This window comes from uncultured Actinobacillus sp. (assembly GCF_945915845.1).
Lineage (GTDB): Bacteria > Pseudomonadota > Gammaproteobacteria > Enterobacterales > Pasteurellaceae > Exercitatus.
The window spans coordinates 1-57671 of the sequence record NZ_CAMEFX010000002.1 but is presented as its reverse complement, the minus strand read 5'-3'; the positions used below and the strand labels follow the sequence as shown (position 1 = coordinate 57671).

53 protein-coding genes and 3 tRNA genes (1 of these 56 running past the window's edge) are annotated in these 57671 nt (G+C 40.6%); 24 read left to right on the top strand and 32 right to left on the bottom strand.

Annotation, left to right across the window (positions count from 1 at the left end; translation table 11 throughout):
* Positions 1 to 31: the 5' portion of a homoserine O-acetyltransferase gene (locus Q0O89_RS01255; RefSeq protein WP_293729984.1), read on the bottom strand. The gene continues 1043 nt to the left of window position 1, outside the view; 31 of the gene's 1074 nt are visible here — the first part of the coding sequence; its start codon is at positions 29 to 31; its stop codon lies beyond the left edge, outside the window.
* A 257-nt stretch (positions 32 to 288) separates the two neighbouring features.
* Between Q0O89_RS01255 and Q0O89_RS01250 the strand changes: the two genes are divergently transcribed.
* The 9 genes from Q0O89_RS01250 (at position 289) to cueR (ending at position 7997) form a co-directional block, all read left to right on the top strand.
* Complete coding sequence (locus Q0O89_RS01250) at positions 289 to 912, top strand: ElyC/SanA/YdcF family protein (protein WP_293730042.1); 624 nt, start codon at positions 289 to 291, stop codon at positions 910 to 912.
* Between the two features lie 109 nt (positions 913 to 1021).
* A complete protein-coding gene (gene rsxA / locus Q0O89_RS01245; RefSeq protein WP_293730041.1) occupies positions 1022 to 1603 on the top strand; it encodes an electron transport complex subunit RsxA in 582 nt (193 codons plus the stop codon).
* 4 nt (positions 1604 to 1607) lie between these two features.
* Entirely contained in the window at positions 1608 to 2180 is a 573-nt protein-coding gene (rsxB, locus tag Q0O89_RS01240) for an electron transport complex subunit RsxB (protein ID WP_293729983.1), read from the top strand.
* Entirely contained in the window at positions 2180 to 4456 is a 2277-nt protein-coding gene (gene rsxC, locus Q0O89_RS01235) for an electron transport complex subunit RsxC (RefSeq protein ID WP_293729982.1), read from the top strand. The genes rsxB and rsxC overlap by 1 nt, the downstream gene beginning before the upstream one ends.
* Before the next feature lie 183 nt (positions 4457 to 4639).
* Positions 4640 to 5719: an electron transport complex subunit RsxD gene (rsxD, locus tag Q0O89_RS01230; RefSeq protein WP_293729981.1), complete on the top strand. Its 1080-nt coding sequence runs from the start codon at positions 4640 to 4642 to the stop codon at positions 5717 to 5719.
* Positions 5720 to 5730: 11 nt separating this feature from the next.
* Positions 5731 to 6315: an electron transport complex subunit RsxG gene (gene rsxG, locus Q0O89_RS01225; RefSeq protein WP_293729980.1), complete on the top strand. Its 585-nt coding sequence runs from the start codon at positions 5731 to 5733 to the stop codon at positions 6313 to 6315.
* Between the two features lies 1 nt (position 6316).
* Positions 6317 to 6967 (top strand): electron transport complex subunit E, encoded by a 651-nt coding sequence (locus tag Q0O89_RS01220; RefSeq protein ID WP_293729979.1) that lies wholly within the window; start codon positions 6317 to 6319, stop codon positions 6965 to 6967.
* Entirely contained in the window at positions 6964 to 7599 is a 636-nt protein-coding gene (gene nth, locus Q0O89_RS01215; protein ID WP_293729978.1) for an endonuclease III, read from the top strand. Before Q0O89_RS01220 ends, nth begins: the two co-directional genes overlap by 4 nt.
* Complete coding sequence (gene cueR / locus Q0O89_RS01210) at positions 7599 to 7997, top strand: Cu(I)-responsive transcriptional regulator (RefSeq protein ID WP_293729977.1); 399 nt, start codon at positions 7599 to 7601, stop codon at positions 7995 to 7997. Before nth ends, cueR begins: the two co-directional genes overlap by 1 nt.
* A 91-nt stretch (positions 7998 to 8088) precedes the next feature.
* Here the strand turns inward: cueR and glnD are convergent, their stop codons facing one another.
* Both glnD and map read right to left on the bottom strand, forming a co-directional pair.
* Positions 8089 to 10635, bottom strand: coding sequence for a bifunctional uridylyltransferase/uridylyl-removing protein GlnD (gene glnD / locus Q0O89_RS01205; protein WP_293729976.1), 2547 nt, complete (start codon positions 10633 to 10635; stop codon positions 8089 to 8091).
* A 59-nt stretch (positions 10636 to 10694) separates the two neighbouring features.
* On the bottom strand, positions 10695 to 11498 hold the full coding sequence (gene map, locus Q0O89_RS01200; protein WP_135709787.1) for a type I methionyl aminopeptidase: 804 nt from the start codon (positions 11496 to 11498) through the stop codon (positions 10695 to 10697).
* A gap of 128 nt (positions 11499 to 11626) precedes the next feature.
* Here map and erpA point away from each other — a divergent pair, with 128 nt between their 5' ends.
* Genes erpA through mrcB form a run of 3 tightly spaced genes read left to right on the top strand, consistent with a single transcriptional unit; the run spans position 11627 to position 14798 of the window.
* Entirely contained in the window at positions 11627 to 11968 is a 342-nt protein-coding gene (erpA, locus tag Q0O89_RS01195; protein WP_135709786.1) for an iron-sulfur cluster insertion protein ErpA, read from the top strand.
* Between the two features lie 10 nt (positions 11969 to 11978).
* A complete protein-coding gene (locus tag Q0O89_RS01190) occupies positions 11979 to 12347 on the top strand; it encodes a YacL family protein (RefSeq protein ID WP_293730040.1) in 369 nt (122 codons plus the stop codon).
* Between the two features lie 33 nt (positions 12348 to 12380).
* A complete protein-coding gene (gene mrcB / locus Q0O89_RS01185; protein ID WP_293729975.1) occupies positions 12381 to 14798 on the top strand; it encodes a penicillin-binding protein 1B in 2418 nt (805 codons plus the stop codon).
* A gap of 70 nt (positions 14799 to 14868) precedes the next feature.
* Here the strand turns inward: mrcB and rarD are convergent, their stop codons facing one another.
* On the bottom strand, positions 14869 to 15741 hold the full coding sequence (rarD, locus tag Q0O89_RS01180) for an EamA family transporter RarD (protein WP_135709464.1): 873 nt from the start codon (positions 15739 to 15741) through the stop codon (positions 14869 to 14871).
* Complete coding sequence (gene uvrD / locus Q0O89_RS01175) at positions 15738 to 17918, bottom strand: DNA helicase II (RefSeq protein WP_293729974.1); 2181 nt, start codon at positions 17916 to 17918, stop codon at positions 15738 to 15740. The genes rarD and uvrD overlap by 4 nt, the downstream gene beginning before the upstream one ends.
* 179 nt (positions 17919 to 18097) lie before the next feature.
* Between uvrD and Q0O89_RS01170 the strand changes: the two genes are divergently transcribed.
* Positions 18098 to 19144 carry an ABC transporter substrate-binding protein gene (locus Q0O89_RS01170; protein ID WP_293729973.1) on the top strand — a complete coding sequence of 349 codons (1047 nt, stop codon included), beginning with the start codon at positions 18098 to 18100 and terminating at the stop codon, positions 19142 to 19144.
* Positions 19145 to 19204: 60 nt separating this feature from the next.
* Here the strand turns inward: Q0O89_RS01170 and fdhD are convergent, their stop codons facing one another.
* Positions 19205 to 19999, bottom strand: coding sequence for a formate dehydrogenase accessory sulfurtransferase FdhD (gene fdhD / locus Q0O89_RS01165; RefSeq protein WP_366516008.1), 795 nt, complete (start codon positions 19997 to 19999; stop codon positions 19205 to 19207).
* Positions 20000 to 20096: 97 nt separating this feature from the next.
* The gene (locus Q0O89_RS01160; RefSeq protein WP_293729972.1) at positions 20097 to 22052 is read right to left on the bottom strand and encodes a TonB-dependent receptor; all 1956 of its coding nucleotides are present in this window, start codon (positions 22050 to 22052) and stop codon (positions 20097 to 20099) included.
* Positions 22053 to 22242: 190 nt separating this feature from the next.
* Here Q0O89_RS01160 and metF point away from each other — a divergent pair, with 190 nt between their 5' ends.
* Positions 22243 to 23124 carry a methylenetetrahydrofolate reductase gene (gene metF, locus Q0O89_RS01155; protein ID WP_293729971.1) on the top strand — a complete coding sequence of 294 codons (882 nt, stop codon included), beginning with the start codon at positions 22243 to 22245 and terminating at the stop codon, positions 23122 to 23124.
* Between the two features lie 90 nt (positions 23125 to 23214).
* Here metF and truB read toward each other — a convergent pair whose 3' ends face one another.
* The 23 genes from truB to Q0O89_RS01040 all read right to left on the bottom strand — a co-directional run bounded on the left by truB (position 23215) and on the right by Q0O89_RS01040 (position 43816).
* Positions 23215 to 24138, bottom strand: coding sequence for a tRNA pseudouridine(55) synthase TruB (gene truB / locus Q0O89_RS01150; RefSeq protein ID WP_293729970.1), 924 nt, complete (start codon positions 24136 to 24138; stop codon positions 23215 to 23217).
* A complete protein-coding gene (gene rbfA / locus Q0O89_RS01145; protein ID WP_276983670.1) occupies positions 24138 to 24548 on the bottom strand; it encodes a 30S ribosome-binding factor RbfA in 411 nt (136 codons plus the stop codon). The genes truB and rbfA overlap by 1 nt, the downstream gene beginning before the upstream one ends.
* A 189-nt stretch (positions 24549 to 24737) precedes the next feature.
* A complete protein-coding gene (locus tag Q0O89_RS01140; protein ID WP_366516007.1) occupies positions 24738 to 24899 on the bottom strand; it encodes a DUF3302 domain-containing protein in 162 nt (53 codons plus the stop codon).
* Positions 24900 to 24986: 87 nt separating this feature from the next.
* Complete coding sequence (infB, locus tag Q0O89_RS01135) at positions 24987 to 27539, bottom strand: translation initiation factor IF-2 (protein WP_293729969.1); 2553 nt, start codon at positions 27537 to 27539, stop codon at positions 24987 to 24989.
* Between the two features lie 12 nt (positions 27540 to 27551).
* Positions 27552 to 29087 (bottom strand): transcription termination factor NusA, encoded by a 1536-nt coding sequence (gene nusA, locus Q0O89_RS01130; protein WP_293729968.1) that lies wholly within the window; start codon positions 29085 to 29087, stop codon positions 27552 to 27554.
* Between the two features lie 27 nt (positions 29088 to 29114).
* On the bottom strand, positions 29115 to 29570 hold the full coding sequence (gene rimP, locus Q0O89_RS01125) for a ribosome maturation factor RimP (RefSeq protein ID WP_273382916.1): 456 nt from the start codon (positions 29568 to 29570) through the stop codon (positions 29115 to 29117).
* Positions 29571 to 29712: 142 nt separating this feature from the next.
* Positions 29713 to 29789: transfer RNA gene (locus tag Q0O89_RS01120), tRNA-Met, on the bottom strand.
* Positions 29790 to 29882: 93 nt separating this feature from the next.
* A complete protein-coding gene (locus Q0O89_RS01115; RefSeq protein WP_167874930.1) occupies positions 29883 to 30011 on the bottom strand; it encodes a lipoprotein in 129 nt (42 codons plus the stop codon).
* Complete coding sequence (locus tag Q0O89_RS01110) at positions 30008 to 30733, bottom strand: hypothetical protein (RefSeq protein WP_293729967.1); 726 nt, start codon at positions 30731 to 30733, stop codon at positions 30008 to 30010. The genes Q0O89_RS01115 and Q0O89_RS01110 overlap by 4 nt, the downstream gene beginning before the upstream one ends.
* A 77-nt stretch (positions 30734 to 30810) precedes the next feature.
* The gene (locus Q0O89_RS01105) at positions 30811 to 32247 is read right to left on the bottom strand and encodes a sodium:alanine symporter family protein (protein ID WP_273382913.1); all 1437 of its coding nucleotides are present in this window, start codon (positions 32245 to 32247) and stop codon (positions 30811 to 30813) included.
* A 178-nt stretch (positions 32248 to 32425) separates the two neighbouring features.
* A complete protein-coding gene (bioD, locus tag Q0O89_RS01100) occupies positions 32426 to 33136 on the bottom strand; it encodes a dethiobiotin synthase (protein ID WP_293729966.1) in 711 nt (236 codons plus the stop codon).
* A gap of 98 nt (positions 33137 to 33234) precedes the next feature.
* On the bottom strand, positions 33235 to 34551 hold the full coding sequence (gene hemA / locus Q0O89_RS01095) for a glutamyl-tRNA reductase (protein WP_293729965.1): 1317 nt from the start codon (positions 34549 to 34551) through the stop codon (positions 33235 to 33237).
* 88 nt (positions 34552 to 34639) lie between these two features.
* The gene (locus Q0O89_RS01090) at positions 34640 to 36196 is read right to left on the bottom strand and encodes a peptide ABC transporter substrate-binding protein (RefSeq protein WP_293729964.1); all 1557 of its coding nucleotides are present in this window, start codon (positions 36194 to 36196) and stop codon (positions 34640 to 34642) included.
* Positions 36197 to 36267: 71 nt separating this feature from the next.
* Positions 36268 to 36729, bottom strand: a complete 462-nt coding sequence (locus Q0O89_RS01085) for a glycine zipper 2TM domain-containing protein (protein WP_293729963.1) — start codon at positions 36727 to 36729, stop codon at positions 36268 to 36270.
* A 36-nt stretch (positions 36730 to 36765) separates the two neighbouring features.
* Complete coding sequence (locus tag Q0O89_RS01080) at positions 36766 to 37353, bottom strand: VOC family protein (protein WP_293729962.1); 588 nt, start codon at positions 37351 to 37353, stop codon at positions 36766 to 36768.
* A 31-nt stretch (positions 37354 to 37384) separates the two neighbouring features.
* Positions 37385 to 37705, bottom strand: coding sequence for a stress response translation initiation inhibitor YciH (gene yciH, locus Q0O89_RS01075; protein ID WP_293729961.1), 321 nt, complete (start codon positions 37703 to 37705; stop codon positions 37385 to 37387).
* 63 nt (positions 37706 to 37768) lie between these two features.
* On the bottom strand, positions 37769 to 38467 hold the full coding sequence (gene pyrF / locus Q0O89_RS01070; protein WP_293729960.1) for an orotidine-5'-phosphate decarboxylase: 699 nt from the start codon (positions 38465 to 38467) through the stop codon (positions 37769 to 37771).
* 13 nt (positions 38468 to 38480) lie between these two features.
* Positions 38481 to 39674, bottom strand: a complete 1194-nt coding sequence (lapB, locus tag Q0O89_RS01065) for a lipopolysaccharide assembly protein LapB (protein WP_293729959.1) — start codon at positions 39672 to 39674, stop codon at positions 38481 to 38483.
* Positions 39675 to 39676: 2 nt separating this feature from the next.
* A complete protein-coding gene (locus Q0O89_RS01060) occupies positions 39677 to 39970 on the bottom strand; it encodes a LapA family protein (protein WP_293729958.1) in 294 nt (97 codons plus the stop codon).
* A gap of 106 nt (positions 39971 to 40076) precedes the next feature.
* Entirely contained in the window at positions 40077 to 40361 is a 285-nt protein-coding gene (locus tag Q0O89_RS01055) for an integration host factor subunit beta (protein ID WP_135709506.1), read from the bottom strand.
* Between the two features lie 184 nt (positions 40362 to 40545).
* Entirely contained in the window at positions 40546 to 42198 is a 1653-nt protein-coding gene (gene rpsA / locus Q0O89_RS01050) for a 30S ribosomal protein S1 (RefSeq protein WP_293729957.1), read from the bottom strand.
* Between the two features lie 107 nt (positions 42199 to 42305).
* Positions 42306 to 42968: a (d)CMP kinase gene (cmk, locus tag Q0O89_RS01045; RefSeq protein ID WP_293729956.1), complete on the bottom strand. Its 663-nt coding sequence runs from the start codon at positions 42966 to 42968 to the stop codon at positions 42306 to 42308.
* Positions 42969 to 42976: 8 nt separating this feature from the next.
* Complete coding sequence (locus tag Q0O89_RS01040) at positions 42977 to 43816, bottom strand: VirK/YbjX family protein (RefSeq protein ID WP_293730039.1); 840 nt, start codon at positions 43814 to 43816, stop codon at positions 42977 to 42979.
* A 152-nt stretch (positions 43817 to 43968) separates the two neighbouring features.
* On the opposite strand from Q0O89_RS01040, the gene Q0O89_RS01035 reads away from it, so the two are divergent.
* The 9 genes from Q0O89_RS01035 to zevB all read left to right on the top strand — a co-directional run bounded on the left by Q0O89_RS01035 (position 43969) and on the right by zevB (position 53587).
* On the top strand, positions 43969 to 45999 hold the full coding sequence (locus Q0O89_RS01035) for a transglycosylase SLT domain-containing protein (RefSeq protein ID WP_293729955.1): 2031 nt from the start codon (positions 43969 to 43971) through the stop codon (positions 45997 to 45999).
* A gap of 33 nt (positions 46000 to 46032) precedes the next feature.
* On the top strand, positions 46033 to 46338 hold the full coding sequence (trpR, locus tag Q0O89_RS01030) for a trp operon repressor (RefSeq protein ID WP_135709502.1): 306 nt from the start codon (positions 46033 to 46035) through the stop codon (positions 46336 to 46338).
* Positions 46319 to 47083 (top strand): monofunctional biosynthetic peptidoglycan transglycosylase, encoded by a 765-nt coding sequence (mtgA, locus tag Q0O89_RS01025; protein ID WP_273315314.1) that lies wholly within the window; start codon positions 46319 to 46321, stop codon positions 47081 to 47083. Before trpR ends, mtgA begins: the two co-directional genes overlap by 20 nt.
* Before the next feature lie 86 nt (positions 47084 to 47169).
* Positions 47170 to 49110 carry an LTA synthase family protein gene (locus tag Q0O89_RS01020; protein WP_293729954.1) on the top strand — a complete coding sequence of 647 codons (1941 nt, stop codon included), beginning with the start codon at positions 47170 to 47172 and terminating at the stop codon, positions 49108 to 49110.
* An 80-nt stretch (positions 49111 to 49190) separates the two neighbouring features.
* The gene (locus Q0O89_RS01015) at positions 49191 to 51143 is read left to right on the top strand and encodes a DNA topoisomerase III (RefSeq protein WP_293729953.1); all 1953 of its coding nucleotides are present in this window, start codon (positions 49191 to 49193) and stop codon (positions 51141 to 51143) included.
* 85 nt (positions 51144 to 51228) lie between these two features.
* The gene (gene secG / locus Q0O89_RS01010; RefSeq protein WP_293729952.1) at positions 51229 to 51567 is read left to right on the top strand and encodes a preprotein translocase subunit SecG; all 339 of its coding nucleotides are present in this window, start codon (positions 51229 to 51231) and stop codon (positions 51565 to 51567) included.
* Positions 51568 to 51593: 26 nt separating this feature from the next.
* Positions 51594 to 51679 (top strand) — tRNA-Leu (locus Q0O89_RS01005).
* 259 nt (positions 51680 to 51938) lie between these two features.
* A complete protein-coding gene (zevA, locus tag Q0O89_RS01000) occupies positions 51939 to 52562 on the top strand; it encodes a zinc transporter binding subunit ZevA (protein WP_293729951.1) in 624 nt (207 codons plus the stop codon).
* Positions 52553 to 53587, top strand: coding sequence for a zinc transporter permease subunit ZevB (gene zevB / locus Q0O89_RS00995; RefSeq protein ID WP_293729950.1), 1035 nt, complete (start codon positions 52553 to 52555; stop codon positions 53585 to 53587). The genes zevA and zevB overlap by 10 nt, the downstream gene beginning before the upstream one ends.
* A 40-nt stretch (positions 53588 to 53627) precedes the next feature.
* On the opposite strand, the gene Q0O89_RS00990 is transcribed toward zevB, so the two are convergent.
* Together Q0O89_RS00990 and Q0O89_RS00985 are read right to left on the bottom strand one after the other, a co-directional pair.
* On the bottom strand, positions 53628 to 54590 hold the full coding sequence (locus Q0O89_RS00990) for a calcium/sodium antiporter (RefSeq protein WP_293729949.1): 963 nt from the start codon (positions 54588 to 54590) through the stop codon (positions 53628 to 53630).
* Positions 54591 to 54755: 165 nt separating this feature from the next.
* A tRNA-Asn gene (locus tag Q0O89_RS00985) sits at positions 54756 to 54831 on the bottom strand.
* Positions 54832 to 55248: 417 nt separating this feature from the next.
* Between Q0O89_RS00985 and uvrB the strand changes: the two genes are divergently transcribed.
* Positions 55249 to 57282: an excinuclease ABC subunit UvrB gene (gene uvrB / locus Q0O89_RS00980; RefSeq protein WP_293729948.1), complete on the top strand. Its 2034-nt coding sequence runs from the start codon at positions 55249 to 55251 to the stop codon at positions 57280 to 57282.
* Positions 57283 to 57671: the final 389 nt, after the last annotated feature.

Here is a 57671-nt window from a genome sequence, read left to right as displayed (position 1 = left end):
CGGTAAAAAGCGTGACTTTTTGTACTGCCATGAAACTGTCCGAAGTAAAGTAAAAAATAAATGATAAACTACCGATGTCATACTCTATTGTCAAGCAATTTTAGCCGTCTAAACGTCTAAAATCACTTCAACTAAAATTTAAACTTGAATTTAACCGCACTTTTCTTTAAGGTTGAGGCATTGAAAACGAAGATATATTTAAAAATGTTATTATCACCTATCCCCATTCTCACTAAAGCGCGGTCGTTTTTCAGGTTATTTCCTGTCAAACGCCTTTTTTTATGGGGAATGGGCGTGTTCATAATATTGCTGTCAATCGTCACCGCTATCGATCGTGGCATAGCTTATTACGTGAAAAATGATATTTATACGGATATCAACCAAATTCCCTACCGACCTTATGGCTTAATTCTTGGCACAGCAAAATATGTAGTCAAAGGTGTGCCTAATCAATTTTATGAGCAACGCATGAAAACCGCTTATGCCTTATTTTCTGCACAAAAAATAGATTATTTATTGCTCAGTGGTGATAATCGCACATTACAATACAATGAACCCAAAACCATGAAACGTGATTTACGGAAAATGGGCATTGATGAAACATTTTTATTTTCTGATTACGCAGGTTTTCGTACCTTAGATAGCATTATTCGAGCCAAAGAAGTGTTTCAAGCAGAACCGATGACCATTGTCACGCAGCGTTTTCACTGTGAACGCGCGCTATTTATTGCGAAATATTATCATATTGAGGCCATTTGTTTTGCCGCCGATACACCTTATCCGTTTTCGATGACACGCGTTCGCGAAGCCTTGGCACGTGTACTCATGTTATGGGAATTATTTATCGAAAAACAACCGCACTTTTTAGGCAATCCAGAACCACTTCCACCGCCAATTGAGCGCGACCTGTAGAGGGGCCTTACAGCCCCCATCACTCCATCAAATTTTTTTATTGTTATCATACTCCAAAACTAGGATAATACGCGTTTATCTTTGTCTCGCGATTTTCGGTTTATTGGTTATTATGGAATATATTTTACTTATCATTTCCACCGCACTGATCAACAACTTTGTGTTGATGAAATTTTTAGGGCTTTGTCCGTTTATGGGGGTATCTAAAAAAGTGGATACCGCCATTGGAATGGGATTGGCGACTATGTTTGTGTTAACAGTGGCATCCCTTTGTGCCTACCTTGTTGACGCTTATTTATTAAAGCCGCTCAATGCAGAATTTTTGCGCACGTTGGTCTTTATTCTGGTCATTGCCGTTGTGGTGCAATTTACCGAAATGGTGATCAATAAAACCAGTCCAACCCTTTATCGTTTACTGGGGATTTTCTTACCCTTAATTACCACCAACTGCGCGGTGTTAGGGGTGGCTTTGCTTAATATCAATCTTGCCCATAATTTAGTGCAATCTGTGATTTACGGTTTTGGCGCGTCCCTAGGTTTTGCTTTGGTTTTAGTGTTATTTGCTTCTCTGCGTGAACGTCTGGCGGGAGCGGATATTCCGTTGCCATTCCGTGGCGCGTCTATTGCGCTCATTACTGCAGGTTTAATGTCCCTTGCCTTTATGGGATTTGCCGGATTAGTGAGAGTCTAACGCGATGATTTATACTTTACTCCTATCAATTGCTATACTTGCTTTGATTTTCGGGGCAATTTTAGGCTTCGCTTCTGTGAAACTCAAAGTAGAAGCAGATCCCTTGGCTGAAAAAATTGATGCCATTTTGCCTCAAAGCCAATGTGGCCAATGCGGTTATCCGGGTTGTAAACCCTATGCAGAGGCTATTGTTAATGGCGATGAAATCACCAAATGTATTCCGGGTGGACAAGCCACGGTAGTCAAAATTGCAGAAATTTTAGGTGTAGATGTGCCAACAATGGATGGGGCAGAAGAACCTGAAGTTAAAGTTGCATTTATTGATGAAAATATGTGTATTGGTTGCACAAAATGTATTCAAGCTTGCCCTGTGGATGCCATCATTGGGACAAATAAAGCCATGCACACAGTTATTCCCGAACTGTGTACCGGCTGTGAACTTTGTGTTGCCCCTTGCCCAACGGATTGTATTTCCATGAAGAAAGTGGAACAAAATTTAGATAATTGGGATTGGAAAATGGCTACCCATATTATCCCTGTTAAAAATATTGAACCCGTAGCGGAAGGAGAAAAATAATGACCGATGTAATTAGCCGCTACAACACAGGTAAACTTTGGGATTTTGCAGGGGGAATTCATCCGCCTGAAATGAAATCACAATCTAACCAAACGCCCATTACACGTGCACCTTTGGCTACGCATTTTTATGTGCCGGTAAAACAACATGCCGGAAGTGCGGGTAATATTTTAGTCAATGTGGGTGATAAGGTACTTAAAGGACAAGCCTTAACTCAAGGTAATGGCTTGCGTGCCTTGCCTATTCACGCGCCAACTTCAGGTAAAATTACAGCCATCGCCCCTCACGTTGCCGCGCACCCTTCAGGTTTATCTGAATTATCTATTCATATTGAAGCGGATGGTTTGGATCAATGGCGCGAGCAATCGCCTATGGAAGACTTTTTGCAATGCCCCCCTGAACAGCTTATTCAAAAGATTTATGACGCCGGCATTGCCGGGCTGGGAGGGGCAGTATTCCCCACTGCCGCGAAAATCGATGCGGCACAAAATAAAGTCAAATTATTGATTATTAACGGCGCAGAATGTGAACCCTATATTACTTGTGATGATCGGTTAATGCGTGATTATGCCGATGAAATTATCGAAGGCTGTCGTATTTTGCGTTATATCTTGCGTCCTGAAAAAATGGTTATCGCCATCGAAGACAATAAACCTGAGGCCATCCAAGCATTAAAAAATGCGTTGCGTGGAGCGAATGATATTGATATTCGCGTCATTCCAACCAAATACCCCTCAGGGGCGGCAAAACAATTAATTCAAATTTTAACAGGTATGGAAGTACCAAGCGGCCAACGTTCATCGAGCATCGGCGTACTCATGCAAAATGTCGGTACGGTTTTTGCTATTAAACGTGCTGTTATCAATGATGAGCCGCTTATCGAGCGTGTCGTCACACTGACAGGCGACAAAATCCCACACAAAGGTAATCAATGGGTTCGTTTTGGCACTCCGATTCATTTCTTACTGGAAAATGTAGGTTACCAAGCCGATACGCGTTTTCCTGTTTTTGTGGGTGGACCAATGATGGGATTAATGGTGCCGGACTTAACGGCACCTGTGACCAAAACCGCCAACTGCCTACTTGCACCCGATCATTTTGAATATGATCCGCTAGCAACAGAACAATCTTGCATTCGCTGCTCTGCCTGTTCGGATGCTTGCCCTGTGCATTTAATGCCGCAACAAATGTATTGGTATTCACGGGCGGAAGACCACGACAATGCGAAAAAGCAAAATATTATGGATTGTATTGAATGTGGTTTATGTGCTTATGTTTGCCCAAGCCATATCCCCTTAATTCAATATTTCCGCCAAGAAAAAGCTAAAATTTGGGAAATCGCTGATAAGGCAAAGAAATTGGAAGAAGCGAAAATACGTTTTGAAGCGCGTCAAGCACGTCTTGAGCAAGAAGCCCAAGCACGCCAAGCGCGTAGCCAACGTGCCGCTGCAGCTAGACGTGAAGAAATTGCCGCAACTCAAGGGGAAGATCCGGTAAAAGCCGCACTGGAACGTTTAAAAGCGAAAAAAGCAGGCGAAGCAGCAACAGTGCATACCGAGGCAAAAATCAAAACCATTATCGGCAAAAATGGCGAAACCTTGCCTGATAACAAAGAGTTAATAGCACAACGCAAAGCGCGCCGCCTTGCTCGCCAACAAGAATTAGACCATTCAAGGGTGACAAATGGTGCTTGCGGTTCGATCCCTGAAACGGAAAAAACAGTAGAAAATTCAACCACACTTGATCCGAAAAAAGCGGCAGTTGCCGCCGCTCTTGCACGCGCCAAAGCCAAAAAAGCCGCGTTGCAACAAAATACGGAAAACACACAATCAACGCAAAGTGCGGTTGAAAATGTCCTTGTTTCTGAACCTGAAACCGTGCATGAAACCATACAAGAAAGGGATCCGAAAAAGGCCGCGGTGGCTGCTGCGATTGCACGCGCCAAAGCCAAAAAAGCCGCGTTGCAACAAAATACGGAAAACACACAATCAACGCAAAGTGCGGTTGAAAATGCCCTTGTTTCTGAACCTGAAACCACGCCAGAAATGGATCCGAAAAAGGCCGCAGTGGCTGCTGCGATTGCACGCGCCAAAGCTAAAAAAGCCGCGTTACAACAAAACACGGAAGGCACACCGCAATCTACGCAAAGTGTGGTTGAAAATCCCCTTGTTTCTGAACCTGAAACCACGCAAGAAAGGGATCCGAAAAAGGCCGTGGTGGCAGCGGCGATTGCTCGAGCAAAAGCAAAAAAGGCAGCACAGCTGGCTAGTAAATAACAATATCATGTAGTATGGCGGCACAAGACGGTTGGTGAGCTTGTCGAACCACGGTCGTTGAGATTGTCGAAACGTCAGTCTTGTGCAATTTTGCTAAAATAGCTTATGGTTCGACAAGCTCACCAATCGCCATTTTAGCTTTATACGATGACTACATCATATTGACAAAAATAAGGAAAATTAATGTTTAAATTAACCAGTTCACCCCATATTCATTCAGGTAAACTTACTGCACGGATTATGCTCTGGGTGATATTTGCCATGTTGCCCGCATTGGCGACACAGATTTACTATTTCGGTTTTGGTGTGCTTGTTCAAAGTGCCGTAGCCATTACCGTGGCATTGCTGTTGGAATTAATGGTCACAAAATTACGCAAAAAGCCGACTTTCTTTTATGTCCGTGATTTTAGTGTTGTGTTGACCGCACTGATTTTAGCAATGGCGATCCCTCCTTACGCCCCCTATTGGGTGGTGGTAATTGGGGTATTCGTGGCTGTAATATTGGGTAAACAAGTTTATGGTGGATTAGGACAAAACCTCTTTAACCCGGCAATGGTCGGTTATGTGGTATTGCTGATTTCATTTCCTGTGCAAATGACCAATTGGATGCCGCCTATTGCCTTATTGAACGAACCGCCGACATTTTCTGATAGTTTGAGCCTGATTTTCTCAGGTATTACAACGGATGGGTTTAGCTTAACCCAACTCACTACCTCTATTGACGCAGTGAGTTCTGCCACACCATTGGATGCAATAAAAACAGGTTTTAACGCGGGTATTAGCTCGCTGACCGCAATCAGCCATTCCCCCATTTTTGCGGATATTCTTCCGCTGGGTTCAAGAGAAACCTTAGAGGGAATGGGTTGGGCGCAGGTGAATATAGCTTTCTTCATTGGTGGGCTCTTCCTTATTTGGAAAAAGATCATTCATTGGCAAATTCCAGTGGCATTTTTGACCGCGCTTTTTATCATGAGCGGTGTTAATTATTTCCTCTCGGCATTTGGCACCAATCCTTTTTTTCACTTAGTTAGTGGCGCGACAATGTTTGGGGCTTTTTTCATTGCAACAGATCCTGTTTCAGCGCCGGTTACACCGCGTGGGAAATGGATTTTTGGATTGCTGGCAGGTGTACTCGTGGGCATTATTCGCTTTTACGGCAACTACCCTGACGGCGTAGCTTTTGCGGTGTTATTAGCCAATATTTGTGTACCACTGATTGATCAATACACACGTCCAAGAGTGACAGGTTATGGTTTGAAATAAGGAGCGTTAAGATGAATATCAGTAAAATCTCCGCAAAATACGGTGCCTTACTTGCCTTGGTTGCCTTACTTTGTACCGGCGTTTCGAGTGGTATCTATTTCTTAACCAAAGGAAAAATTGATGAAGCCGTTGCCAAGCAACAGCAAGCATTGCTCGCTGAAATATTGCCTTCAAATTATTACGATAATGACATTATGGCAAATTGTAAAACGCCTGATTCGCGAGAAATTGATAAAATTTGTACCGCACTTCTACAAGGCAAAATCAATGCTTATGTTGTTGAAGCCACTGCGCCGGATGGTTATTCAGGCAATATTCGGTTGCTGTTTGGAATGACCGTAGAAGGAGAAATTTTAGGTGTACGTGTATTAGAACACAAAGAAACGCCAGGCTTAGGCGATAAAATTGAAACCCGAATTTCTAACTGGATTTTAAGTTTCAACCATAAAAAAATCAGCCAAGACAATTTAGCAGATTGGGCAGTGAAAAAAGACGGTGGCAAGTTTGATCAATTTGCCGGTGCAACTATTACACCGCGAGCTATTGTTAATCAAGTTAAACGTTCCGCATTAGAAATATTAAATACGCAACAATAATATGACAGAAAAACACTCTTCCATTTGGCGTGAGTTACTCCGCCAAGGGTTATGGCGCAATAACCCGACTATCGTACAATTACTCGGGCTTTGTCCGTTATTGGCGGTATCCAACACGGCTACCAACGCGCTCGGTTTAGGTTTGGCGACTTTGTTGGTGTTGGTTTGTACCAATACCATGATTTCCCTTTTCCGCCGGCAAATTCCCCATGAAATCCGCATTCCTATTTACGTGATGATTATTGCCACTACGGTAACCGCGGTGCAATTATTGATGAATGCTTATACTTACAGCCTTTATCAATCCCTTGGGATTTTTATTCCGCTGATTGTGACCAACTGTATCGTGATTGGGCGAGCCGAAGCCTTTGCGTCTAAAAATAGCGTTATGCACGCGGCATTTGATGGTTTCGCCATGGGGTTGGGCATGACCCTGAGTTTATTCCTGTTAGGGGCATTGCGTGAAATTATCGGCAACGGTACGTTGTTTGACGGTATTCATTTATTACTCGGCGATTGGGCAAAATCACTCCGTATTGAATTTTTCCATAATGACAGTAATTTGTTGCTTGCTATTTTACCGCCTGGCGCATTTATTGGCTTGGGTATTATCTTAGCGGTAAAAAACGTTTTGGAGTCGCGTAAATCATGAATCAACAAAAACGCATTGAAATTCTGACGCGTTTGCGCGATAACAATCCCCATCCAACTACGGAATTAAATTTTAGTTCGCCCTTTGAATTGTTGATTGCGGTGATTTTATCGGCGCAAGCAACAGATAAAGGCGTTAATAAAGCCACGGATAAATTATTCCCTGTTGCCAATACCCCCGAAGCTATTTATGCCTTGGGTGTGGACGGTTTGAAAGAATATATTAAAACCATTGGCTTATTTAACAGCAAAGCGGAAAATATTATTAAAACCTGTAAGGATCTGATTGAAAAACATAACAGCCAAGTGCCGGAAGATCGCGCGGCGTTAGAAGCCTTGGCCGGCGTGGGGCGCAAAACGGCTAATGTCGTGTTAAATACGGCCTTCAGGCACCCGACCATTGCCGTGGACACCCATATTTTCCGTGTCGCCAATCGTACCGGATTTGCGGTCGGTAAAAATGTGGTGGAAGTGGAAAATAAATTGCTTAAAGTCGTTCCTGCGGAATTTAAAGTGGACGTACATCATTGGTTAATTTTGCACGGTCGCTATACTTGTATTGCCCGAAAACCACGCTGCGGTTCTTGTATTATTGAAGATTTGTGTGAATTCAAAGAAAAAACGGATGTGTAATGAACATTAATGAAGTAGCAAAACGCACAGATTTAACCCCCAAAGCCATTCGTTTTTACGAAGAAAAGGGGCTCATTACCCCGCCTGCGCGCGCGGCTAATGGCTATCGAACCTACAATCAAACCCACATCGAAGAACTCAACTTATTACATCAAGCCCGCCAAGTAGGATTTTCTTTGTCTGAATGTAAGGATTTATTAGAGCTTTATAAAAATCCCCACCGCCGCAGTGCCGATGTAAAATCCCGAACTTTGGTTCGTATCGCTGAAATTGACAACCAAATCAAGCAATTACAATCTATGCGCACATTACTCACCGATCTAGCCAACCAATGCCCTGGGGATGATAGCAAACATTGCCCGATTATTGAGGGATTAAGTGGGAAATGTTGTGGTTAACTCATATTGATATGAGTGTAGCACTTGCACAAGACTTACGTTTCGACAAGCTCAACAACCATCTTGTGCAAGTGCTAGATAACATCGAAAACTACAAACAACTTAACCGTGCTTTTAATGCTTGTTTTTCACTTTCCGTTAATGCCATGCCGTTTTTATTGGTTAACATAAAAAAGTCTTCCGCTTTTTCACCAATGGTACTGATTTTGGCATTCAACAAATTCAGTTCTAATTCCGCGAAAATTTGGCTGACTTCAGCCAGCAACCCGACTTTATCCAAAGCGAATAATTCCATTTCTGTGCGATCCCGTCTATTGTTATCCAAAAAGCGCACTTCCGTTTTTACGCTAAAATGTTGCAGTTTTTGATTGCCTAACAAACTCACCTTCGGCGTTTTTCCTGTACGCAAGGTGTCTGTCACCGCTTGCTCTAATTCACGGCGCCGATGGTTTTTTAAAGCAACCCCATTCAATTCTGTCACAACAAAAGTATCCAATACGTAACCATCTAAACTGGTACTAATTTGCGCGCTATGAATGCTCAATTTCTTCGCTGCAACGGTGCCGGCGACTTTATGGAATAGTTGCACTTGATCCTGACAATACAGGAACATATCTGTCCCGCCTTGAGAAAAGCGATTACTGATTTTAACTAAAATATCCTCGGAAAAATCCGCCAACAAGGTCGCATGCCAAGCGAGCTGTTTCGGCGTGTTACGTAAAAAATAATCATCGGAACAACGCATCCATAGCGGCATAACATCGTCCATAAAACCTTGAGATTGCAACAAATCCAACGCGCGTTTTTTGTTTTCTTCCACTTGTTCCGCCGTATCTAAGAGAGAATCCATCCCTTGATTAAATTGTTGACGCGTATATTCATAAAGGCCGGCAAATAACGCTCGCTTCCAGTTATTCCACAGGGTGCTATTGGTGGCGCAAATATCTGCCACTGTTAAACAAATCAGCAAATCTAACCGCACTTTATTCTGTACTTGTTCCGCAAAATGCATCACCACTTCGGGATCATGAATATCGCGCCGCTGAGCTGTCACGGACATTAATAAATGCTCTTCCACAAGCCAAACCAAGGTCGCTATTTCACGATTATCAAACCCATGCAAACGGGCAAATTCTGCCACATCCACCGCCCCCAATTGAGCATGATCACCGCCTCGTCCTTTCGCAATATCATGAAATAACGCGGCAATATAAAGTAAAGTGCGGTCAGAATTGCGAGAGAAAATGACCGAGCACAAAGGATGCTGTTCTTGCTGGCTTTCGTCTAAAAAGCTTTCCAATTTTTGCAACACACGAACCGTATGTTCATCCACCGTATATTGGTGAAAAAGATCAAATTGCATTAAGCCTTCAATGGCTTTCCATTGGGGTAAATAAGCGGTGAGCACACCATATTTGTGCATAGGCGAAATCGCGCGTGCAATGGCATTTCGTTGATTAAATAAACGTAAAAATTTCTCTCGTGCTAAAGGGAATGAACTTAATGGCTCGTTGATCTGACTTAATGCAGAATATAATTTGCGCAAGGTTGCCGAATGAATTTCCGCTTGCGCCTGTTGAGTATAATGGGCAAATAAATCTAAAATGGTATCGGGTTGCTCCATAAAAATATGCTCATTTAAAAGCACAATTTCATGGTTCAGCAAACCAAAATGCGCATCTAAAGGGATAATGTCAGTGGCTTTTATCGGAGTGAGAAAATGTTCGCGATAATGTTTGGTGAGAATATCGCTTAAACTGGAAATTTGTTGTAACGCTTGGAAAAATTGTTTCATCATTTTTTCCACGCCTTGATTTTTATCTCCGTGAAAACCAAGTAATTCCGCCACTTTAATTTGACGGTCAAATAACAGGCGATTGTCGTAACGCTTCAAAATTAAATGCAAAGCAAACCGCACTTTAAATAAAAATTGCTGGCTTTGCTGCAAACGCTCATATTCTTCAGGATAAATAAACCCCGATTGCAAAATTTCTTCCAAGGTTAAGGCATTGGTGTGGCGTAAAGCGATCCAATAAATAAGATGCAAATCCCGTAAACCGCCCGGGCTATATTTAATATCGGGTTCAAGGTTATAACTCGTATTATGATAGCGTTCATAACGCGCATTTTTTTCTTGAATTTTGGCGTTAAAAAAAGTTTCACGATCCCAAAAATCAGGTTGCCATAAAAGTGCGGTCAATTTTTCAAATAATTTTTCGTTACCGATTAACAAACGGCTTTCAAGCAAATTCGTGGCAATGGTAATATCCTGCCGCCCTTCACTATCACATTCCGCCAATGTCCGCACTGATGCCCCCACATCAAAACCACAATCCCACAAAAACTGGATAAACGCACTCACTTTTTGCTCAATTTCAGGGGAATTTTTCTGTTCGCTCAAAATAAGAAAATCAAGATCCGACATTGGAAACATTTCCTTACGCCCATATCCGCCCACGGCAATTAACGCTAAATCTGAATTATCCAATTCAAACTGCGCCCAAAGCTGTTTCAGCAAATTGTCACAGAATAAAGTGCGGTCAGAAATTAACTGATTTACATCCGCTTGCAGAAAATGGGCTAACTCAGTTTGTTTGAGCGTGTCTTTTTGGGATTTGATATTTTGAGCGGTAAGCATTTGGATTTCCTGAAAAAAACAGGGTGAGAATAGCTACTCTCACCCTGATACATTAGTATTTACACATTCACCATAACACGTGAAATACGGCCGGCTTTTTCTTCTTCTTCGCGAATGGTCATCACTTCACAACCGTTGTCTGTCACCACGATTTGATGTTCATATTGTGCGCTGTGGCTACGATCTTTGGTTTTCACCGTCCAACCATCGCCCATTAAACGGGTTTCTTTTTTGCCTGCGTTAATCATTGGCTCAATGGTAAAGACCATACCTTTTTGCAAAATCACACCACCATCATCGGCGTAATAATGCAACACTTGGGGTTCGCAATGGAATTCGGTACCAATACCATGTCCGCAATACTCGCGTACCACGCTAAAACCTTGGCTTTCTGTGTATTTTTGTACGGCTTTGCCGATTTCATTTAAACGCACACCGGGCTTCACGGCACGCAATCCTACATAAAGGGCTTCTTGCGCTGCTTCCACGAGTTTTTTGCTGCGAATGGGTGGCTCGCCGACAATATACATTTTTGAGTTATCGCCGTAATAACCGTCTTTAATCACCGTCACATCAATATTGAGAATATCGCCGTCTTTTAAAATACGGTCATCGCTTGGAATGCCGTGACACACCACTTCGTTGATTGAAATACACGTAGCTTTTGGAAAACCGTGATAATTCAATGGAGCAGGAATGGTGCCTTGCACATTCACCATATAATCATGACAAATACGATCGAGTTCGCCTGTGCTCACCCCTGCTTTCACATAGGGTTCAATCATCACCAATACATCTTGTGCTAATCGGCAGGCTTCGCGTAATTTTACAATTTCTTCTTCGTTTCTTAATGGAATACTCATAAACTCTCCTTAAAAATGTCCGCGTATCATATCATATAAGCAGGATAGGCGAAAATATCCTTGAACGTTCTTGTGGGTTATTGGATAATAAACCGCTATTTATGACAGATTTTATAGGAAAGCACATTATGACAGATATTTCAGTTCCCCTTAATTTTACTGATGCCGCCGCAAACAAAGTGAAAGCATTAATTACAGAAGAAGAAAATGCCAATTTAAAATTACGCGTCTATATTACCGGCGGTGGCTGTAGCGGTTTCCAATACGGTTTTACTTTTGATGAAAAAGTCAACGATGGGGATTTAACCGTAGAAAACGCAGGCGTGAATTTAGTAGTTGATCCAATGAGTTTGCAATATTTAATTGGCGCAACGGTAGATTACACAGAAGGTTTAGAAGGTTCGCGTTTTGTAGTACAAAACCCAAATGCTTCCAGCACTTGTGGTTGCGGTTCATCATTTAGTATCTAATTTTCAGGCTATGGATTTCCAATTTACACACTTTCAGGGCAATGTGATGGCAAAATGTTCAATGGAACATATTGCCGTGGCAAATTGGTTTAATACAGAATTACCCCATAATTCTCAGTTAATTTCCACCGCACTTAATGCTATTCAACAAGCCAAAAAACATCTTTGCGAACAAGACATGACATTAATTGGCAAAGAATACAGCTTGTTTATTAATGCGGATGAAGTCATGGTCAGAGCGAATAATTTAGCCTTTACCGCTAGCGATGAACTCGAACCGGATTTTCACTATTACGATGAAGAAAGCATCGCATTTTGCGGCTTAGAAGACTTTGAACATTTTCTTCTCGCCTATCAGGATTTTATTCATAGCCGCTAAAGTGCGGTTATTTTTTTAGGAATATGAGCAACCATGTCAGCACAAGCAAATAAAGATCATACTCACCTGACAAAACCATGGTATAAAACCTGGAAAGGCACTGCAGCAAAATTTGCCTTAACCGCGGCTGCGTTAGCGACCTTTTACGGCATTTATTTAGACGGACAAATTCGTGCCAAAATGGATGGGCAAATTTGGCGATTACCGGCGGAAGTTTATAGCCGCATTGAAAGTATCCGCGTTGAAGATAAGCTGTCGCTGGAACAGATCAAACAAATTTTACTGGATAATGACTACCGTCAAACGACCCTAATCGCCGCCCCCGGTGATTTCAAAATTGAAGATGGCACCATTGTTTTATTACGCCGCTCATTTCCATTTCCAACAGGCGCGGAACCACAACGGGTGTTACGCCTGCGTTTTGCTCAAGGCAAATTAGCCACGATTGAAGATTTGGTTACGGTAAAAACCGTGCCTGAATTTCGTCTCGCACCCAAACTCATTGCCATGTTGCAATCTGATGAAGATAAAGAAGAACGTTTAGCGATCCCGTTGCAACAATACCCTCGTTTGTTGATTGATGCCTTAATTTTAACGGAAGATCGCCGTTTTTATGAACATGGTGGCATTAGCCCATTAGGTATTGCGCGAGCCATGTACACCAACTTCCGTGCCGGACATACAGTGCAAGGTGGAAGTACACTGACACAACAGCTCGTTAAAAACCTGTTTTTAAGTAATGAACGCTCTTTAACACGAAAAATCAACGAAGCCTTTATGGCAATCATGTTGGATTTTCGTTATGAAAAAAACACCATTTTAGAAACCTATCTCAATGAGATTTATCTTGGTCAAAATGGGGATTCGCAGATTCATGGCTTTGAACTCGCCAGCCATTTTTATTTTGGCCATTCTGTGCGCGAAATCAGTCTTGATCAAATTGCCTTATTGGTGGGTATGGTAAAAGGCCCATCCCTTTACAACCCTTGGCGCAATCCTGCTCTCGCCCTTGAACGCCGTAATGTGGTCTTGCGTTTAATGGTTGAGCATAAAATGATTGATGAAGAGCTTTACCAAACCCTAAGCAAACGTCCCCTTGGCGTTCAAACCAAAGGAAATATTGCTCGCAACTACCCTGCATTTATTCAGACATTACAAAGTGAATTGCGTGAAAACCTAGGGGAACAGCGCGATAACCAATTATTAGGCGCGCGAATTTTTACAACCCTTGATCCAAACCAACAACGTTATGCGGAGCAAGCGGTCGTAAATGGCACCGCAGAATTACAGCTTCAAACGAAAAACCCTGCCTTGCAATCGGCGATGGTAATCGCTGATTACAAACATGGGGAAATCCGCGCCATTGTGGGGGGAACTCAAATCAACTACGCAGGTTTTAACCGTGCGACTATGGCGCAGCGTCAAATTGGTTCATTAGTCAAACCATCGGTTTATTTAACCGCACTTTCACACCCTGATAAGTTCCGTTTAAATACGCCAATTAACAACCAACCGATTACCATTACAGTAAAAGGCAGCCCACCGTGGCAACCGCGCAACTATGATCGCCATTATGGCGGTTCGGTTATGTTAGTAGATGCCTTAGCGCGTTCGCTTAATATTCCAACGGTCAATATTGGGATGAAAGTGGGCTTGAAAGAAGTGATTGCCACCCAAAAAGCCATGGGTTGGGATAAAGTGAAAATCCCACATGTGCCGGCAACCTTATTGGGCTCTTATTCCATTTCGCCTTATGATGTGACGAAGCTCTATCAAACCATTGCCAATAATGGAGGAAAAATTCAGCTCACTACGATTGATACGATCACGACCCGCCAAGGGAAGGTGTTGTATCAACATAATACACAACCTGAACAAGTTGTACCCGCAGAAGCCGCGTACCAAACCCTTTATGCCATGCAACAAGTGGTGGAACGTGGCACGGGACGTAGTCTAATGAACGACTATGCGGATCTACATTTAGCCGGCAAAACAGGCACCACCAATGACGCTCGTGATACTTGGTTTGTGGGCGTTGATGGCGAACACGTGACAACCGTTTGGGTGGGGCGGGATGATAATGGTGACACAAAACTGACCGGGGCAAGTGGCGCGCTACACTTATATAAAAACTACCTTGCTCGCGCTAACATAAAAGCCTTTAAACCTGAAAAACCACAAGCTATCAAAATGATTGGGATTAATAGCTACGGCAGTTGGAACTGCGCAAGCCCTGTACGTAATATTCCCGTTTGGATTGATAAAAACCAAAACTTCTGTGCAGGTAGTGAACCTGTTGATGCAATAAATGAATCCCCCGCAGTGAATTCAAGCAAACCGGCGCAATCAACAGAAACACCGTCTGCGACAAAAGCTGAAAGTCTGTGGGATGTATTGGATAACAAACCTAAATCACCGTCAATCATCGAAGAGGCACAGCCTGCAAGATAATCTCGTGGAAATGGCTGGGGCGAAACATCTTTTGCCCCAAAATCATCATGGGGAAATTAAGGGCGAATTTTCACCGCGCTTTTTTGTTGTTCAAAATCCCTTCCAATGTTAACAACCCAATAGAAATAAACAGACAGGCCATTAAAATATAAGAGGTTTCGTCTAAACGTTCGCCGATAATAAAGGATACGATGAGCATCATAAAAGGTTCTAAATAACCTAATAAACCCAATAAATAAATCGGCAGCAATTGGCTTGACATAATGTAGAAAATAAATGCCGTTCCGCCCACTAGCCCTAATAAAAATAGCCCCCAATAGATATTAGGATTTTGTAGCTCTGCAAAATTAAAATCAATTTGGCCGGCAAAATACAGGGACGCAGGCACCATAGACAGCATCTCTAAGGCAAAGGCTGAGATATGCAACATATTGAAATGTTTACGCAAAGAAAAGTAGATAGGATAACCTAAGCAAACAAACGCCGTTTCCCAAGAAAATGCGCCTGTTAATATAATTTTGCTCATTACCCCAATAAACGCAAACAATACCGCCAACGCTTTGATGGTAGTTAATCGTTCATTAAAGAAAATACGCCCAAAGAGAACCATTAATAAAGGCAGTAACAAATAACCAATAGACACTTCAATGGCTTTGCCGCTCACGGGGGCATACAAAAACAACCACATTTGCGAACCCATATTCAGACCACCCAAAACAATAATGGCGATTAAGTGCGGTTGTTTTTTGATGCGTTTTAAAAACTCGATAAATTCTTGCTGCTTGTGTAACAACACAATAGCAAAAAGCACAAAAGGCAAAGTCACCAAGGTGCGCACGCCAAAAAGCTGGCTGCCTTCAATCGGACGCAACACGGTAGAAAGATAATACACCACACCAAAACCCAAAGAAGCGGTGACCGAAAAAAAGATACCTTTTATCATAGTTTTTCCAATTTTGCCAAATGCGCAATTAACCACTTAATTCCATTGCCTTGGAAGGCGATTTGTAAGCGCGTATTATTTTCCGCACCTTCTACATTAATCACTGTGCCTTGACCAAATTTTTCATGGCGCACTTTTTGCCCGCTTTTCCACCCCGCTTCATTGCTTTCCAAAACACGGTTCACATTCACCGCACTTTGATTGTAGGCACGCGTGACCGTTCCACGCAAACGTACCGCTTGAATACAATCTTCCGGCAATTCGTTAATAAAGCGTGACGGAATATGGCGTTCTTCTTTGCCATATAAACGGCGACTTTCCGCATAACAAATCGTCAGTTTTTTCTTCGCGCGCGTAATGCCCACATAAGCCAAACGGCGTTCTTCTTCTAATCGCCCCGGCTCTTCCAAGGACATAAAACTCGGGAAAATCCCTTCTTCCACCCCGACCATAAACACACGTGGAAATTCCAATCCTTTTGCGGAATGTAGCGTCATCATTTGTACACAAGATTGATGTGGACTCGCCTGTTCTTCACCCGCTTCAAGCGAGGCGTGAGTTAAAAAGGCGGTTAAATCCGACATATCTTCCGCATCATCAGGCTTAATAAATTCGCGGGTTGCCGTTACCAATTCTTCCAAGTTTTCGATCCGCACTTCGCCCTTCTCGCCTTTTTCTTGCTCATACATTTGATACAAACCGGAATGTTTAATCACAAAATCCGTTTGGGCAAACAACGGCATTTCTTCCGTTTCTTGCGCAAGCGAATTGATCAGTTCAATAAAACGAAGTAACGCCGTTGCCGCACGCCCGGTCAGTTTATTATCTTGAATCGCGACTTGTGTGGCTTGCCATAACGTAATTTGGCGTTCACGTGTCAATTGACGCAATGTATCGAGCGTGCGTTCACCAATGCCACGCGTTGGCGTATTAATCACACGTTCAAATGCGGCATCATCGTGGCGATTATTAATTAAACGTAAATAAGCCAAGGCATCTTTAATTTCCTGACGCTCGAAGAAGCGCATACCGCCATAAATACGATAAGGAATATTGGCGCGAATTAAGGCTTCTTCTAATACGCGGGACTGGCTGTTGCTACGATATAACACCGCGCAATCATCCAGCTTGCCGCCGTCTTCCAACCAGATTTTGATTTGGGATGACACAAACAACGCCTCATCCAATTCGTTGAAGGCGGCATAAATGCCCACGGGTTCACCATCGCCGTCTGCCGTCCAAAGCTCTTTGCCTAAGCGGTTTTCATTATTAGAAATCAACTCATTGGCTGATTTTAAAATATTGCCCGTAGAACGATAGTTTTGTTCTAATCGAATGGTTTGTGCTTGCTCAAAATCATCCAAAAAGCGTTGAATATTCTCAATTTGTGCCCCGCGCCAGCCATAAATAGATTGATCATCATCCCCTACGATCATCACTTTACCTGTTTCGCCAGCCAATAATTTGATCCACGCATATTGAATATTATTGGTATCTTGGAACTCATCCACCAAAATTTGCTGAAAACGGCGTTGATAGCTTTGCAAAATTAAGGGCTTTTTCAAAAATAATTCGTAAGCGCGCAACAAAATTTCCGCAAAGTCCACTAACCCCGAACGGTCGCAAGTGTCTTGATAAATTTTATAAATACGGATCCACTCTTGTTCTTGGCGATCATTCATATCGTCAATCATATCAGGACGCAAACCATCGTCTTTTTTATGATTGATATACCAACAGGCTTGCTTCGGCGGGTACATTTTTTCGTCATAATTATGCAGTTTGAGCAAGCGTTTCATTAATCGCAATTGATCTTCGCTGTCCATAATTTGGAAATCTTGCGGCAAACCTGCATCCGCATAATGAGAGCGCAATAAACGGTGCGCAATGCTATGGAATGTGCCGACCCACATACCAAAAAGGGAATGATTAGAATGTTGAGCAAGCGTGGCTTGAATACGATGACGCATTTCGGCGGCGGCTTTATTGGTAAAGGTAACCGCCATAATAGCACCTTCGGAAATGCCTTCTACCGCAATTAACCACGCAATACGATGGGTTAGCACACGCGTTTTGCCCGAACCGGCGCCTGCCAATACCAAATAATTGCCCAACGGTGCTGCCACCGCTTCTCGCTGTTTATCATTTAACCCATCTAATAATTCTGAAATATCCATAGCATTTTTAATCTGTTTTTATTTACAGCAGATTATAGTCCTAAAGCATAAATTGTCAATGAAAAGGCGGTCTAATAAGTGGCTGTTTATCTTTACAAAGATCAGGCTAACCTTTATAGTTAGCGCGCTTAATTTTTTATTTTCATGTCGTCTTTTTTCTATTTTCGGAAGGATGTTTTATGTCTATTTATGGCCAAACACACAAAAATCTGATGAAATTGACCGCGCTTTGTGGGCTATTTTCTCTTTATTCCCCCACTGCGGCTTTTGCAGAAGGAAAACTCAATATTTATTGCAGCCTACAAAGCACCACTTGTGAAAAAGTGGCGCAAGTTTTTGGCCAAAAATATGATGTAAAAACACAGGTTGTACGTAATAGTACAGGTACAATTCTTGGAAAAATCAAGTCCGAAAAAGAAAATCCACAAGCGGATGTGTGGTTTGGTGGCACGATTGAGCCACATCTGCAAGCAGGTGATTTAGGTTTATTAGAAAAATATCGTTCACCGAATCAAAAATACATTATGCCGCAATTCAAAGAGATTATGGATAAGCGAGGCGATTACACCTCCATTATTTATTTCGTGGAATTAGTGCTTGGCGTCAATACGAAAAAACTCGCCGAACTCAATATTGCCCCCCCAAAATGTTTTGCCGATCTCACAGATGAACGTTTTAAAGATCAGATTCAATATACCGATCCTCGAGTGTCCGGCACAGGCTATGCGTTCTTAGCAACAATGGTAACCTTATATGGTGAAGACAAAGCCTTTGAGTATTTTGCTAAACTGAATAAAAATGTCTCACAATTAGCCAAAACCGGCATGTCCACCCATAAACTTGCAACAGGTGAAGTGGGCGTTAATATAAGTTTTATGAATACCTATCTGCTTGAACAAGAAAAAGGCGCGCCGGTAGAAGGCGTTCGACCTTGCGAGGGGATTAGTTCAACACTGGGCGCGACAAGTATTATTAAAGGGGCGCGTAATTTAGAGAATGCCAAACGCTTTACGGATTGGGTTCTCACGAAAGAAGCACAAGAATTACAATGGCGTGAAACGGGAGCTTATCAGTTACCCACCAACATCCATGCTGAAGCTTATCCTAAAGCGACCTTGCCCCCAAATAGCCATTTCATTAAGTTGGATGTCTTGAAATTTGGTTCTGACCAAGAAAGTAAACGGTTAATTAATCGTTGGGTTGAAACAACTTTAAATCCACAATAAATACACCAAAATTAAAATAAAAATGGCGTTCAACTACCATTTGAACGCCATTAAATTCCATCAAAATTCACCGCACTTTATGCGCTCGACCCCACTATAAATCGTGGCCCGACCTTCTCGCGCAAAACCTATTAATGTTAAATCTGTTTCTTGCGCCATCTTGACCGCCAGTTCAGTGCCGGCTGAAATTGCCGCCAACATTTCTACGCCACAACTCACCACTTTTTGCACCATTTCGTAGCTTGCTCGGCTGGTGACTAGCACAAAACCTTGTGGTGTCTGATGTCGTGCAGACCAACCTAAAAGTTTATCTAACGCCACATGACGCCCCACATCTTCGCGAATAGCCAATAATTTACCCTGGCTATCAAAAAAGGCAGCAGCATGCGTTGCACCTGTTTCCTTACCTAAGGTTTGCGCAGAATAAACTGCATTTAAGCACGCATCCAATAAAGTAATGTCAAATTGCCAAGTGCGGTTTAATTTAGGTAATTTCTTACTCACTTGCTCCAACTGCTCCGAACCACAAATACCACAACCTGTTCGCCCTGTTAACGTACGGCGTAATTCTTTTAAGCGCACAAAACAGCGTGTCGCCAGCTCAATTTGCACTTCAATACCGTGGCAACTTTCTACAATATCCATACCATAAATATCGCTAGGCTTATCAATAATGCCTTCTGTTAAAGAAAACCCCATGGCAAAGTCTTCCAGATCCGTTGGGGTACACATCATCACGGTATGAGAAATTCCGTTGTACACCAAGGCTACGGGGACTTCTACCGCCAGAGTTTCGGTTTTGGGTTGAAATGGAATGTCTGCAGATTTTTTAAAAAAAACAGCAGAATGTGTCATAAATTGCGTCAAAGTGCGGTCCTTTTGGGGTAAGATTTTTAATGACTATATTAGCCATGAAAATAAAAGGGACTAATTATATTAGCCCCAGTAATAATTAGAAACTACCTTTTAAGCCAACGTAAACATTACGTCCGTCTTGTCCATAATAAAGGGTATCTTCATATTTCTTATCAAAGACATTATTAAGGTTAGCATAAACATTAATATTTGGCGTCACTTGATAATTCACACCTAAATTAACTAACGTATAAGATGGTAATTTAACACGCGTTGATGTTGAGTTAAAATTTGCATCATAATACGTATATTTTTCAAAACGTTTTCCAACATAAGATACGTTAATATCAGCGCCTAATTCGGAAGTGATTTGATAAGCAATACCTGCATTAGCTAAATGTTTAGGACGACGTACTAATTCCATTTTTTGGCTGTCACGTGCTTGCGTGTAAGTATAATTTGCATAGGTTGTTAGCAAATCCGTAATTTTTCCATTATAAGCAAGTTCAACACCTCGAATTTGGCTAATGCCATCTAAGTTAATTGATTTAGTGTTGCCATTAATACGGGTTGTACTAATCATATTATCCACATTACGTGCAAAATAGGTCACATCAAAACTATGTTGCTTATCTTGAGATTCTAGCAATAAGCCAATATCTCCACCGCGGCTTTTTTCTGGTTTTAATGCAGGGTTTGCAATAAATTTCCCATTATATCCGTAGTATTCGGTCATCGTTGGATTTTGAATAGCTGAACCTAAACTTGCGTGTGCTTTAATATTTGGCGATAAACGATACGCCCCCGCAATTCGTCCTGTAAAAGCATTTTCATATTCTGAATTGTCTGTAAAGCGTCCACTAATAGAAAAACTATGATCCTGTTCACTTAACAGACGATATTCAGTTGCAATACTTTTTTCAATCAGTTTTTTATTATCTAAATCATATGACCAATCTGGAAACGCAGGAGAATTATAATTCGCTTGATAATCAGATTTTTGATATTCCGTTAAAAAACTCAGTCCCTGTGTAATTTCACCTTCACGATCAAAATTCACATCTAATTGATAATTGGCTGCTAATCTTTTTCCACCATAGGCACTTGTTGAATAGGCTTCATAAGAATTGCTATCCGTTTTGATATTGCTCACAGCAAATTTATGTTTGAATAATTCTTGATCACTCCCCAGATAACCACTTAATTTTAAAAGCGTCTCACGAGTATGGGTGTAATTATCGTAAGTCCCTTCTGTTGGATAATCATCATAATGACTATTTTGTGTAGAATGTGTTGCTAATAACTCAACACCTTTATTATTTAAATCATAACCTAAACGAAAAGAAACATTATCTCGATGAAATTTATCACGCTCTTTCGCTCCGCCTGTTGGAACGAATGTCCCGTCTTCCGCTGTATAATTAAATTTATCTGAACTAATCGCTGAAATGCCACGTGTACGATGACTATTTCCATTCAACGCATAATAGAAACCATTGTTATAGCCTGAAATCGTAGCAGAACCGTCATAAGTTCCGTGTGAACCTGTGCCTAAATCAAAGTCTACATTAAATGGCTTATTTTTATATAATCCACTTTTCGTTGTGATATAGATCACACCACCCATGGCATCACTACCCCAAAGTGTAGACTGTTCACCACGTAATACTTCAATACGATCAATATTGCTTAAACTTAAACCACCGAAATCAAAGCCGTACCCCGTAATAGGATTAACTTTTACGCCATCAATTACCACAGCCGTATGGTTAGCATCCGCCCCACGAAGATAAAAATTAGTTAAAGTTCCACGTCCACCAGATGCACTCATTGCCACGCTCGGCACAGTTTTCAACACATCACTTACATAAGTGGCATTACGCTCTGTAAAATCTTTCTCTGTCAAAACAGTAACCGAAGAAGCGGTTTTGTCTTGATTGACTGGTGTTGCATAGGCCGAGTAAACTTTAATATCGGGTAAGGTTGCCGTTTCTGCCAAACTTGCTGCAGGGCAAACTGCACATAAAATAAGGGAAATTTTGTTAAGTTTCATTGTATTTGCTTCCAAAAATAATAAGGCACACAGTTTGCCATAGCCTGTTCAATTTCTCTAACGAATAATTTTAATTATTTGCATGAAACAATTTCATAATAAATTTGAAATTTATGCACTTTGCAAATGAATAAATAACCGTTATTATCATTCAAACATAAAAACAAATATCCTAAAAAAGGCACTGATCATGAGTTACGCAAGAGAAATTAATATTCTAAATCAAAATGTTGCAGATTTAGATGGAAAAATTAACGTTTCCTTTGAGTTTTTCCCACCAAAAAATGAAAAAATGGAAAATATGCTTTGGGAATCCATTCACAGATTAAAGGGCTTACAACCTAAATTTGTGTCTGTGACTTATGGCGCAAATTCAGGGGAACGCGAGCGCACTCATACGATTGTGAAAAATATTCAAAATGAAACTGGTTTGGTAGCGGTTCCTCACCTAACCGGTATTGATGCCACGCCTGATGAACTCCGCGTTATTGCTAAAGATTATTGGGACAACGGCATTCGCGGCATTGTGGCATTACGCGGTGACGAACCACCGGGTTACGCGAAACAACCTTTCTATGCTTCAGATTTAGTGGCTTTGCTCAAAGATGTGGCGGATTTCGATATTTCAGTAGCCGCCTACCCTGAAGTTCACCCTGAAGCGAAATCAGCCCAAGCCGATTTATTGAACTTAAAGCGGAAAATTGATGCAGGTGCGAACCGCGCGATTACTCAATTTTTCTTTGATGTAGATAGTTATCTTCGCTTCCGTGATCGCTGTGTAACCATTGGTATTGACGCTGAGATTATCCCGGGAATTTTGCCTGTCAGTAATTTTAAACAGTTACAAAAAATGGCGGCAATTACCAATGTCAAAGTACCAAGCTGGATGGGAAAAATGTATGAAGGTTTAGATGATGATCAAACTACGCGTAATCTCGTAGCCGCAAGTATCGCTATGGATATGGTCAAAGTGTTATCCAAAGAAGGGGTAAAAGATTTCCATTTCTATACCTTAAACCGTGCAGAGCTAAGCTATGCTATTTGTCATGTGTTAGGGGTTAGACCGCGTTAATGTCTATCTCATAAAAAATGATCTGCCCCAAAAAGTTGAACTAAACAACCAACTGATTAAGGTGCAGATCATTAGATTGCCCTATTTTATTTATTCCCAGAAATTCACCATTCTGCTCGGTCGAATCACATTATTTTTATCCACATCCGCAACACCTAAGAATACATTCTCGTGAGAAAATAACCGCACTTGTCCATAAACTCGCTGTTCATTGGCAAATTTAACACGTTGCCCAAAGCCTACGGCAGTGGTTTGCTCTTGGTTTAACGTTAATGTAAGAAGTTTAGAAACCGCTGTATCCACGGGCAATAAATATTGATCTAATACAGATAGATCTGACTTCTCAGCAAGCTGTTGTAGCTGCTCCCAAGTTAACATTTTTGCATAGGGATAATCCGCCACAGCAATACGGCGCAACATGGTAACATGTGCGCCACAGCCTAAATATTCCCCTAAATCATCCACTAATGTCCGAATATAGGTGCCTTTTGAGCAATGGACTTCTAGGGTTAAATTCGGGGCATCATAATCAATAAATTTTAATTCAAAAATGCGGATAGGGCGCGCTTCTCGTTCCACAGTAATCCCTTGACGCGCATATTCATAAAGCGGTTTGCCGTTATGTTTTAAGGCAGAAAACATCGTGGGCACTTGCATCAAATCACCACGAAAATGCGGAAGTGCGGTCAGAATTTGTTCTAAATTCACCGTTACATCACGGGTTTCTACCACTTCCCCTTCCGCATCAGAAGTATCTGTACGTTCGCCTAATTTAGCAGTGACTAAATAGCGTTTGTCCGCGTCTAACAAAAACTGCGAGAACTTGGTCGCCTCGCCCAAACAAATCGGCAACATTCCCGTTGCTAATGGATCTAACGCCCCCGTATGCCCTGCCTTATTTGCCTGATAAATGCGTTTCACTTTTTGCAAAATATCATTAGACGACATACCCTGTGGCTTATCGAGTAAAAATACGCCGTGAATATCGCGGCCACGCTTACGGGGTCTTGACATTATTCTTCCTTATATTTGCTGTCTAAATCAGGTTCATCTACATGACGCGCTTCGTCTTTACGAATCACATCTGTCACAAGATTCGACATACGCATCCCTTCAACCAAAGATTGGTCATACACAAAACGCAATTCAGGCACAATACGTAAACGCATCGCTTTGCCTAATAATGAACGAATGTAAGGCGAGGCTTTTTCCAATCCTTTCATCCCCTGTTCAATCGCTGTTTCATCATGATCAAATAAAAACGTCACAAAGATTTTAGCGTAGGCTAAATCTTTTGATACCTCAACGTCTGATACCGTCACCATACCAATACGCGGATCTTTTACTTCACGCTGTAAAATTACCGCAACTTCTTTTTGTAGCTCTTGCGCTACACGATCTGAGCGTTTAAATTCTCTTGCCATTTTTTACCCTTTTTTATTCTTTCTCATTGTTCTTGTATCTGTTTATTACCCAAGGCTGATTGCCTATTGTTGGGTATTATCTTACATTCTATCCGCCCTTACAAATTAAATGACATTGATATTCATCGGATTAATGATCCAAATATAAATAATTTTTCCAACTGTTCATTCTTAATAAAATTTTACGCATCATCGCCAAATGAGATGTGGATGATTACGTTTTTTCGCGATTTCATAAGGAATATCGTGAATAGCGATGACTGCATAAAAAATCACGATACTCGCAAAAATTAAGAAAAATAAGGCTAAATAATCAAAGCCATAAAATGTTCCTATGTAAATTGCTAACAAGCGGTCAGAAACTGGTGAGCTTTTACAAAAAACTCCCAAAATCAGACCGCTTATTTAGCATATCAAGATATTTTTATAAAGGTATTATTAAATCGAACGTTTTACTTCAACCACTTCGAACACCTCGATTTGGTCGCCGACTTTCACATCGTTGTAGTTTTTCACGCCCACACCACATTCCATATTGCTACGCACTTCTGAAACGTCATCTTTGAAGCGACGAAGTGAATCCAATTCCCCTTCAAAAATCACCACATTATCGCGTAAAACACGAATTGGCGCAGAACGTTTGATGATACCTTCCGTAACCATACAACCTGCGATTGCGCCAAATTTTGGATGACGGAAGACATCACGTACTTCTGCCAAGCCAATAATTTCTTGTTTGAATTCAGGTTGTAACATACCGCTCATTGCTGCTTTGATTTCGTTTAATAATTCATAAATGATTGAATAATAACGTAAATCAATGTTTTCCGCTTCAATTACACGGCGTGCTGAAGCATCTGCACGAACATTGAAGCCCACCATAATCGCATTAGAAGCTGCTGCTAAAGTTGCATCGGTTTCAGTAATACCACCTACACCAGAACCAACTACTTTCACTTTTACTTCATCTGTTGAAAGCTCTGCTAACGCTTGGCAAATCGCTTCAACCGAACCTTGTACGTCTGCTTTCACAATAACGTTAAGCTCTGCCACATCGCCTTCGGTCATGTTGCTGAACATATTTTCCAATTTTGCTTTTTGCTGACGAGCGAGTTTCACTTCACGGAATTTACCCTGACGGAATAACGCCACTTCACGCGCTTTTTTCTCATCACGTACCACTGTCGCTTCATCACCGGCCGCCGGAACACCTGAAAGTCCTAACACTTCCACTGGAATTGACGGACCTGCTGCTTCGATATCCTTACCATTTTCATCACGCATTGCACGAACACGACCATATTCAAAGCCACAAAGTACGATGTCGCCTTTGTTTAATGTACCTGATTGAACAAGAATGGTTGCAACCGGACCACGACCTTTATCGAGATAAGATTCGATAACAACACCGCTTGCCATACCATCTTTCACCGCGGTTAATTCCAACACTTCAGATTGAAGAATAATCGCATCTAATAAATCATCAATACCCGTACCTTTTTTCGCAGAAACAGGAACAAATTGAACATCACCACCGAATTTTTCAGAAATGACTTCGTATTGCAATAATTCTTGTTCTACACGATCCGGATTGGCTTCCGGTTTATCAATTTTGTTTACCGCAACCACTAGCGGCGCGCCTGCTGCTTTCGCGTGTTGGATCGCTTCAATGGTTTGTGGCATGACACCATCATCTGCCGCCACTACAAGAACAACGATATCTGTTGCTTTCGCACCACGCGCACGCATTGAGGTAAATGCTGCGTGTCCCGGGGTATCTAAGAAAGTAATCATCTTACCGTCATTAGTTTCAACATGATACGCACCGATATGCTGAGTAATACCACCTGCCTCACCAGCTGCCACTTTCGCTTTACGAATGTAGTCTAATAATGAGGTTTTACCATGGTCAACGTGACCCATAATGGTCACCACCGGCGCACGTGTCACTTGTTCAGCATTCACATCACGATCACCTAATACCGCTTCTTCTAATTCGTTTTCATTACGAAGAATCACTTTATGACCTAATTCTTCCGCCACAAGCTGTGCCGTTTCTTGGTCAATCACTTGGTTAATGGTCACCATTTCGCCCATTTTCATCATTAATTTAATGATTTCAGTGGCTTTTACCGCCATTTTATTAGCAAGTTCTGCAACGGTAATGGTTTCCCCAATAATCACATCCGCTTTTACAACAGAAACCGGTTTGGTAAAGGCTTGTTGAATTGCGCTACCTTTCTTCGCATTTTTTCCTTTACCTTTAAGATCTTTCTGATTACGGCGATCTGCACTGCGCTCATTTTTGCTGCCATTATCATCATCACGGCCGCCTTTCTTCGCCTTAGCAACCTTATTCTTTCCACCACGATTATTATTTTCACGGCGGCGATTATCTTCATCTTCCGCTTCACGCGCGTAGCTTGAGGTTAAATGATAATCTGAATAATCTTCTGAACTGCTGTAATTGTCTTCGCTGTCATCACGTTCTGCATAACGGCGCGCTGCTTCCGCAGCAAGACGCGCTTGTTCTTCTGCTTTTTGACGTGCTAATTCTTCCGCTTTACGTCTTAATTCAGCTTCTTCTGCTTTACGTTTTTCTTTTTCAGAATCAGCCGATTTTGCTACCGCACTTTTTTCTTGTTTGGCTTCAGCGGCTTTTTTCGCTTCTTCTTCCGCTTTAGCTTTCGCTTCAGCCGCCGCTTTTGCTTCCGCTGCGGCTTTTGCTTCTGCGGCTGCTTTTTCTTCTGCTGCACGTTTTTCTGCAGCGGCTTTTTCTGCAGCTTCTTGCTCTGCTTTTAATTTAGCTTCTTCTTCCGCTTTTTTAGCTGCAACAATAGCTGCCGTATCCACTTTACGGGATTTGCGAACTTCAACTTGAACCGCTTTCGCTTTTCCACCCGCAGTTGTGCCACTTACAGTAGATTTTTCACGGCGTTTTAAACTGAGTTTTTTTGGTGCGTTTTCCGCATTTTGTTCTTTATCCGTCATTTTCTGCTCCTATTACTCACCAAACCAACAGATATTACGCGCCGCCATAATAAGCTCACCCGCTTTTTCCGGGCTTAATTCTTCAATATCCGCTAAATCATCAACGCCTTGTTCCGCTAACTCTTCCAGCGTTAAGATTTGTTTTTCGGCTAATTTAAAGGCGATATGACGTTCCATACCATCAAGGTTTAATAAACGTTCTTCGATGTGCGCGCTTTCTAAGGCTTTTTCTTCTGCCAACGCTGTCGCTGTAATCGCATCTTTAGCACGAGTTTGTAACTCTTCCACTAAATCTTCATCTTCTAAACCATCAATAGCGGTTAGCTCGCTCACCGGCACATAAGCTAATTCTTCAAGGTTGGTAAAGCCTTCATCAATTAAAATTTGCGCAAAGTCTTCGTCAATCTCAAGTGCGGTCATAAATAAGTTTAAAATTTTATTGTCTTCCGCTTGATGTTTTTGCGCCAACTCATCAGTTGTCATTACATTTAATGTCCAACCGGTTAATTGAGTCGCTAAACGAACGTTTTGACCATTACGGCCAATCGCTTGCGCTAAATTTGCTGCTTCCACCGCAATATCCATGGAGTGATTATCTTCATCCACCACAATAGAGCTCACATCAGCAGGTGCCATTGCATTAATCACAAATTGTGCCGGGTTATCATCCCAAAGCACGATATCAACACGCTCACCACCTAATTCATTGGTAATTGCTTGAACACGTGCACCACGCATGCCGACACAAGCACCTACCGGGTCAATACGTTTATCATTACTTTTTACTGCAATTTTGGCACGCGAACCCGGGTCACGCGCTGCCCCTTTAATTTCGATAATCTGTTCGCCAATTTCCGGCACTTCCAAACGGAATAATTCTTCCAACATGACAGGTTTTGCACGTGTAACAAACAATTGGAAACCTTTGCTTTCCGGCGCGACTTTATAAAGCACACCACGAACACGATCGCCCGGACGGAAATTTTCACGCGGAAGCATATCTTCGCGAACAATCACCGCTTCTGCTTTAGCCGGATCTTCTTTATTGCCGATTAATTCTAAAATAATGGTTTCACGGTTTACTTTTTTCACCGTGCCAATCACAATTTTGCCTTCTTCATGAAGGAATTGCGCCACAACACGGCTACGTTCTGCATCACGAATTTTGGTGCTAATTACTTGGCGTGCGGTTTGCATCGTAATACGGTCAAAGTCAATGGATTCAATTTGATCTTCAACAACATCGCCAACTTGAATATTTGGATCATCTAAACGAGCCGCTTCCAAGGTCATTTCTTTCGTTGGATTTGTCACCTCTTCCACGACTGTCCAACGGCGGAACGTATCAAATTCACCTGTTTTGTGATTAATCACCACGCGAACATCAATCTCAGACGGTTTATCAACCCCTAAACGCTCTTGTTTTTGAACATGTTTTTTCTTAGTTGAAAGGGCAATGGCCGCTTCCAATGCTTCAAAAATCACTTCTTTTGGTAATGATTTTTCGTTTGATACCGCTTCAGCGGCGAATAAAATCTCTTTACTCATTTTAATAATACCTTTTAATTGAAATCCTTAAAATTTTGGAACCACATTGGCTTTTTGAACATTGCCAAATACAAATACTTGCTCTTGACCATCCACAACTAATGTAATCATATCGTTGTCCACTTTCTCTAATTTACCCTGCCATTTACGGCGATCCGCAACGGGAATTCGTAAATGAATAGAGACATCTTGTCCAACAAAACGCTCAAATTGCGCCAGCGTAAATAATGGGCGATCTAAACCGGGTGAAGACACTTCAAGATTGTATTTATCGGCAATCGGGTCTTCTACATCTAAAATCGCGCTCACTTGACGGCTTACATCAGCGCAATCTTCGATCCCCACGCCACCGTCTTTATCAATAAATAAACGCACAGTCATAAAACGACCTGCACGTTGACATTCAATGCCCCATAGCTCACAGCCTAAGTCCTCAATGGCCGGCGTAAGCATCTCTTTTAAATTTTGTTCTAATGTTGCCATTATGTTCCTACTTATCCTTTTTATGGACGTAAAAAAAGCGCTTAACGCGCTCAGTGAAATTTTTCCAAATTTTACGTACAAAAAAACCCAAATTTCAAATTTGGGTTTCACTGAACCGTTATTTCCTTCTTAAATTAAGAAGTGGTTGCGGGGGCCGGATTTGAACCGACGGCCTTCGGGTTATGAGCCCGACGAGCTACCAAGCTGCTCCACCCCGCGTCCGAAATATGCGCGTATTATACGCTCAGTTTCTGTTATGTCAAGGTTTTCCTAAAAATTAATGCAAATTAGGTGTTTTCACTCTGACAAGGATTAGAAACCAAAACCGGCACCAAGGCTAACTCCGGCACCGCCATTGCTTGCACCAAAGCCGCCGCCCACACCGGCGCTACAACCGGATAAAAGTGCAGTCAAAACCAAAACTAAAAATAACTTTTTCATTTTTTCCCCTTTACTAATTCAAATAATCGATATACCGCCAGCAAATCCTTTCGTGCAATCGGTTTAAATGGCAATAAAAGATAATACAACCAACGATATGCAGTTAAGAACCGAACACATTCTTCCCAAATTACAGGTTCGCAAGCGTCAGCTAACACCTGAACCGTTGCCACAATATCATCATCACTTAGCTCTTTTGTGCGACATAAACCATGAAGAAACACTAATACATCACGTTTTTTCTTCCAATTGAGATCGCGCGTATGAGAATGATCTTCTAAGTCAATAAAACGGACTTCACCATTATCCCAAGCAATATCACGAATTGCCGGGCGACCATGTACTAAACCCATTTTATGCAAATTAATCAGTGCCAAGGCAGCATCGCGCAGAATATTCTGTTTTTCTACCGCACTTTTGTTAGGAAGGATATGGTTTAAGGTCTTCCCTACATCTTCCAACACCAAATAATTCTCCGTTGCCACTAACAAACGTGCGACAGGGGCATGTTTATTGTCCAAATACAATAAAGTCCGTAATTCTTCTTGAAACAGCTTTTGCGGGTAGGGTTTTAATAAACGCTCAACCCCGGTAAGAATTTCCGGTTGTTTTAACCAATATTTTTTCCCTGCATATTCAAAAGGATAAATCCGTTCTCCTTTTTGTTGCTGATAAAGTAATTCAACATAATCAGCAAATTCACGAGTTGACTTAATTAACATGATAGATCCCATAACATCCTAAATGCTTCATCATAAACACCTCAAAGTGCGGTGAAATTTTACCGCACTTTCAAGGGTTATTTCCACAAACGCGGATCAACACCACGTTTTTTCAATGCGGGATAATGATCAATTTTAAATTCCGGTTCATGGCCTGCTTTCAATTGTTTCTGGAAATCTTTCAACAAAATCCAAACAAGTGGCGATAAAGCTAACAGCGCAATCAGATTAATCAATGCCATACTGCCCATTACCGTGTCCGCAAACGCCCACACAATAGAACCTGAGTTAACCGCACCAAAGTACACAAAAAATAACACCACTAAACGAAACAACACCACTGCCCAAGTTTTATTTTTCAAAAAACGCATATTGCTTTCCGCATAAGCATAGTTACCAATAATGGATGAGAAAGCAAAAAATAATAAAATTAACGCCAAGAAATGCACACCAAACTCGCCAATATGATAACTCAGGGCATTTTGTGTCAACGAAATACTTTGTAAGGATGCCGAACCATAATTATCAGACAATAAAATAATCATCGCCGTACAAGTACAAACCATCATGGTATCCACAAACACACCTAACATTTGGATTAAACCTTGGTTAACCGGGTGCTTCACTTCTGCAGTTGCTGCCGCATTAGGCGCCGATCCCATCCCTGCTTCATTAGAAAATAGACCTCGCTTAATGCCCATCAACATCGCTTTTGAAAACATCGCACCAAACATGCCGCCTGCCATAGCAGAAAAATCAAAAGCACTGGTGAAAATAAGCTTAAAGACAGAAGGCAATTTTTCAATATTCATGCCAATAATAATCGCTGTCGTCAGCAAATAAAATAGCGCCATTAAAGGCACAAAACGCGCTGAAACGACTCCAATACGTTTAACACCACCAAAAATAATCACACCTGAAAGTACAACTAAGACAACACCGACATAATGAGCATTCCAGCCCCAAGCATTGCGGGTCGCTTCAACAATCGAATTTGACTGAACCGCATTAAAGGCGAAACCAAAGGTGAAAATTAACGTCACCGCAAAGGCAACCGCCATACAACGGGATTTTAATCCCATGCTGATATAATAAGCCGGTCCACCACGATAAGAACCGTCTTTATCTTGAATTTTGAATAATTGGGCTAACGAAGACTCCGCAAAAGCACTCGACATTCCCATAAAGGCAACTAACCACATCCAAAAAACGGCACCGGGCCCGCCTAAGGCGATTGCCGTTGCCACTCCACTCACATTTCCCACACCAACACGACTGGCTAAACCTGTCGCAAAGGCTTGAAATGGCGTTAATGCATGTTCAGCCGCTTCACGCCCAAACCACATTTCACGTAAACTTTGTGGGAAAAGACGTAATTGTACAAAACCCGTTGTGAGAGTAAAAAACAGCCCTACGCCCAGCAACATAATAATCACAATGCTCCAAAGCGGCTCATCAATATATTGAATACACCATTCAATGATATGTTGGAAAAAATCCAATAAATCTGACATAAAAAATCCTTAATACCAATGCAAAAGCTCGGCATTTTAAGGTTTTTGAGCTTTAAGGCGAGAAGTTTTATAAGGGAAAAACAAGAAATGGGAATAAATTAAAAATTTTTCAAAAAAATAAAGACTATTTTAGATAAAAATTAAAGGCGTGCAAATAAAATTACTCACACGCCCCGTATTATAATGATTGCAGATGCTCAATGCCCGTAATATATTGCCCCACATCCTGATTTTCAGGCTTGTGAATATAAGGAATTCGACCCAATAACGGTGCGTTAATTTTATTTTTTAACACATCGATAATTTCGGCATAATGACTCAAGCCCGGGTTAATACGATTCGCAATCCATCCCACTAAAGATAATCCCATGGTTTCAATAGCTTTCGCGGTTAACAAGGCATGGTTAACACAGCCTTCTTTGATCCCAACCACAAGAATAACCGGCATTTTATGTTGCGCCACCCAATCACCAAATGTCAGGTTTTTATTCATCGGGGTTAACCAACCAAAAGCCCCCTCAACTAATACATTTGCATAGGTAGATTTTAGCCGATTAAGATCCGTATCAATCTTATCTAAATTTATACGTTCACTTTCTTGCGTTAACATAGGCACTGTATGAGAAAACGTATAACTATTGATATCTCGATAAGTGACGCTTTCATGGGTACTATTCATCAACACCAACACATCATGATTATCTTCTTGCCCATAATCGCTGGTATCCACGTCTAAAATATCGGTATAAACAGGTTCATTTTGCCCTGGAGCAATGGGTTTATAGCCCACAATCTGTTCGCCTGCCTGTTGAAAGGCTTGAATAATCCCACGGCTAGCAATCGTTTTCCCTACGCTCGTATCCGTGCCTGTGACAAAAAATATACTCATCATCATCTCCTACATATTAACCTACCTATCAGTAGGCCATTTTATGCAAGAAATTTTAGGGGATTTTGTGAAATGAAATATTGAGATAGCACAAGTTTTTATGAATTTTGTACAATTCTTGAGTTAATTGATGTAGAAAAATGACGTAAGCCTTTAGAATCACCTTGTTTTGCCATTGTTTGTATTGCCTGAGTCGGTGCATGAAGTAGCTTATTCGTTAATTTTAGACTGAATTCTTGCAAAACTTTGTCCGCACTTTCCCCTTGCGATAATGCAATTAATGCTTTTTCCAGTAAATCTTGACGAATTTCTTCCGCATTTTGACGATAATCACGAATCAAACCTGAAGATTGATGCACTTTTAACCATGCAAAAAAGTCTTGGCATTCTTCTTCAATAATCCCTTGTGCTTGTTCTGATGCTTTCTCTCGCTCGCTGATATTTTGTTGAATAATATGATTTAAATCATCCACCGTATAGTGGTACACACTATCTAGCTTACTCACCTTTTCATCAATATCTCTTGGCACAGCAATATCCACCATTAACATAGGATGATAACGGCGTGCTTTTTGAGCGACCTTAACCATCTCCTGCGTCACTAATATATCCGGACTGCCTGTAGAAGAAATAACGAGATCAGCTTGATTTAAACCTAGCTGTAATTGATCTAACCCTAAGACTTCGGTTGGAATTGAAGTAGCCAATTTTCTCACTAAATCCTGAGCCCGACTTAAAGTGCGGTTAGAAATAATTAATTTTTTCACCCCATGTCGAAGTAAATGGCGTGCGACTAATTCTATGGTTTCCCCCGCCCCAATTAACAAAACATTCAGCTCGCTTAAACTTTCATAAATTTGCCGCGCCAAGGTGGTGGCGGCATATGCCACAGACACCGCACTTTCGCCAATATGGGTTTCTGTCCGTACTCGTTTTGCTGTTGAAAAAGTTTTTTGGAATAGGCGTGAAAGCTCACTAGATACGCCCCCATGCAGAGTATCATGATAATAATCTTCACTCATTTGATAGGCTTGCTTTACTTGCCCCAAAATTTGTGGTTCACCTAAAATAAGCGAATCCAAACCACAAGCGACGCGCATTAGATGTTGAACCGCTTGTTGATTTTTATATAAATAAAGACAAGGTTCCAATTCTAAGACATTCAATTGATGAATGTGTGCAAACCAAGCTACACACTCATCATGCCATTGTTCAGATTCTTCAGGAGAAATGGCTTTATTATGTAAATAAAGTTCTGTACGGTTACAGGTTGATAAAATGACCGCACTTTGTCCTAGGTCAAGCTGTTGAATTTGCTGCAAGGCAAATTGACGCTTTTCTTCCGAAAACGCCACCTTTTCACGCAATCCCACACTGGCTGTTTTATGATTAATACCTAGAACTAAAATAGTCATAATAAAATTTAAATAATAAATACGCCCATATTCTAATGCAATTCAAAGGCTATGCGCAAATTTCACATATTGGTTTATACGCAAATACTTAATTTGAGTTAGTTTTGCGATATAAATCCTTACTGTAAACCACGCCCGTAGGATTGTCAGCATTAAATCCTGTAATGCTTGGTGCGACAAAGGCATGCTTGGTGTATTGAAAAATGGGCAAGAAAATACGCGCTGTTTTAACAAAACGCTGAATCTGCTCATATAACATCATTCTTTCTGCTGAGGTTTCTGCCTTCAGACTTTTTTCCAACAGCGCATCAATTTCTGCATTTTTAAATCCCATTTTATTATCGGGATGAGCAGAATGTAACAATAATAAAAAGGCTGAAGGTTCATTATAATCCGCACACCAACCAGAACGAATAATCTGAAACTTCCCTTTTTGACGTTTTTCTTGTAATTCTTCCCAAGTCACAGGATCGGAAATCACGCGAATTAAATCTGATTGTGACCAAGCTCTTGCCATTCGTTGCGCAACATTGGGATGAATACCTGAATTATCATAGGTGATTGTTAGCGTTAAAGGATGAGCTTCTGAAATTCCTGCCTGTTGTAACAGCTGCTCGACGACATTCACTTGCCATTCCGAATTATCATCTAACCACATATTTCGTGGTAAAAAAGTATGAATTGGTAGCATCGACAGCTTCTCACTTTGTACAATATTTTGCGCTGAAATCATCGAAACTAATGCTGTTCTCACCGCGCTTTGCTTTAAATAAGGATCCTTAAAATTAAATTCATAAAAATAAGTACAAAGTTGAGGAAATTGTTGATTAGCCTGTGTTAACCGGGTGGGCATAACGACCCAATCCATACCGGTAACAGGTTGATAAGACGACAATTTATGATAAACCACTTGATCAAAATAAACCTTTGCTATATCCCAATAGTTCGAATTCTTTTCTAAGGTGATGATAGGCCCTTGTTGCCCCACCAAGCGATAGGCTCCATTCATCAAAAATGCGTTATCTTGTCCCCTTTTCTTTGGCAACAACGCAACATGCGCTAACATTTCTGGTAAATAAGGGGTCGGTTTATCTAATTGTAACTGTAATGTCCAATCATCCAATGCTTGAACACCTAGATTTTCCACCGCAACACGACCTTCGAGTACATCCTGAGCATGGGCTAAATTTATAAACTGTAAATATTGTTTTAGTGGAGCATTTCCCTGTGCCAAGGCTTGCCAACTTTGTACAAAATCATTCGCGATAACCGATTCGCCATTTGACCATTTTGCACTTTGACGAAGTTTAAATTGCCATAATTTATTATCTTGGGTTTGCCAACTTTCTGCTACCCCAGGAATAATATGTCCATTTTGATCATATATAACCAACCCTTCTAACACATCCCGTAAAAAATTCGCTTTTTCATCATTATCTAAGTTTTCCAAAGACAAGCTCATGTCCGAATAAACGCCACGCAACAACTGTTTTGCAGGTAATTCAGGCTTGTTCTGATTAGATTGAGGAGGGAATAAAGTACTTTTCTTAGGTTGATAATGCGCTAATTCATCACAACTGAAAAGCATCAATAAACTAAGAAAAAGCAAGGAAAATTTAACCGCACTTTTAGTGAATTTAAACATAATGAGATTTCATTAAATAGATAAAAGGCTTCTAGCCCAAACTAAAAGCCTTATATTTCAAACGCCAAAAATTAAATAGCAGAAACGTTTAGACTTGAACCGCCCACAATACGTACTCGCGCACCAGGTTTTAAGGTTGGATCAGCTTTTTGCACAACAACAATTTCATTGCCATCGTCTTTCTTAATAACTAATTCCAATGCATTCACTTGGCTGGCTTTCTCTTCTATTTTACTTCCGATTACCGCACCAGCAATGGCCCCAACCGCCGTTGCCACAGCTTTACCTGTACCGCCACCAATAGCAGAGCCAGCAATACCACCTAAAGCGCCACCACCTACAGTACCAATCACCCCTTGATTATCCGCTTGGATTTTTACAGGACGAGAAGAAACAATCGTACCATAGCTAATGGAACGAGCTTCTTTCGCTTGACCTGCGGAATAAACATCGCCACTAAAAATATCAGTATTTGCACAACCTGTTACACCAAGACTTGCAATTAACGCTAACGCAATTGTTAATTTTTTCATTTCAATTCCCTTCTACTTTTACAATATTATGATTTCTTACTCCGACAAAACCACGGTCTTAATGGAATAAGGATGAATTTTAATTGTGGTATCATTTTCTGAATTATCCACGAAACTGACCGCAATAGATGGATTAGGTAACTGTTCGCCTTCCACCTTAGGTTCACTCACTTTGAGTTTCAAATGAGGTAATTGGTTCAAATTAAATTGCGCATTGACGCGACTAATCCAATCTTCCGTCCGCTCATTGGCTAAAAATGGTACGACAAATTCAATATGTTCCCAACCATCACGGGGATAATGCTTGTCTTTTGGAAAAGGCAATTCTATCAACGAAACCTGCTGCCCCAAAAAGATTAAAGGTTCATCAAGTTCAATAAGATAAATCACTCGCCCATTGACTAGGTTATCGCAGAAAATTTTACCGCATTGTGTCAACGCTGTCAGCCAACGCTCACCATCTTTACAATAATTTACTCTCACGGCTAAATGATCGATCTCAAAATGAGATAAATCCACATTCATTGCCTGAGACAATGCTAAAATTTTTTGTTCAAAAGATTGAAAATCGCTATAAAGTGCGGCGGAATGTTGGAATAGTTTGTGTGTTTTTTGAATCATCATATTTTTAGTTCTACAGCAAGCAAAACCGCCATCAGCCACCAGCTAACTTAACTTTAAAGCCTTTCTGCTCTAGCAACTGCTTTAACAAATCACGTTTATCGCCTTGAATTTCGATATTACCCTCTTTCACAGCCCCCCCACAGCCACAGCGTTTTTTTAATTCCGCTGCCAATGATTTAAGCTGCTCATCAGATAAATCTACTCCTGTGATTACACTCACGCCGGCTCCCTTACGTCCACTGGTCTGTTTTTGAATACGTACAATGCCATCACCTTTCGGACGTTGTGTTTTTTCTTCTGTAGGCTTAATTCTGCCCAATTCTGTCGAGTAAACAAGATTATTCATAATCAAAAGTGCGGTAATTTTTTATGATATTTTAAAAAATGGGGTAAATTGTCATTTACCCCTTTAAGATTAAGCATTGAGTAAAGATGCGTTAATAGCTCGCAATACTTCTGCCGGATCATTCGCTTGTGTGATTGGACGACCGATAACCAAATAGTCCGAACCTGATCGTACAGCGGCGGCAGGCGTCATAACTCGACGCTGATCACCAAAATCAGAACCAATAGGACGAATTCCAGGTGTAACTAATTTAAAATCTGCCCCCAAGTTTTTACGTAAAATTTCCACTTCTTGCGGTGAACAAACCACACCATCTAAACCGGCACGTTGTGCTAAATGAGATAAACGAATCACTTGCTCAAGTGGTGACGCATTAATACCAATTTGAAGTAAATCTAAGTCTTCCATACTGGTTAATACGGTGACAGCAATTAAAAGCGGTGCATCTTTGCCATAAGGCTCAAGAATTTTTTTCGCTTCTTCCATCATAGCCAAGCCACCCGACGCGTGTAAATCCACCATCCAAACCCCCAAATCGGCAGCAGAACGCACAGCACGTGCCACGGTATTTGGAATATCGTGATATTTTAAATCTAAGAAAACATCAAACTGACGTTCATGAAGTTGTTTTACAAAGTTTATACCAAGGCTGGTAAACATTTCTTTGCCCACTTTTAAACGGCAAAGGCTCGGATCAATCTGATCAACCAAACTTAATGCTTCCGCTTCTGTTTCATAATCTAAAGCAACAATAATTTTGCTATCCATAGGTTTTCCTTTTTTATATTTGATTTTCAATTCCACGAATCGGTTTAACTGTTTCCCATTGACGACAGGAAGGACAACACCACATTAGTTTATGACTTTGATAACCGCAATTTGTACAACGATAATCAAAGCCTTGCCGAATTCGTTCCCCTACCATTTTATGCAGTAGCACCAAACTCTCTTTGGCTCGCCCTTCTTCAGCATCATCCACTTGATACTGAATAAATCGATGGAATAAGAACATATTCGGATTTTGCCCAATCTTTTGATAGATTTTGCTTTGCGCATTAGCTCGACTATCTTGTTGTTCGATCAAATCAGCCAAGGCTAAATCAACACTGGCATTAGCCGTTGCTTGACTTGCCCGAATTAAAAATAATTCAAACAACTCAAGTTGATTAAGTGCCGTATAACATTCTCTTAATAAGGGTAACGCTTCCCCGACAAAATCAGGATTCTGTTCCAAAATATGCTCTAAGACTTTAACCGCACTTTGATAGTCTTGCTGCTCAATCAACTTCTCACCTAGCATCATTGAAGCGCGCACACAACTCGGAGACACTGAAAGTGCTTGACGCAAAATTTCTAAGGCATTTTCTTTACTGTCTGTTGGTAAAGTGCGGACAAATTCGCAATAAAATTGCGCTAATATCATATTGTCTGAATTAGGTTTGATCTTGGCTAATTTTTCCGCAACATTAATCGCTTTTTTCCATTCCTTGGTTTTTTGATAGATAACCGCAAGTTGTTGCAACGCACCTTCAGCAAATTCCGGTTCATCAACCAATAAAATATAAATACTCTCCGCGCGATCGAAAAAACCCACTGACATAAAGTCTTTCGCTAACTGTTGTTTCGCCAATAATTTTTGCTCAAAGGAATAATTTGGACTCCGATCAAGCGCTTGATGAATACGTAGAGCTCGATCGACTTCCCCGCGAGAACGAAATAAATTGCCTAATGTTAGCTCTGCTTCAAACTGAGAATGTTGCTCTATTTCATTTTCCGTTTCTTGCTTTTGAAGCATATCTAAAAAGAGATCAACCGCTTTTTCAGTTTGATTGGATAATAGGAAATTAACCCCCGTAACATAGTCACGAGAAAGTTTGTTACTCATATCTTCCTGATCTTTTTTGGCACTACGATGTCCCATATACCAGCCATAAGCGGCAGCAATAGGTAACAACAGGAAGAGTAATTCAATCATTATTATGCAGCCTTATTAAGACTTGTGGTCATCTCATTAATTTGCTGATTTAGACGTTTTACTTGGCGCGTTAATGCCATATTTTTAAGTTTTAATTTGAGATAAAAAATCCCCGTCACTAACCAGCCTAAAATAAAACCAAATCCAAATAAAATGGCCACTAAAGTAGAAAGTTTAAAATCACTTTGTGCAAACACATAATTGAAGGTAATAACTTGATCATTATTTGCACCCACCGTAATTGCAACTAAAATAATAGCAAGCACGATAATAAAACCGAAAATATATTTGAACATAGTATGCGACTCCCAAATTGACATTGCCCCATTATGCCAAAATTTAAAGCAAAAAACGACACTTTAACGTGCCGTTCTTTGAGTAATTTTAAACTATTTGCAAAAATTAAGCATGATTATCAACGCGCTCTTTGAGCTCTTTGCCCGCTTTAAAATGCGGTACACATTTCGCCTCTAATTTAACGCTCTCGCCTGTTTTCGGATTGCGTCCAATACGTGGTTGACGAAAATGCAACGAGAAACTGCCAAAACCACGAATCTCAATTCGCTCCGCATTTTCCATGCTCAAAGACATATGTTCTAAGATTTCTTTTACCGAATTTTCGATATTTTTGATACCAATCGTTGGATTACGTTGACTGATTGCGTCAATTAATTCTGATTTTGTCATAACATTATCCTTTCAGTTGAGAGGGCTGCTTATCTTCAATAGAAGTCCCTAATAAAACAACGTCATTTTTGACCGCGCTTTACCAGTTATTCACACACAAAAATCACGTTGTTTCACTTAATAAATTTATGTAATAAACAACTGGCGAGCAAAAACTCGCCAGTTTGATTAGTTAGGGAATAAATTATTCACCTTTAGCTTGAGCGAATGCTGCTGCCATTGCGTTAGGAACAGCCACTTCTTCTTGTTTGCTGTTTACTGACGCTAATGCTGCTGCTTCATCAGCTTGATCTTTTGCTTTCACTGATAAGTGAACGATACGTGCTTTACGATCTGAACCGGTGTATTTCGCTTCAACAACATCACCAGCTGCAACTTCAGAAACTAAATCTGCTGCACGGATGTAACCTTCAACGCCACCGGCTAATTCAACTTTAGCACCTTTCGCATCAGCTTCAACAACAGTTGCAGACACTACTGCACCTTTTTTGTTGATTGCCACGAAGTTGTTGAACGGATCGTCTTCTAATTGTTTGATACCTAAAGAGATACGTTCTTTCGCTGAATCTACTTGTAAAACAACTGCTTCTACTTCGTCACCTTTTTTGTAGTTACGAACAGCTTCTTCACCTTGAACATTCCAAGAAATGTCAGATAAGTGAACTAAACCATCGATACCACCTTCAAGACCGATGAAGATACCGAAATCAGTGATTGATTTGATTTTACCTGAAACTTTGTCACCTTTGTTGTGAGTTTCTGCAAATTGTAACCATGGGTTTGGTTTGCATTGTTTCAAGCCTAAAGAAATACGACGACGTTCTTCATCGATTTCTAATACCATCACTTCAACAGTATCACCTAAGTTAACCACTTTTGAAGGGTGGATGTTTTTGTTTGTCCAATCCATTTCAGAGACGTGAACTAAACCTTCAACGCCATCTAAAATTTCAACGAAACAGCCGTAGTCTGTTAAGTTTGTTACTTTACCTGTTAATTTGCTGTTTATAGGGTGGTTTTGAGCGATTGCAGCCCAAGGATCTTGACCTAATTGTTTTAAGCCTAATGAAACGCGAGTTTTATCTTTGTCGAATTTCAATACTTTAACTGTGATTTCATCACCAACGTTAACCACTTCGCTTGGGTGTTTAACACGTTTCCAAGCCATATCAGTGATGTGTAATAAACCGTCAACACCGCCTAAATCAACGAATGCACCGTAATCTGTTAAGTTTTTAACGATACCTTTCACTTCTGAACCTTCAGCCAAGTTCGCTAATACTTCATCGCGATCTGCTGAGCTTTCTGATTCAATAACTGCACGGCGTGAAACAACTACGTTGTTACGTTTTTGGTCTAATTTGATAACTTTGAATTCTAATTCTTTACCTAAAAGGTGATCTGCATCACGTACCGGACGCGTATCAACTAATGAACCCGGTAAGAATGCGCGAACACCGTTTAACTCAACTGTGAAGCCGCCTTTCACTTTACCGTTTACTAAACCAACAACGCTTGCTTGTGCTTCGAATGCTTTTTCTAATTCGATCCAAGATTCGTGACGTACTGCTTTTTCACGTGAAAGTTTAGTTTCACCGAAACCGTCTTCAACAGCGTCTAAAGCAACGTTTACAACATCGCCAACTTTAACGTCAACTTCACCTTGTGCATTTGCGAATTCTTCCGCCGGGATACGCGCTTCAGATTTTAAACCTGCATCTACGTACACAAAGCCTTTTTCGATAGCAACAACAGTACCGTTGATGATTGAACCTAAACGTTGAGTTTCAAGGTTTTTTAATGATTCTTCAAATAATTGAGCAAAAGATTCTGACATATTTAATCTTCTTTTAAAGGTTAATAACATCCACTCAAAATCCATTATTAAGTGGGGTTGATAATAACGTTCATTCATCCCTGAATAAACAGGTTAAATTTTACCGATTAACGTTTACTTTCAATGAATTGCAACGCTTGCGCAATTACTTCTTCAATGCTAAGTTCCGTACTGTCAAGCAACAATGCATCGTCCGCAGGTTTAAGCGGCGCGACCGCACGATTTCTATCACGAAAGTCCCGTTCTTGAATCTCGGCTAAAATCTGCGCAAAGTTACCATTAATTCCTTTATTTTGCAACTGTTTAAAACGTCTTTTTGCACGTTCTTCTGCACTTGCGTCTAAAAATAACTTCACATCCGCATTCGGAAACACCACTGTCCCCATATCACGCCCGTCTGCAATCAAGCCTTTTTCAGTTTTAGCAAAATCCTGTTGAACTTGTAACAACGCAACGCGAACCTGTGGAAAGACGGCCGTTTTAGAGGCCGCATCTGCCACATCTTGAGTACGAATTTGCGCGCTGACATTCTCACCATTTAACAGGATTTCTACTTCACCATTTTTCGGCACAAACTGGATATCTAATTGACGAGCAACTTCTGCTAAAGCCAATTCATCCTCTAAACTCACCGCACTTTTTAAAGCCGCTAGCGCATTAACACGATAAATTGCACCGCTATCTAACAAGGCAAAACCTAGTTTCTCCGCCAATGCATAACAAAGGGTTCCTTTACCGGCACCACTCGGACCATCTACTGTAATAATCATTTCAAATCCTACTCGTTAAAAAATTTTTGTATTGCCTGCGCCATTATATCAAGCATCTCATAACGTTTACGATACATAGAACGTTTTTTGCTTTGAATTTCATCCAATGACTTGCGCTCAATCGTTAGCGGCAATTCCCAATATCCTTGTGTATTCAATACACCCTCATTTTCCTGCCAAAACTCATCATAATTAAACAGCAATTTTGAATGATCATTCCAGCGATATTTCCCTTGATTTTTATGCGCAATCCCTAGCAATTTACAATTCAATGTTTCTGCTAAATTTTTAAATGCATTGACCAACATATACATCGGGCGCATACCGTGCAGTTGTTTTGTCGCCACTTTAACTAATTCTTGCGCATCCCCTGAATTAGGGCCTTGAATAGAGGCAATTAATAATTGGTTATTCGGCAAAAAGGTAAAAGACGCATCATAAACAGAACGTCCCTCCGCATTTTTGATATTTAATGAAAAAAAACCTTCAAATGGATCAATAGCATTAATATTTAAGTAAATCGCCCAATCTTCCGTTAATTGCGCTAATTTTAAAGACCCATGTTCCACCAAGTGTTGGCAAGTTGTTACACCAAATTTCGCTTCTGCTTGCTCAAAATTGGCTTTAATCGCATTTATACGCTCTTGTGCAGAAAAACGGCGATCACAGAATTTTTGTAACAAGGCATTAACACGATAAAAATAGCACGTAAACACAGGTTGCCATAATGTGTTTTCATTTAAATACTGCTCAAACTCACGAATTTGTCGGCGATGTAAAAAAGTATAAAAATAATAACGCCCAAATGAACGTATTTTCTTACCTAAGCGGCGTTCATAGGCGTACATTTGATTAAAAGTGGGAAATGAAAATGAACTCACAAAAATCCTATTGTCTAATCAGATTGAACTCTTTAAAATTTGCGGAATTATACTCGTTTATCTTTTGCAAATGCAAACTGTCTGTCACAAGGACCATTCTTTAACCGATTAGGAAAAATATGAAACGCACAACGCTCTCTTTAATGATACTTGCTACCTTGACCTCATTCTCTGCCGTAGCCAATTTAGAACAACAACGCCAAAATTATCAGAAAATCAATGAATTACTGGCAATGTCACAAAGCTCAGCAACCCAAAATCTTGCGCAAAATTTGCTTGACCAAATTCAAGATTATCCGCTAGCTGCTTACGCTGAAGCCAAGTTGCTTCAAGCCAATAAAACCAATTTAACCTTAGCGGACATTGAAGCTTATCAGCAAAAAAATCCGCATTTGCCTTTTGCGACCGCATTAAAAAAAGAATGGTTAAAACAACAACAAGAAAAACAAGATTGGAAAACCATCTTGGATAACGCCGCTAAACTGCCATTGGATCAAGGATCACAATGTATTTTAGTGCAAGCAAAATCATATAATGCAGCACTAAAAGCCGCTGAAACCAATCATGACACACAAAAAACCGCCCAAAATCCCACCGCACTTTTACCTAAATTATCCCAAGATGATTTAATGACAATTTGGTTAACGGGACAAAGTTTGCCAAGCCAATGCGATCCATTGTTAGCGCAATGGCATGAACAAGGTGGCTTAACCCCGGAATTAGCAAAACAACGTGCGGTAATGGCTTATGAGCAAGGTAATAGCGGTTTGCTTTCTCATTTGGAAAAAATGTTAAAAGATGAAAAAAATCAGCGTTGGGCAAGAGATTTAAATGCATTGTTAAAATCCCCGGCGGAATTAATGAATGAAGATAATTTGTTCTATGTTGACATTATTCCAAACAAGCCATTGGAAAAACGGGTGATTTTGGCAACTTTTCCTGCCTATGTCAAAACATTGAATGAAGATAAGATCAAAGAGCCTGCGAAATATTTTGACAAATTTGAAACTTGGGCAACTAGTTTTGAATTAACGGCAAATCAACGCATTGAATGGAAAAAGCTTTATCTTGCTCAATTTTTTGATAGCGAAAACCCTGATTTCCAACGTTGGCGCGATGAACAACTTGTTGCATTAAAAGACGACAAATTAACGGAACGCCGTATTCGTATGGCAATTCGTGAAAAAGCGGATTACGCGAAATGGCTTGGATTGTTGTCTGATGCCACAAAAGCCAAAGACGAATGGCAATATTGGCTGGCTCAAAAAGCAGAAAACAAAACAAAATCTAAGGAAATTTTAACCGCACTTGCCAAACAGCGTGGCTTCTTCTCGATGTTGGCGGCAAAAGAATTAGGCGTTCAATATCAACCCGAAATGCTGAAACTCGTTGAGCCAACATCAAAACCCGGTGCGATGCCTCAAATTGACGTCACTTTCCAAGCTGAACTCGCAAGAATTGCAGAGTTACGTTATTTTGATGACGCGAGCAATATGAATAGCGAATGGCGCAAATTATTGGATAACGCCACTTTTGAACAAAAATTACAATTGTCAGACTACGCTGCACAGCAAGGTTGGTACGATTTAGGCGTGGAAACCACTATCCAAGCCAAAGCCTGGGATTATCTCAGCTTGCGCTTACCGAATGCTTATTCGGATTGGTTTGAGATCAATTTAAAAGGCAAAAAAATTAGCCGCACTTTTGCTATGGCCATTGCACGTCAAGAAAGCGCTTGGAAACCCCATGTTACTTCAGCCGCTAACGCTCGCGGTTTAATGCAATTATTGCCAAGCACCGCCAAATTAACCGCGGAAAAAACAGGGTTGCCTTACAGCAATGAAAGCCAACTTTTTGATCCTTTTAATAATATTATGTTAGGCACTGCGCATTTACAGGAATTATTTGATAAATATGGCGATAACCGTATTTTAATTGCCGCCGCTTACAATGCAGGCGCACAACGTGTGGATAAATGGTTGGAAAAATCTGCAGGAAAATTAACCTTAGCGGAATTTGTGACTGCGATTCCTTTCTATGAAACCCGCGGTTATGTGCAAAATGTGTTGGCTTATGACAGCTTCTACCAAATTTTACAGCAACAACCACAACAATTGTTTTCAAAAGAAGAAGCAGATCGTTTATACTAGGCGTACTAGTTTAATAGTATAAAAGGAGAAGTCATGTATATTAGCCGCAATATGAACTATTGGAATGCCTTTATGGAAACCCTGCGTGCCGCATTTGCAGAAGGCAAAGAACAAGAACTTCTCACCTTGTTACTCACCGCAGACGAACGCGATGCGGTGGGTTTGCGCCTTCAAATTGTGTCGCAACTGTTGGATAAAAATCTGCCGCAACGGGAAATTCAGCAAAATCTGAATACCAGCGCGGCAACCATTACGCGCGGTTCCAATATGCTCAAACTGATGGAACCCGATTTTCTCGCTTGGGTAAAAGAACAAGTTGATGCTAAAACACAAAAATAACCTATTTAGTCTCAAGATTCTCCGCACTTTTTTCCGTTTAGGCAGAAGCCTGATACAACGCAAAACCAAAGGAAAGTGCGGACGTTTTTTTGCCCGTTTTTTCATCGCATTTCTAGCGATCACCTTATTTTTCCGCTTCGTTCCACTGCCCTTTTCCGCTTATATGGTTCAACAAAAAGTGAGCCGGTTGTTGCAATTGAATTTGAGTGATGAAATGCATTATGACTGGGTTAGTTTGGATCAAATCTCACCCAATATGCAGCTGGCGGTCATTGCCGCAGAAGATCAACGATTTCCGACCCACTGGGGTTTTGACTGGAATGCCATAGAAAAAGCCTTGGAACATAATGAAAAATCCAAACGAATTCGTGGTGGCTCAACCATTTCCCAACAAACCGCGAAAAATCTTTATTTGTGGCACGGACAAAGTTGGCTTAGAAAGGGCTTAGAAGTCCCTGTAACCATAACATTAGAATTACTTTGGTCAAAAAAACGCATTTTGGAAGTGTATTTAAATATCGCTGAATTTGGTAAGGGGATTTTTGGCGTAGAAGCCGCAAGCCGTTTTTACTTCAAAAAAGCCGCTAAAAATCTAACGCAATCTGAAGCGGCATTATTGGCGGCAGTATTGCCCAACCCGATTATCTATAAAGTGAACGCACCAAGTGCATTAGTTAAACGAAAGCAGGCGTGGATTATGCGCCAAATGAATGGATTAGGGAAAGGCTATTTGAATTTATTATAACAATTAATACCAATCAAAAGGCTAATTCAACCCTAATTTTACCCTGATAATATAAAAATAGAATTCACTCAAAAAGGAAGAAAAACATGCTAAAACAACGACTTGGGAATATTTACCCTATTTTTATCTTTTTCATCACCAACCTTATTCTGCTTTCTTTCAGCCGCTTGCTACTAGGATTATGGCAACAAGAACGCGTTGAAGCGGTGAATGGCTGGTTACCCATGTTATTACAAGGCATTCGCATTGATATTTCTTCGCTTTGTTGGTTATTTGCACCCTTGGTCATTATCGCCATGTTCTTTGGCGGAAATAATGGGGTTGGAAAAATAGCAAACTTCATTGTGCGCCTTGGCTTAACAGCATTTAGCACCTTTATTCTCTTTATGGAATTCGCGACACCTGCGTTTATTGAAACCTATGATACGCGTCCAAATCGCCTTTTTGTTGAATATCTGATTTATCCAAAAGAAGTATTTAATATGCTTGCCAACGGACATTTAGTTGCGCTAGTTTCTACCCTCATTTTAACCGCACTTTGTGCTTGGGTATTTTGGAAATTAGCCAAAAAAGTCAGCCAAAACCTACATTATTTCAGCTGGAAATGGCGTCCTGTGGCTTTCTTACTCATTGGCAGTCTCATGTTTTTAGGGGCGCGCTCAAGCCTACAACATCGAGGGATCAACCCATCAATGGTGGCATTTTCATCGGATCCCTTGGTTAATGCCCTAACGCTCAACTCAGGCTATTCGGTTTTATTTGCCATTCAACAGATGAAAGATGAAGATAAATCGTCAGAAATGTACGGCAAAATGGCGTTAGAAGATGTGGTTAACACGTTGAAAGAAGTGCGTGGACGTCCTGAAACGGATTATATTTCCACCACCTTACCCACGCTGACCCAAAACCAAGCCACTTATCAAGGTAAACCGAGAAATATCGTGATTATTTTGGAAGAAAGTTTAGGTGCGCAATTTATTGGTACTCTTGGTGGCAAACCACTTTCACCAAACTTTGATCAACTCGCGCAACAAGGTTGGTTATTTGACAATCTCTATGCCACGGGCACACGCTCTGTTCGCGGAATTGAAGCCGTCACCGCCGGATTTACGCCAACACCTGCACGCGCTGTAGTCAAACTGACGGGCGCACAAACAGGCTTTTTTACCATTGCTGAATTATTAGCTAAACAAGGTTATCACACATCTTTTATTTACGGCGGCGAAAAACATTTTGACAATATGGCAAGCTTTTTCTACGGCAATGGCTTTCAACAAATTATTGATCAAACGGATTATGTTAACCCGAAATTTACCAGCACTTGGGGCGTAAGTGATGAAGATCTTTTTGACAAAGCTCACGAAAAATTCACCGCACTTGCCAAAGAAGACAAGCCATTTTTCAGTTTGGTATTTACCTCAAGCAATCACGATCCTTTTGATTTTCCTAAAGGAAAAATCGAGCTTTACGAACAACCGCAAGAAACACGCAATAATGCAGCCAAATATGCGGACTACGCTCTAGGGCATTTCTTTAAGCTTGCGCAACAATCTGATTATTGGCAAAACACGATTTTCTTAGTGATTGCGGATCACGATTCCCGTGCAGGCGGTGCCGCTTATGTTCCTGTCAACAATTTCCATATTCCTGCCTTAATTTTAGGTGAGAATATTCAACCACAACGTGACAACCGTTTGGTTAGCCAAATTGATATGCCGACCACTTTACTTTCCTTGGCGGGAATTAGTGGCGATTATCCAATGCTTGGCTATGATTTAACGAAAGAAAGTCCAAACCGTGCCTTAATGCAATACGATAAAGTTTTTGGTTATATGCGTGAAATCAATGGGCAAAAAACCTTAGCCATTTTGCAACCGGAAAAACCGGCGGAAGGTTTTCAATATGACAGCGAAAGCAAAACCTTAATCCCGGCGAATATTCCTGAAGAAATGAAAAAACAGGCGTTAGCTTACGCGCTTTGGGGAAGCATTGCCTATAAAGAAAAACTCTATCGTTCAGAAAAATAGCGTGGTTTATCTTTTCGATCGGGTTGAGTGTTGTGACTAAAGTGCGGTAAAATTTGCGCCCATTTTTTACGGAGTCATTCATGCGCTTATTTATCGCCGAAAAACCAAGCCTTGCACGCGCTATTGCTGATGTATTACCCAAGCCGCATACTCGTGGTGATGGTTTTATCCGTTGTGGCGAAAATGACTATGTCACTTGGTGCGTGGGGCATTTATTGGAACAAGCCGAACCCGATGCCTATAACCCGATTTTTAAACAGTGGCGATTGGAGCATTTACCGATTATTCCTGATAAATGGCAACTTATTCCACGTAAAGAAGTCGCCAAACAACTCAAAACTGTAGAAAAATTAATTCACCAAGCGGATGAATTGATTAACGCCGGCGACCCCGATCGCGAAGGGCAGCTTCTTGTAGATGAAGTGTTTAGTTATACCAATTTAAGCGCAGAAAAACGCGATAAAATTCAACGCTGTCTCATCAGTGATTTGAACCCCAGTGCGGTGGAAAAAGCGGTAAAAAAATTGCAACCTAACCGTGATTTTATCCCTCTTGCCACCTCCGCCTTAGCGCGTGCACGTGCAGATTGGTTATATGGGATCAATATGACACGCGCTTATACTATTCGTGGTCGTCAAGCAGGCTACAATGGCGTACTGTCTGTGGGGCGCGTACAAACACCTGTTTTGGGGCTAATCGTCCGCCGTGATCTTGAAATTGAACATTTTCAACCAAAAGATTTTTTTGAAGTATTGGCTCATGTTAAAACGACAGAAAATGCCACCGCACCTTTTGCAAACAATCAACCTTTTACCGCCTTATGGCAACCCAGCAAAGCCTGTGAAGATTATCAAGATGAAGATGGGCGTGTGCTTTCTCGCGGTTTAGCGGAAAACGTGGTTAAACGCATTACAGAACAACCTGCGGAAGTGAGTGCCTATGAAGATAAACGAGAAAAAGAAACCGCACCACTTCCCTATTCGCTTTCAGCCTTACAGATTGATGCGGCAAAACGTTTTGGCCTGTCTGCACAAGATGTGTTAGATACCTGTCAAAGTTTGTACGAAAAACACAAATTAATCACCTACCCACGTTCCGATTGTCGTTATTTGCCTAACGAGCATTTTGCTGATCGTGCAAAAGTATTAGCTGCCATTCAAGTGCATGCTAATGACTATCAAACCCTGCCAAGTGCGGTGAATATCGAACAAAAAAATCGCTGTTGGAATGATAAAAAAGTGGAAGCGCACCACGCCATTATTCCCACAGCAAAAAATCGTCCAGCAAATCTAACCACATGGGAACAAAATATTTATAGCCTGATTGCACGCCAATATTTAATGCAATTTTGTCCTGACGCAGAATATCGTAAAAGCAAAATTACCCTAACCATTGCGGGTGGTACTTTTATTGCTCAAGCGCGAAATTTGCAAATTGCCGGTTGGAAATCCTTGTTGGGAAAAGATGACAGCGATGAACAACTGGATTCGCCTTTGCCTGTGGTCAAAAAAGGGGATATTTTATTTTGTGAGAAAGGGGAGATTGTAAGCAAAAAAACACAACCCCCTAAACCGTTCACAGATGCCACCTTGCTTTCAGCCATGACTGGAATTGCGCGATTTGTACAAGACAAAGAACTCAAAAAAATTCTACGTGAAACAGATGGTTTAGGTACAGAGGCCACTCGTGCAGGTATTATCGAACTACTTTTCAAGCGTGGTTTTTTAACAAAAAAAGGACGAAATATTCATAGCACAGAAGCCGGGCGAATTCTTATTCAGGCACTACCTGATTTAGCCACACAACCTGATATGACGGCACATTGGGAATCGCAATTAAATAGCATAAGTAAAAAAACTGTAAGTTATCAGCAATTTATGTTCCAGTTAACGCAAATGCTCCCCGATTTGGTACAATTCGTCAATTTTTCAGCATTACGACAACTCAGCCAAATCGAGAATAGTCCCAAACCTAAATTTGCAACGCGCAAAAAATCAGCCAATAATGCCCAAAGTGCGGTTATTTCTGAATAAGTTTTCAGCAATTAAACAAAAACCGCTTGCGAATAAACTAAATATTCGGTAACATTTGCGCGTTTTTATTCACAGAGAAAAAAGAATGTATAGTGTTTTAATGTTTGTTTATCTTATCGTTGCGATCGTAATGATCGGCTTTATCTTAATTCAACAAGGTAAAGGCGCGGACGCAGGAGCATCATTTGGCGGCGGCGCATCAGGTACGGTATTTGGTTCAGCAGGTTCAGCAAACTTTTTATCACGTACAACTGCAGCTTTAGCGACTGTGTTCTTTGCAATTAGTATTGTTTTAGGAAATCTAAATGCTAACCGTGGTCATGTTGAACAAGGTAAATTTGATGATTTATCACAAGCAGCCCAACAATTAGAACAACAAGCACCAGCGGTAGAAAATCCAAATAAAGATATTCCGCAAAACTAATAACAATCTAAAAAAATCGAATTAACGCTCTGGTGGTGGAATTGGTAGACACGCTATCTTGAGGGGGTAGTGACCGTAGGTCGTGCGAGTTCAAGTCTCGCCCAGAGCACCAGCTAAATATTCCATACAGTTTCAAAAACTCCCAAAAGGCTAGAATTTACAAGGTTCTAGCTTTTTTTATTGTTTCAATTAGTTCCATTAAGTTTTACATCCTCATTTGGGGTTGAATTTTACAACTTATTGCGACTACGAAATTAGTGTACCACTACAACCAAAATCATTACTTTTTTAACCCCACTTTATTCTTCCATACAAATAAATTTACTAAGCATTGTGTTAAAATAGCGCAAATTTTCTTTTCAAAATTTATAATGAAAAAACTACTTTTTACACTTTTAAGCTTTTGGTCTGTACAAGCTATAGCGCATCCCCATGCATTTATTGATCTCAAAACGAAACTACTCGTAGAAAATGATCAATTAGTCGGTTTTTCTACTCAATGGACATTAGATGAAGCAAGTTCGGCAGGGTTATTATATGAACTCAAGTTTTCAACAGAAGAAAGTAAACATAAGTTAACTGAAGAGATGTTTAAAAATATCGTTACAGAGCATTATTTTAGCTATCTTTATAATAAGCAAGGCCATAAAATCAAATTCAAAAATACCCCTGTGAATTATGGATTAAAAGCAAATGGAACTTATCTACAGTATTATTTTGACGTACAGCTTGCCAAACCTGTGGATTTAAAAAATAACGAGCTGACTTTAGCAATTTACGATAAAACCTATTTTGTCGCTATGCTCTATTCTCTCAAAGATAAAAGTGCGGTAGATTTTAGTCAATTGCCTGAACGCTGTCAGGGGATATTAGTTGAACCTCGAGTAGATACTCAACTTCAGCAATATGCATTTTCACTGGAACAAGACCAACGAGACGAAGATAATACGTTGGGACAACAATTTGCTCAACAAATCCGAATTACATGCCAATGATCACAATGAAAAAATATATTCCTGCCGGCTTACTCGCTCTGCTTATCATGGGTCTTTATTTATACTTCCCTATCCTATTTAAACAGGTTGTAGTATGGCAACGCGACTTTAATCAAATTATTTCAGCTCAATTACACCAAATTAAACAAACTCCTACAGAATCAGGTAGTATATTAATTGCCATTAGTTTTCTCTATGGTGTATTTCATGCAATAGGACCGGGACATGGTAAATTTGTCATCGCAAGTTATCTATCGACTCATGAATCAAAACTGAAAACTAGCATGAGATTAACTTTTCTATCGTCACTTATGCAAGGCATTGTTGCGGTTGTCGCAGTTTCTATTATTGTGCTTTCCTTACATTTGTCATCAAATTATTTCAAAACCAGTCAACTCTGGCTAGAACGAACCGCTTTGTTTTTCATGCTATTACTCGGTGTACAATGGATGTATCAAGCAATCAAAATGATGTTGCAGTCCAAACTTAACAGTGTAACAAAAAAATCCAAACCATATATTCATGCTATATCGATAGACACCAGGGTCGATTTTCCCCTTCCATTTAATCCCAATAAGCATCAACCAAAGGTTCAATTGCAGGAAAGTCCGTGTAATTGTTATTGTGGACACCAACATTTACCAAACCAACATCAACTACAAATGCAATCATGGAGATCTCAATTACTTATTATTTTGACCATTGGCATGCGTCCTTGCTCTGGGGCCATTTTTGTCCTTTTTCTTGCCTATATGCTTAATTTATATCCTTGGGGAATCATTGCTACAATAGCGATGGCATTGGGTACAGGGCTAATGTTGTCTGGCTTTGCTATTATCGTACAATACGCACGACAAACAGCAATACGGATAGGACATTTGTATGGTTCATTACAATGGCTCACTAAGTATGGGGCGATGTTATTTAAATTTATGGTAGGTATTTTTGTATTGACTTTTGCGAGTCTTTTATTTTACGCGACCTTACAACCAAGTACCGGAGGAGCTATACTCTTTACCTCTTGAATAAAAATAAAAAGTGAGCATTGCGCTCACTTTACTTCATTCAAATAGCCGTTTTAAACAAATAAAAGTTATAGGCAATATAAGTAACGAGTAAAATCATACCTTTGAAACGATTAATTTCACCTTTTTTGCCGAAGCCAAAGAAAAATAACAATAGCGTTAAAATCGACATCACAAACATATCTCGAGTAAAGATTTCCTGTCCAACATGCATTGGTGAAATTGCTCCGGCAATCCCCACTACGGCAAGCGTATTAAATAAATTTGAGCCGATAATATTACCTACCGCTAAATCCACTTCATTTTTACGCGCAGCCATAATCGAAGAGGCCAACTCGGGTAAGGATGTACCAACGGCAACAATAGTTAAACCAATAATTAAATCGCTAACACCAAAATAGCGGGCAACTTCAACCGCCCCCCATACCAACAACTGTGAACTCACCATCAATAATGCTAAACCAATCACAACCAACAATAATGCTTTACCAAGCGACATATATGCTTGTTCTTGTAATTCCTCTTTGACATCGGTTGTTAAACTATCTTCTTTATTGTGTAATCCATTCCAAATTGTCCAACCCATATAAATAAAAAATACCACAAGCAAAATCCATGCGTCTAAACGTGATACATCACCATCCATGATCAGAAATGCTGAAAGTACTGTCACAAAAATCAACACAGGCAATTCTTGTTTTAATACTTGTGAATTTACGGCTAGCGGTAAAATTAGCGCGGTTAACCCTAAAATCAACGCAATATTGGTAATATTAGAACCATAAGCATTTCCAAGTGCAATCCCTGGGTTTCCATTAATTGCTGAGAATGCAGACACGATCATTTCAGGTGCTGATGTCCCAAAACCAATAATCACCATACCGATTAAAAGCTGTGGCATGCCAAAATGACGAGCCGTTGCAGCTGCGCCATCCACAAAACGATCTGCCGACCAAATTAAAAGTAATAAACCACCAATAATGGCTAAACCAGGTAATAGCATATAAAAACCTTATAAAAATAAAATTGAAGTGCAGTATAACGAATTATCAAGAAAAGAGAAATGAGAGATAAAAATAAAGCCCGATCAAATCTTATCGGGCTAAAACTTTTGGCATAAACAAACTTTTATCAAAGGAGACAAATAAAAGTTCACCAAAAGATAAAATGGCTCCTCCTGCGGGACTCGAACCTGCGACATATGGATTAACAGTCCACCGTTCTACCGACTGAACTAAGGAGGAATTGTTCGGAATTTGCTATTACAAGGATAGCTAAATAGGTCGCGAATATTAAAGTTATTGCCCATATTTGTCAATACTTTATTTATAAAAAAATATAAATTTTTCACCGCACTTTTCTATCCACAAAATCTGTGGATAACTCTGTGAGTTAAATCGGTGAATATAGGCTAATCCCTTATAAAATCTATATCTGCACTCTTTCTATGGTTAATTGGTTGCAAAATGACATTTATTTATATTTCAATTAGTTACATTTTTTCAAATGAATTTTAAAAATTTTTTTTGATTTTTGTGATCTATTTAACTTGACAACGCTAACCCTGTGTAAAACCTATATTTTTCCGTATTGTTTTTTTCAGGTTTACGCGCCTATTCTATGATAAAATAATGCCACTTAATGCATGATCAGTACGTAAAATGTCACACAAAATTAATACCAAACCATTTATTCTTCATTCCGAATTTAAACCTTCCGGCGATCAACCCGAAGCCATTCGCAAATTAGCGGAAAACCTCAATGACGGTTTAGCACACCAAACTTTGCTCGGCGTAACTGGCTCAGGTAAAACCTTTACCATTGCCAATGTGATTGCGCAATTAAATCGCCCGGCCATGCTGCTTGCCCCCAACAAAACCCTTGCTGCGCAACTCTATGCGGAAATGAAAGCTTTTTTCCCTGAAAATGCCGTGGAATATTTCGTGTCTTATTATGATTATTATCAACCCGAAGCCTATGTACCAAGTAGCGATACTTTCATTGAAAAAGATGCTTCAATTAATGATCAAATTGAGCAAATGCGTTTATCCGCTACCAAATCTTTCTTAGAAAGACGCGATACTATTGTTGTGGCTTCGGTTTCTGCTATTTATGGTTTAGGCGATCCTGATAGCTATTTACAAATGATGCTTCATCTACAAACAGGCGCTATTGTGAATCAGCGTGAAATTTTGTCCAAACTTGCTGAACTACAATATACGCGTAACGACCAAGCTTTTCAGCGTGGGACATTCCGCGTACGAGGCGAAGTGATTGATATTTTTCCGGCAGAAAGTGATGACCAAGCAGTACGTATTGAACTCTTTGATGATGAAATTGAGCGATTAAGCCTATTTGATCCTTTAACAAGTAGCAACTTCGGTACTGTTCCCCGTTTCACTGTCTATCCTAAAACGCACTACGTCACACCACGCGAACGAATTTTAGATAGCATCGAAAAAATCAAAGCAGAATTGGTACAACGCCGTGAATACTTCATTAAAGAAAATAAATTACTGGAAGAACAGCGTATTACTCAGCGCACTCAATTTGATATTGAGATGATGAATGAACTCGGCTATTGCTCGGGGATCGAAAACTACTCACGTTATTTATCGGGTCGCAACGAAGGCGAACCACCACCAACCTTATTTGACTATATCCCATCGGATGGCTTGCTCATCATTGACGAAAGCCACGTTACCGTTCCGCAAATTGGCGGCATGTATCGTGGCGACCGTTCACGAAAAGAAACCTTGGTCGAATACGGTTTCCGCTTGCCTTCAGCTTTAGATAACCGCCCACTTCGTTTTGAAGAATTTGAGCGTTTAGCGCCACAAACTATTTATGTTTCCGCCACGCCGGGGCCTTATGAGCTAGAAAAATCAGGGGCAGAAATTATTGACCAAGTGGTCCGCCCGACCGGTTTGCTCGATCCTGAAATTGAAATCCGCCCAGTCAGCATTCAAGTGGATGACTTACTTTCCGAAGCCCGTCAAAGAGCGGACAAAAATGAGCGTGTTTTGGTGACGACATTAACGAAACGTATGGCAGAAGATCTCACGGATTATTTGGAAGAACATGGTGTACGTGTCCGTTATTTGCATTCTGATATTGATACGGTTGAACGAGTAGAAATTATTCGAGACTTGCGATTAGGTGAGTTTGATGTCTTAGTTGGGATCAACTTATTACGGGAAGGTTTGGATATTCCTGAAGTCTCTCTAGTGGCAATTTTGGACGCAGATAAAGAAGGGTTCTTGCGTTCGGAACGTTCCTTAATTCAAACCATTGGACGCGCCGCACGTAACCTGAATGGTAAAGCCATTTTATACGCAGACCGTATCACCAATTCCATGGAAAAAGCCATTGGTGAAACCAATCGCCGCCGTGAAAAACAAATGAAATATAATGAAGAGCATGGCATTGTTCCTCAAGCACTGAATAAGAAAGTGGGCGAATTATTAGATATTGGCCAAGGCGCAACGAATAACCGTACAAAAGTGAAAAGCCGCAAAGTTGCCGAACCACAAGCTGAATATCACATTCCTCGCAATCCAAAAGAAGTGCAAAAAGAGATTAAAAAATTGGAACAACAAATGTACAAATTTGCGCAAGATCTGGAGTTTGAAAAAGCTGCCGCTGTGCGTGATCAGCTGCATCAGTTACGACAAGAATTTATGTTGGAAAGTTAGCCATAAAAAAGCACGATCAAATTTGACCGCGCTTTTTTGATGCTATAAGATTTTAACTCGATTTTATCCGTCATTTTGTTTATTACACCCAAAATATAGATAAACATCGACTGCCCTTTAAGGCTTGTTGATGTTTTATGCTTATAAAATATACTATTTTATACCTAGCACGCAAAATGCGTACTAGGTTACGCATAGTTGAGTGGCTTTGCCACTCTAATTCTCAGCCCCAAAGGGGCTGATTTATGCGTAACCCGGTATGGCTCTGCCATGCTGGGATATTAAATAAACACTTATTGGTGATTTTACAGCCTCAAAACATCAACAAGTTCTAGTTAATTAGTATAAAACACCCAACCTATTGCTTTATTTAAATCGCATTCTAATGT

Excerpts from the sequence above, each read along its gene's own strand:
- Q0O89_RS01250 (WP_293730042.1), top strand. The coding sequence starts at position 289 with ATGGGCGTGTTCATAATATTGCTGTCAATCGTCACCGCTATCGATCGT.
- Q0O89_RS01220 (WP_293729979.1), top strand. The coding sequence starts at position 6,317 with ATGACAGAAAAACACTCTTCCATTTGGCGTGAGTTACTCCGCCAAGGG.
- lapB (WP_293729959.1), bottom strand. The coding sequence starts at position 39,674 with ATGATTGAATTACTCTTCCTGTTGTTACCTATTGCTGCCGCTTATGGC.
- erpA (WP_135709786.1), top strand. The coding sequence starts at position 11,627 with ATGACAGATATTTCAGTTCCCCTTAATTTTACTGATGCCGCCGCAAAC.
- Q0O89_RS00990 (WP_293729949.1), bottom strand. The coding sequence starts at position 54,590 with ATGCTATTACCTGGTTTAGCCATTATTGGTGGTTTATTACTTTTAATT.
- Q0O89_RS01015 (WP_293729953.1), top strand. The coding sequence starts at position 49,191 with ATGCGCTTATTTATCGCCGAAAAACCAAGCCTTGCACGCGCTATTGCT.
- Q0O89_RS01035 (WP_293729955.1), top strand. The coding sequence starts at position 43,969 with ATGAAACGCACAACGCTCTCTTTAATGATACTTGCTACCTTGACCTCA.
- map (WP_135709787.1), bottom strand. The coding sequence starts at position 11,498 with ATGAGTATTCCATTAAGAAACGAAGAAGAAATTGTAAAATTACGCGAA.
- bioD (WP_293729966.1), bottom strand. The coding sequence starts at position 33,136 with ATGAGTATATTTTTTGTCACAGGCACGGATACGAGCGTAGGGAAAACG.
- rpsA (WP_293729957.1), bottom strand. The coding sequence starts at position 42,198 with ATGTCAGAATCTTTTGCTCAATTATTTGAAGAATCATTAAAAAACCTT.
- zevB (WP_293729950.1), top strand. The coding sequence starts at position 52,553 with ATGCCAATGATCACAATGAAAAAATATATTCCTGCCGGCTTACTCGCT.
- cueR (WP_293729977.1), top strand. The coding sequence starts at position 7,599 with ATGAACATTAATGAAGTAGCAAAACGCACAGATTTAACCCCCAAAGCC.
- secG (WP_293729952.1), top strand. The coding sequence starts at position 51,229 with ATGTATAGTGTTTTAATGTTTGTTTATCTTATCGTTGCGATCGTAATG.
- Q0O89_RS01160 (WP_293729972.1), bottom strand. The coding sequence starts at position 22,052 with ATGAAACTTAACAAAATTTCCCTTATTTTATGTGCAGTTTGCCCTGCA.
- zevA (WP_293729951.1), top strand. The coding sequence starts at position 51,939 with ATGAAAAAACTACTTTTTACACTTTTAAGCTTTTGGTCTGTACAAGCT.
- Q0O89_RS01105 (WP_273382913.1), bottom strand. The coding sequence starts at position 32,247 with ATGTCAGATTTATTGGATTTTTTCCAACATATCATTGAATGGTGTATT.
- rarD (WP_135709464.1), bottom strand. The coding sequence starts at position 15,741 with ATGATAAAAGGTATCTTTTTTTCGGTCACCGCTTCTTTGGGTTTTGGT.
- uvrB (WP_293729948.1), top strand. The coding sequence starts at position 55,249 with ATGTCACACAAAATTAATACCAAACCATTTATTCTTCATTCCGAATTT.
- metF (WP_293729971.1), top strand. The coding sequence starts at position 22,243 with ATGAGTTACGCAAGAGAAATTAATATTCTAAATCAAAATGTTGCAGAT.
- Q0O89_RS01110 (WP_293729967.1), bottom strand. The coding sequence starts at position 30,733 with ATGTTAATTAAGTCAACTCGTGAATTTGCTGATTATGTTGAATTACTT.
- cmk (WP_293729956.1), bottom strand. The coding sequence starts at position 42,968 with ATGATTATTACAGTAGATGGTCCGAGTGGTGCCGGTAAAGGAACCCTT.
- nusA (WP_293729968.1), bottom strand. The coding sequence starts at position 29,087 with ATGAGTAAAGAGATTTTATTCGCCGCTGAAGCGGTATCAAACGAAAAA.
- fdhD (WP_366516008.1), bottom strand. The coding sequence starts at position 19,999 with ATGACACATTCTGCTGTTTTTTTTAAAAAATCTGCAGACATTCCATTT.
- rbfA (WP_276983670.1), bottom strand. The coding sequence starts at position 24,548 with ATGGCAAGAGAATTTAAACGCTCAGATCGTGTAGCGCAAGAGCTACAA.
- Q0O89_RS01080 (WP_293729962.1), bottom strand. The coding sequence starts at position 37,353 with ATGATGATTCAAAAAACACACAAACTATTCCAACATTCCGCCGCACTT.
- glnD (WP_293729976.1), bottom strand. The coding sequence starts at position 10,635 with ATGCTTACCGCTCAAAATATCAAATCCCAAAAAGACACGCTCAAACAA.
- Q0O89_RS01060 (WP_293729958.1), bottom strand. The coding sequence starts at position 39,970 with ATGTTCAAATATATTTTCGGTTTTATTATCGTGCTTGCTATTATTTTA.
- Q0O89_RS01090 (WP_293729964.1), bottom strand. The coding sequence starts at position 36,196 with ATGTTTAAATTCACTAAAAGTGCGGTTAAATTTTCCTTGCTTTTTCTT.
- pyrF (WP_293729960.1), bottom strand. The coding sequence starts at position 38,467 with ATGGATAGCAAAATTATTGTTGCTTTAGATTATGAAACAGAAGCGGAA.
- hemA (WP_293729965.1), bottom strand. The coding sequence starts at position 34,551 with ATGACTATTTTAGTTCTAGGTATTAATCATAAAACAGCCAGTGTGGGA.
- rsxB (WP_293729983.1), top strand. The coding sequence starts at position 1,608 with ATGATTTATACTTTACTCCTATCAATTGCTATACTTGCTTTGATTTTC.
- Q0O89_RS01040 (WP_293730039.1), bottom strand. The coding sequence starts at position 43,816 with ATGTACGCCTATGAACGCCGCTTAGGTAAGAAAATACGTTCATTTGGG.
- rimP (WP_273382916.1), bottom strand. The coding sequence starts at position 29,570 with ATGGCAACATTAGAACAAAATTTAAAAGAGATGCTTACGCCGGCCATT.
- Q0O89_RS01170 (WP_293729973.1), top strand. The coding sequence starts at position 18,098 with ATGTCTATTTATGGCCAAACACACAAAAATCTGATGAAATTGACCGCG.
- mtgA (WP_273315314.1), top strand. The coding sequence starts at position 46,319 with ATGCTAAAACACAAAAATAACCTATTTAGTCTCAAGATTCTCCGCACT.
- nth (WP_293729978.1), top strand. The coding sequence starts at position 6,964 with ATGAATCAACAAAAACGCATTGAAATTCTGACGCGTTTGCGCGATAAC.
- Q0O89_RS01055 (WP_135709506.1), bottom strand. The coding sequence starts at position 40,361 with ATGACAAAATCAGAATTAATTGACGCAATCAGTCAACGTAATCCAACG.
- infB (WP_293729969.1), bottom strand. The coding sequence starts at position 27,539 with ATGACGGATAAAGAACAAAATGCGGAAAACGCACCAAAAAAACTCAGT.
- Q0O89_RS01085 (WP_293729963.1), bottom strand. The coding sequence starts at position 36,729 with ATGAAAAAATTAACAATTGCGTTAGCGTTAATTGCAAGTCTTGGTGTA.
- mrcB (WP_293729975.1), top strand. The coding sequence starts at position 12,381 with ATGTCAGCACAAGCAAATAAAGATCATACTCACCTGACAAAACCATGG.
- rsxC (WP_293729982.1), top strand. The coding sequence starts at position 2,180 with ATGACCGATGTAATTAGCCGCTACAACACAGGTAAACTTTGGGATTTT.
- Q0O89_RS01020 (WP_293729954.1), top strand. The coding sequence starts at position 47,170 with ATGCTAAAACAACGACTTGGGAATATTTACCCTATTTTTATCTTTTTC.
- Q0O89_RS01115 (WP_167874930.1), bottom strand. The coding sequence starts at position 30,011 with ATGAAAAAGTTATTTTTAGTTTTGGTTTTGACTGCACTTTTATCCGGT.
- trpR (WP_135709502.1), top strand. The coding sequence starts at position 46,033 with ATGTATATTAGCCGCAATATGAACTATTGGAATGCCTTTATGGAAACC.
- uvrD (WP_293729974.1), bottom strand. The coding sequence starts at position 17,918 with ATGGATATTTCAGAATTATTAGATGGGTTAAATGATAAACAGCGAGAA.
- rsxD (WP_293729981.1), top strand. The coding sequence starts at position 4,640 with ATGTTTAAATTAACCAGTTCACCCCATATTCATTCAGGTAAACTTACT.
- Q0O89_RS01190 (WP_293730040.1), top strand. The coding sequence starts at position 11,979 with ATGGATTTCCAATTTACACACTTTCAGGGCAATGTGATGGCAAAATGT.
- truB (WP_293729970.1), bottom strand. The coding sequence starts at position 24,138 with ATGTCAAGACCCCGTAAGCGTGGCCGCGATATTCACGGCGTATTTTTA.
- rsxG (WP_293729980.1), top strand. The coding sequence starts at position 5,731 with ATGAATATCAGTAAAATCTCCGCAAAATACGGTGCCTTACTTGCCTTG.